This is a genomic window from Acetobacter pasteurianus (assembly GCF_009914215.2).
Classification (GTDB): Bacteria; Pseudomonadota; Alphaproteobacteria; order Acetobacterales; family Acetobacteraceae; genus Acetobacter; species Acetobacter pasteurianus.
On record NZ_CP039846.2, the window covers coordinates 1,492,501 to 1,550,171 of the forward strand.

General features: G+C 48.5%; 50 protein-coding genes, 2 tRNA genes and 2 rRNA genes (2 of these 54 only partly in view). 40 read left to right on the forward strand and 14 right to left on the reverse strand.

From position 1 onward, the window contains the following. From FCN51_RS20425 to FCN51_RS20490, 14 genes are all read left to right on the forward strand, one after another. On the forward strand, nucleotides 1-103 hold the 3' portion of the coding sequence (locus FCN51_RS20425) for a hypothetical protein (RefSeq protein ID WP_160256661.1). Its footprint begins 92 nt before the window's first position; 103 of the gene's 195 nt are visible here — the last part of the coding sequence; its start codon lies off the left edge, out of view; its stop codon occupies nucleotides 101-103. A gap of 118 nt (nucleotides 104-221) precedes the next feature. Next, a 23S ribosomal RNA gene (locus FCN51_RS20430) occupies nucleotides 222-2,964 on the forward strand. Nucleotides 2,965-3,072: 108 nt separating this feature from the next. Beyond that, a 5S ribosomal RNA gene (gene rrf / locus FCN51_RS20435) occupies nucleotides 3,073-3,188 on the forward strand. Nucleotides 3,189-3,243: 55 nt separating this feature from the next. Then, nucleotides 3,244-3,320, forward strand: a tRNA-Met gene (locus tag FCN51_RS20440). 201 nt (nucleotides 3,321-3,521) lie between these two features. Further along, on the forward strand, nucleotides 3,522-3,974 hold the full coding sequence (locus FCN51_RS20445) for a MarR family winged helix-turn-helix transcriptional regulator (RefSeq protein WP_003624743.1): 453 nt from the start codon (nucleotides 3,522-3,524) through the stop codon (nucleotides 3,972-3,974). A 306-nt stretch (nucleotides 3,975-4,280) separates the two neighbouring features. After that, on the forward strand, nucleotides 4,281-5,405 hold the full coding sequence (locus tag FCN51_RS20450; RefSeq protein ID WP_160256705.1) for an FAD-dependent monooxygenase: 1,125 nt from the start codon (nucleotides 4,281-4,283) through the stop codon (nucleotides 5,403-5,405). A 23-nt stretch (nucleotides 5,406-5,428) separates the two neighbouring features. Beyond that, nucleotides 5,429-5,911 (forward strand): (2Fe-2S)-binding protein, encoded by a 483-nt coding sequence (locus FCN51_RS20455; protein WP_003630230.1) that lies wholly within the window; start codon nucleotides 5,429-5,431, stop codon nucleotides 5,909-5,911. Further along, nucleotides 5,908-9,480 carry a molybdopterin cofactor-binding domain-containing protein gene (locus tag FCN51_RS20460; protein WP_160256706.1) on the forward strand — a complete coding sequence of 1,191 codons (3,573 nt, stop codon included), beginning with the start codon at nucleotides 5,908-5,910 and terminating at the stop codon, nucleotides 9,478-9,480. The genes FCN51_RS20455 and FCN51_RS20460 overlap by 4 nt, the downstream gene beginning before the upstream one ends. Nucleotides 9,481-9,547: 67 nt before the next feature. Next, nucleotides 9,548-10,585, forward strand: coding sequence for a 2,5-dihydroxypyridine 5,6-dioxygenase (locus FCN51_RS20465; RefSeq protein ID WP_160256707.1), 1,038 nt, complete (start codon nucleotides 9,548-9,550; stop codon nucleotides 10,583-10,585). Next, nucleotides 10,585-11,217, forward strand: a complete 633-nt coding sequence (locus FCN51_RS20470; protein ID WP_160256708.1) for an isochorismatase family protein — start codon at nucleotides 10,585-10,587, stop codon at nucleotides 11,215-11,217. Before FCN51_RS20465 ends, FCN51_RS20470 begins: the two co-directional genes overlap by 1 nt. Nucleotides 11,218-11,238: 21 nt before the next feature. Beyond that, the gene (locus FCN51_RS20475) at nucleotides 11,239-12,033 is read left to right on the forward strand and encodes an alpha/beta fold hydrolase (protein ID WP_124296106.1); all 795 of its coding nucleotides are present in this window, start codon (nucleotides 11,239-11,241) and stop codon (nucleotides 12,031-12,033) included. 93 nt (nucleotides 12,034-12,126) lie between these two features. Then, nucleotides 12,127-12,879, forward strand: a complete 753-nt coding sequence (locus tag FCN51_RS20480; RefSeq protein WP_456303871.1) for a maleate cis-trans isomerase family protein — start codon at nucleotides 12,127-12,129, stop codon at nucleotides 12,877-12,879. A gap of 401 nt (nucleotides 12,880-13,280) precedes the next feature. Beyond that, nucleotides 13,281-14,588, forward strand: a complete 1,308-nt coding sequence (locus tag FCN51_RS20485; RefSeq protein ID WP_124306577.1) for an MFS transporter — start codon at nucleotides 13,281-13,283, stop codon at nucleotides 14,586-14,588. A 340-nt stretch (nucleotides 14,589-14,928) separates the two neighbouring features. Then, nucleotides 14,929-16,296 (forward strand): carbohydrate porin, encoded by a 1,368-nt coding sequence (locus FCN51_RS20490; protein ID WP_230844582.1) that lies wholly within the window; start codon nucleotides 14,929-14,931, stop codon nucleotides 16,294-16,296. 102 nt (nucleotides 16,297-16,398) lie between these two features. On the opposite strand, the gene FCN51_RS20495 is transcribed toward FCN51_RS20490, so the two are convergent. Further along, the gene (locus FCN51_RS20495) at nucleotides 16,399-17,322 is read right to left on the reverse strand and encodes a LysR family transcriptional regulator (RefSeq protein ID WP_003624733.1); all 924 of its coding nucleotides are present in this window, start codon (nucleotides 17,320-17,322) and stop codon (nucleotides 16,399-16,401) included. Nucleotides 17,323-17,442: 120 nt separating this feature from the next. Here FCN51_RS20495 and FCN51_RS20500 point away from each other — a divergent pair, with 120 nt between their 5' ends. Genes FCN51_RS20500 through FCN51_RS20515 form a run of 4 tightly spaced genes read left to right on the forward strand, consistent with a single transcriptional unit; the run spans nucleotide 17,443 to nucleotide 22,444 of the window. Continuing rightward, nucleotides 17,443-19,080: an MFS transporter gene (locus tag FCN51_RS20500; protein WP_160256709.1), complete on the forward strand. Its 1,638-nt coding sequence runs from the start codon at nucleotides 17,443-17,445 to the stop codon at nucleotides 19,078-19,080. Nucleotides 19,081-19,095: 15 nt separating this feature from the next. After that, the gene (locus FCN51_RS20505) at nucleotides 19,096-20,172 is read left to right on the forward strand and encodes an HlyD family secretion protein (protein WP_160256710.1); all 1,077 of its coding nucleotides are present in this window, start codon (nucleotides 19,096-19,098) and stop codon (nucleotides 20,170-20,172) included. 4 nt (nucleotides 20,173-20,176) lie between these two features. After that, nucleotides 20,177-21,700, forward strand: coding sequence for an efflux transporter outer membrane subunit (locus FCN51_RS20510; RefSeq protein ID WP_160256711.1), 1,524 nt, complete (start codon nucleotides 20,177-20,179; stop codon nucleotides 21,698-21,700). Nucleotides 21,701-21,709: 9 nt separating this feature from the next. Beyond that, nucleotides 21,710-22,444 (forward strand): pirin family protein, encoded by a 735-nt coding sequence (locus FCN51_RS20515; protein ID WP_160256712.1) that lies wholly within the window; start codon nucleotides 21,710-21,712, stop codon nucleotides 22,442-22,444. Between the two features lie 99 nt (nucleotides 22,445-22,543). Here FCN51_RS20515 and arsC read toward each other — a convergent pair whose 3' ends face one another. Next, entirely contained in the window at nucleotides 22,544-22,891 is a 348-nt protein-coding gene (arsC, locus tag FCN51_RS20520; RefSeq protein WP_003624728.1) for an arsenate reductase (glutaredoxin), read from the reverse strand. Between the two features lie 80 nt (nucleotides 22,892-22,971). On the opposite strand from arsC, the gene FCN51_RS20525 reads away from it, so the two are divergent. Beyond that, nucleotides 22,972-24,663 (forward strand): SulP family inorganic anion transporter, encoded by a 1,692-nt coding sequence (locus FCN51_RS20525; RefSeq protein WP_160256713.1) that lies wholly within the window; start codon nucleotides 22,972-22,974, stop codon nucleotides 24,661-24,663. Here the strand turns inward: FCN51_RS20525 and FCN51_RS20530 are convergent. Together FCN51_RS20530 and FCN51_RS20535 are read right to left on the reverse strand one after the other, a co-directional pair. Further along, the gene (locus FCN51_RS20530; RefSeq protein ID WP_003630248.1) at nucleotides 24,658-25,443 is read right to left on the reverse strand and encodes a sulfite exporter TauE/SafE family protein; all 786 of its coding nucleotides are present in this window, start codon (nucleotides 25,441-25,443) and stop codon (nucleotides 24,658-24,660) included. The two genes, FCN51_RS20525 and FCN51_RS20530, sit on opposite strands and share 6 nt — an antisense overlap. Before the next feature lie 29 nt (nucleotides 25,444-25,472). Next, complete coding sequence (locus FCN51_RS20535; protein WP_160256714.1) at nucleotides 25,473-26,399, reverse strand: MBL fold metallo-hydrolase; 927 nt, start codon at nucleotides 26,397-26,399, stop codon at nucleotides 25,473-25,475. Nucleotides 26,400-26,487: 88 nt separating this feature from the next. Here FCN51_RS20535 and FCN51_RS20540 point away from each other — a divergent pair, with 88 nt between their 5' ends. From FCN51_RS20540 to FCN51_RS20560, 5 genes are all read left to right on the forward strand, one after another. Next, a complete protein-coding gene (locus FCN51_RS20540; RefSeq protein ID WP_019088115.1) occupies nucleotides 26,488-27,168 on the forward strand; it encodes a peroxiredoxin in 681 nt (226 codons plus the stop codon). 4 nt (nucleotides 27,169-27,172) lie between these two features. Then, the gene (locus tag FCN51_RS20545) at nucleotides 27,173-27,595 is read left to right on the forward strand and encodes an ArsR/SmtB family transcription factor (protein ID WP_160256715.1); all 423 of its coding nucleotides are present in this window, start codon (nucleotides 27,173-27,175) and stop codon (nucleotides 27,593-27,595) included. Nucleotides 27,596-27,609: 14 nt separating this feature from the next. Then, nucleotides 27,610-28,173, forward strand: a complete 564-nt coding sequence (locus FCN51_RS20550) for a DNA-3-methyladenine glycosylase I (RefSeq protein WP_160256716.1) — start codon at nucleotides 27,610-27,612, stop codon at nucleotides 28,171-28,173. Between the two features lie 69 nt (nucleotides 28,174-28,242). Further along, a complete protein-coding gene (locus FCN51_RS20555; protein WP_160256717.1) occupies nucleotides 28,243-28,689 on the forward strand; it encodes an HIT family protein in 447 nt (148 codons plus the stop codon). 26 nt (nucleotides 28,690-28,715) lie between these two features. Next, complete coding sequence (locus tag FCN51_RS20560; RefSeq protein ID WP_160256718.1) at nucleotides 28,716-29,075, forward strand: ArsC family reductase; 360 nt, start codon at nucleotides 28,716-28,718, stop codon at nucleotides 29,073-29,075. A 52-nt stretch (nucleotides 29,076-29,127) separates the two neighbouring features. Here FCN51_RS20560 and bfr read toward each other — a convergent pair whose 3' ends face one another. From bfr to FCN51_RS20575, 3 genes are all read right to left on the reverse strand, one after another. Beyond that, a complete protein-coding gene (bfr, locus tag FCN51_RS20565) occupies nucleotides 29,128-29,616 on the reverse strand; it encodes a bacterioferritin (protein WP_428182527.1) in 489 nt (162 codons plus the stop codon). Between the two features lie 183 nt (nucleotides 29,617-29,799). After that, complete coding sequence (locus tag FCN51_RS20570) at nucleotides 29,800-30,825, reverse strand: Lnb N-terminal periplasmic domain-containing protein (RefSeq protein ID WP_160256719.1); 1,026 nt, start codon at nucleotides 30,823-30,825, stop codon at nucleotides 29,800-29,802. Beyond that, nucleotides 30,822-32,786, reverse strand: a complete 1,965-nt coding sequence (locus FCN51_RS20575) for an esterase/lipase family protein (RefSeq protein WP_160256720.1) — start codon at nucleotides 32,784-32,786, stop codon at nucleotides 30,822-30,824. The genes FCN51_RS20570 and FCN51_RS20575 overlap by 4 nt, the downstream gene beginning before the upstream one ends. 116 nt (nucleotides 32,787-32,902) lie before the next feature. On the opposite strand from FCN51_RS20575, the gene FCN51_RS20580 reads away from it, so the two are divergent. Together FCN51_RS20580 and FCN51_RS20585 are read left to right on the forward strand one after the other, a co-directional pair. Next, nucleotides 32,903-33,496, forward strand: a complete 594-nt coding sequence (locus tag FCN51_RS20580; protein WP_160256721.1) for a histidine phosphatase family protein — start codon at nucleotides 32,903-32,905, stop codon at nucleotides 33,494-33,496. A gap of 310 nt (nucleotides 33,497-33,806) precedes the next feature. Beyond that, nucleotides 33,807-35,483 carry an alpha-keto acid decarboxylase family protein gene (locus FCN51_RS20585; RefSeq protein WP_124306564.1) on the forward strand — a complete coding sequence of 559 codons (1,677 nt, stop codon included), beginning with the start codon at nucleotides 33,807-33,809 and terminating at the stop codon, nucleotides 35,481-35,483. A gap of 69 nt (nucleotides 35,484-35,552) precedes the next feature. Here FCN51_RS20585 and FCN51_RS20590 read toward each other — a convergent pair whose 3' ends face one another. Then, complete coding sequence (locus FCN51_RS20590; RefSeq protein ID WP_160256722.1) at nucleotides 35,553-36,587, reverse strand: HoxN/HupN/NixA family nickel/cobalt transporter; 1,035 nt, start codon at nucleotides 36,585-36,587, stop codon at nucleotides 35,553-35,555. 188 nt (nucleotides 36,588-36,775) lie between these two features. Between FCN51_RS20590 and FCN51_RS20595 the strand changes: the two genes are divergently transcribed. The 9 genes from FCN51_RS20595 (at nucleotide 36,776) to FCN51_RS20635 (ending at nucleotide 43,700) form a co-directional block, all read left to right on the forward strand. Then, nucleotides 36,776-37,597, forward strand: a complete 822-nt coding sequence (locus tag FCN51_RS20595; protein ID WP_160256723.1) for an urease accessory protein UreD — start codon at nucleotides 36,776-36,778, stop codon at nucleotides 37,595-37,597. A 19-nt stretch (nucleotides 37,598-37,616) separates the two neighbouring features. Next, a complete protein-coding gene (locus FCN51_RS20600) occupies nucleotides 37,617-37,919 on the forward strand; it encodes an urease subunit gamma (protein WP_019088126.1) in 303 nt (100 codons plus the stop codon). Then, nucleotides 37,903-38,247: an urease subunit beta gene (locus FCN51_RS20605; RefSeq protein WP_019088127.1), complete on the forward strand. Its 345-nt coding sequence runs from the start codon at nucleotides 37,903-37,905 to the stop codon at nucleotides 38,245-38,247. The genes FCN51_RS20600 and FCN51_RS20605 overlap by 17 nt, the downstream gene beginning before the upstream one ends. Then, nucleotides 38,244-39,950, forward strand: a complete 1,707-nt coding sequence (gene ureC / locus FCN51_RS20610; protein ID WP_019088128.1) for an urease subunit alpha — start codon at nucleotides 38,244-38,246, stop codon at nucleotides 39,948-39,950. Before FCN51_RS20605 ends, ureC begins: the two co-directional genes overlap by 4 nt. Continuing rightward, on the forward strand, nucleotides 39,950-40,435 hold the full coding sequence (locus FCN51_RS20615) for an urease accessory protein UreE (protein ID WP_160256724.1): 486 nt from the start codon (nucleotides 39,950-39,952) through the stop codon (nucleotides 40,433-40,435). Before ureC ends, FCN51_RS20615 begins: the two co-directional genes overlap by 1 nt. Nucleotides 40,436-40,445: 10 nt before the next feature. Next, a complete protein-coding gene (locus FCN51_RS20620; RefSeq protein WP_201762627.1) occupies nucleotides 40,446-41,111 on the forward strand; it encodes an urease accessory protein UreF in 666 nt (221 codons plus the stop codon). Continuing rightward, nucleotides 41,108-41,722: an urease accessory protein UreG gene (gene ureG / locus FCN51_RS20625; protein ID WP_003624691.1), complete on the forward strand. Its 615-nt coding sequence runs from the start codon at nucleotides 41,108-41,110 to the stop codon at nucleotides 41,720-41,722. The genes FCN51_RS20620 and ureG overlap by 4 nt, the downstream gene beginning before the upstream one ends. Before the next feature lie 356 nt (nucleotides 41,723-42,078). Then, nucleotides 42,079-43,200 (forward strand): porin, encoded by a 1,122-nt coding sequence (locus FCN51_RS20630; protein ID WP_160257170.1) that lies wholly within the window; start codon nucleotides 42,079-42,081, stop codon nucleotides 43,198-43,200. Nucleotides 43,201-43,250: 50 nt separating this feature from the next. Next, complete coding sequence (locus FCN51_RS20635) at nucleotides 43,251-43,700, forward strand: hypothetical protein (protein ID WP_003624688.1); 450 nt, start codon at nucleotides 43,251-43,253, stop codon at nucleotides 43,698-43,700. Between the two features lie 30 nt (nucleotides 43,701-43,730). On the opposite strand, the gene FCN51_RS20640 is transcribed toward FCN51_RS20635, so the two are convergent. Then, nucleotides 43,731-44,618, reverse strand: a complete 888-nt coding sequence (locus FCN51_RS20640; protein ID WP_014457464.1) for a response regulator transcription factor — start codon at nucleotides 44,616-44,618, stop codon at nucleotides 43,731-43,733. Next, the gene (locus tag FCN51_RS20645; RefSeq protein ID WP_160256725.1) at nucleotides 44,615-47,932 is read right to left on the reverse strand and encodes a hybrid sensor histidine kinase/response regulator; all 3,318 of its coding nucleotides are present in this window, start codon (nucleotides 47,930-47,932) and stop codon (nucleotides 44,615-44,617) included. Before FCN51_RS20645 ends, FCN51_RS20640 begins: the two co-directional genes overlap by 4 nt. A gap of 139 nt (nucleotides 47,933-48,071) precedes the next feature. On the opposite strand from FCN51_RS20645, the gene urtA reads away from it, so the two are divergent. From urtA to urtE, 5 genes are read left to right on the forward strand one after another with little or no spacing between them, the layout of a single operon-like run. Then, the gene (urtA, locus tag FCN51_RS20650) at nucleotides 48,072-49,412 is read left to right on the forward strand and encodes an urea ABC transporter substrate-binding protein (RefSeq protein WP_003624681.1); all 1,341 of its coding nucleotides are present in this window, start codon (nucleotides 48,072-48,074) and stop codon (nucleotides 49,410-49,412) included. Further along, nucleotides 49,405-51,009, forward strand: coding sequence for an urea ABC transporter permease subunit UrtB (urtB, locus tag FCN51_RS20655; RefSeq protein WP_160256726.1), 1,605 nt, complete (start codon nucleotides 49,405-49,407; stop codon nucleotides 51,007-51,009). The genes urtA and urtB overlap by 8 nt, the downstream gene beginning before the upstream one ends. Continuing rightward, nucleotides 51,006-52,145 carry an urea ABC transporter permease subunit UrtC gene (urtC, locus tag FCN51_RS20660; protein WP_003624678.1) on the forward strand — a complete coding sequence of 380 codons (1,140 nt, stop codon included), beginning with the start codon at nucleotides 51,006-51,008 and terminating at the stop codon, nucleotides 52,143-52,145. Before urtB ends, urtC begins: the two co-directional genes overlap by 4 nt. Then, a complete protein-coding gene (gene urtD, locus FCN51_RS20665; RefSeq protein ID WP_160256727.1) occupies nucleotides 52,142-52,882 on the forward strand; it encodes an urea ABC transporter ATP-binding protein UrtD in 741 nt (246 codons plus the stop codon). The genes urtC and urtD overlap by 4 nt, the downstream gene beginning before the upstream one ends. Before the next feature lie 38 nt (nucleotides 52,883-52,920). Further along, nucleotides 52,921-53,616, forward strand: coding sequence for an urea ABC transporter ATP-binding subunit UrtE (gene urtE, locus FCN51_RS20670; protein WP_014457460.1), 696 nt, complete (start codon nucleotides 52,921-52,923; stop codon nucleotides 53,614-53,616). A gap of 227 nt (nucleotides 53,617-53,843) precedes the next feature. On the opposite strand, the gene FCN51_RS20675 is transcribed toward urtE, so the two are convergent. From FCN51_RS20675 to FCN51_RS20690, 4 genes are all read right to left on the reverse strand, one after another. Continuing rightward, a tRNA-Glu gene (locus FCN51_RS20675) sits at nucleotides 53,844-53,919 on the reverse strand. A 534-nt stretch (nucleotides 53,920-54,453) separates the two neighbouring features. Beyond that, complete coding sequence (locus FCN51_RS20680) at nucleotides 54,454-54,888, reverse strand: DUF1489 family protein (protein ID WP_160256729.1); 435 nt, start codon at nucleotides 54,886-54,888, stop codon at nucleotides 54,454-54,456. A gap of 44 nt (nucleotides 54,889-54,932) precedes the next feature. Further along, entirely contained in the window at nucleotides 54,933-56,087 is a 1,155-nt protein-coding gene (gene hemW, locus FCN51_RS20685) for a radical SAM family heme chaperone HemW (protein WP_160256730.1), read from the reverse strand. Between the two features lie 4 nt (nucleotides 56,088-56,091). Continuing rightward, a protein-coding gene (locus FCN51_RS20690; protein ID WP_003623543.1) for a potassium transporter Kup crosses the window boundary here: on the reverse strand, nucleotides 56,092-57,671 show its 3' portion. 403 nt of this gene lie beyond the right edge of the window; only the last 1,580 of its 1,983 coding nucleotides appear in the window; its start codon lies off the right edge, out of view; the stop codon is at nucleotides 56,092-56,094.

Consider the following 57,671-nt stretch of genomic DNA (forward strand, 5'->3'; position numbering starts at 1 on the left):
TGTTGATCTTTGTCAGTGTGAATCGGTTGGTGCGCGTCTGGGCGTATCGGAAATGTGGGTTGGTCTGACCCGTATTGAGCAAAGAGATTTGCTCATGCGTTAAGCATTTCTGGTGTAAGCGTTCAGAAGCGTTTTGAAGAAGTAGACGTACTCGGATGCGTCATGCTTTGGAGCTGTTTGTATCTGCATGAGTAGGTATGGATGGTTTCTGTGCATGGGGTGAGTGAGTATGAGAAGGGCATTCGGTGGATGCCTTGGCACTAGGAGGCGACGAAGGACGTAGCACGCTGCGATAAGCTGTGGGGAGCCGCGAGCAGGCATTGATCCGCAGATTTCCGAATGGGGCAACCCACCCAGCGATGGGTATCGTGATCTGAATACATAGGGTTACGAGGCGAACCCGGGGAACTGAAACATCTCAGTACCTGGAGGAAAAGACATCAATTGAGATTCTGCTAGTAGTGGCGAGCGAACGCGGAACAGGCCAGTCATTTTTGAAGAAGAAGCAGAACAGTCTGGAAAGGCTGACCATAGTGGGTGACAGTCCCGTATGTGTAGTGTCTTTGGAAATGCTTGAGTAGGGCGGGGCACGTGAAACCCTGTCTGAACATGGGGGGACCACCCTCCAAGCCTAAATACTCCCTAGTGACCGATAGCGAACAAGTACCGTGAGGGAAAGGTGAAAAGCACCCCGACGAGGGGAGTGAAAGAGACCTGAAACCGGATGCCTACAAGCAGTCGGAGCCTCTTATGGGGTGACGGCGTACCTTTTGTATAATGGGTCAGCGAGTTTCTGTTTGCAGCGAGCTTAAGCCGTTAGGTGTAGGCGTAGCGAAAGCGAGTCTGAATAGGGCGCATAGTTGCTGGCAGAAGACCCGAAACCGAGTGATCTAGCCATGGCCAGGCTGAAGGTGCGGTAACACGCACTGGAGGGCCGAACCCACGCCTGTTGAAAAAGTCGGGGATGAGCTGTGGCTAGGGGTGAAAGGCCAATCAAACTCGGAGATAGCTGGTTCTCCGCGAAATCTATTGAGGTAGACCGTCAGGTGGTTACCCCGGGGGGTAGAGCACTGGATGGGCTAGGGGGGCCCAAAGCCTTACCAAACCCAACCAAACTCCGAATACCCGGAAGTATAGCCTGGCAGACAGACAGTGGGTGCTAAGGTCCATTGTCGAGAGGGAAACAGCCCAGACCACCAGCTAAGGCCCCCAAATCGTGGCTAAGTGGGAAAGGATGTGGGGATTCCATAACAACCAGGAGGTTGGCTTAGAAGCAGCCATCCTTTAAAGAAAGCGTAATAGCTCACTGGTCTAATAGAAACCCTGCGCCGAAAATGTAACGGGGCTCAAGCCACGTGCCGAAGCTGTGGGTGCATATCTATGATATGCGCGGTAGCGGAGCGTTCCGTAAGTCAGTGAAGGAGACGGGGTGACCCTCTCTGGAGATATCGGAAGTGCGAATGCTGACATGAGTAGCGACAAACAGTGCGAGAAACACTGTCGCCGAAAGTCCAAGGGTTCCTGCGCAAGGTTAATCCACGCAGGGTTAGTCGGCCCCTAAGGCGAGGGCGAGAGCCGTAGTCGATGGGAAACAGGTGAATATTCCTGTACCTGCCAGAAGTGACGAATGCGATATGTTGTCAGGTCTTAACGGATTGATCTGGCTTTTGGAGCATTCCAGGAAATAGCTCTGGCGTATAGACCGTACCCGAAACCGACACAGGTGGACTGGTAGAGAATACCAAGGCGCTTGAGAGAACGATGCTGAAGGAACTAGGCAAATTGCTCGTGTAACTTCGGGATAAGCGAGACCCGTTGGTGGGCAACCATTGGCGGGTGGCACAGACCAGGGGGTAGCGACTGTTTATTAAAAACACAGGACTCTGCGAAGTCGAAAGACGACGTATAGGGTCTGACGCCTGCCCGGTGCCGGAAGGTTAAGAGGAGGTGTGAGAGCACTGAATTGAAGCCCCGGTAAACGGCGGCCGTAACTATAACGGTCCTAAGGTAGCGAAATTCCTTGTCGGGTAAGTTCCGACCTGCACGAATGGCGTAACGACTTCCCCGCTGTCTCCAGCATCGGCTCAGCGAAATTGAATTCCCCGTGAAGATGCGGGGTATCCGCGGTCAGACGGAAAGACCCTATGAACCTTTACTGCAGCTTTACAGTGGCATCAGAGACATTCTGTGTAGGATAGGTGGGAGGCTTTGAAGCAGGGGCGCCAGTTCCTGTGGAGCCATCCTTGAAATACCACCCTGAATTTTTCTGATGTCTAACCGTGGTCAGTTAGCCTGATCCGGGACCCTGTATGGTGGGCAGTTTGACTGGGGCGGTCGCCTCCCAAAGTGTAACGGAGGCGCGCGATGGTGGGCTCAGGCCGGTCGGAAACCGGCTGTTGAGTGCAATGGCATAAGCCCGCCTGACTGCGAGAGTGACAGCTCGAGCAGAGACGAAAGTCGGCCATAGTGATCCGGTGGTCCCGCGTGGAAGGGCCATCGCTCAACGGATAAAAGGTACTCTAGGGATAACAGGCTGATCTCCCCCAAGAGTCCACATCGACGGGGAGGTTTGGCACCTCGATGTCGGCTCATCACATCCTGGGGCTGGAGCAGGTCCCAAGGGTTCGGCTGTTCGCCGATTAAAGTGGTACGTGAGCTGGGTTTAGAACGTCGTGAGACAGTTCGGTCCCTATCTGCCGTGGATGTTGGAGACTTGAGAGGATTTGTCCCTAGTACGAGAGGACCGGGATGAACATACCTCTGGTGCACCGGTTGTCGCGCCAGCGGCACCGCCGGGTAGCTAAGTATGGAAGGGATAACCGCTGAAAGCATCTAAGCGGGAAACCCACCTCAAAACTAGGTCTCCCTGAGGGTCGTGGTAGACCACCACGTTAATAGGCCAGGTGTGAAAGCGCGGTAACGCGTGCAGCTAACTGGTCCTAATCACCCAATAGGCTCACTCTCTTACTGTCCCCTTAAAAGGACAGCCCGTGCACAGAAATCATCCATATATCGCCTACTTCTTCATAACCAACCGTCCTCCACACACCCCTTACAGGGTGGACTGGATGACCTGGTGGCCATGGCGGGGAGAGATCCACCCGATCCCATCCCGAACTCGGCCGTGAAAACCCCCAGCGCCTATGATACTGTGGCTTAAGCCACGGGAAAGTCGGTCGCCGCCAGGTCTTCCAATCCACCCTACCCAAATCTTACCCATACAAATTTCAACACACTTACAACCGCGGGGTGGAGCAGCCCGGTAGCTCGTCAGGCTCATAACCTGAAGGCCGCAGGTTCAAATCCTGCCCCCGCAACCAAGCACAGTTTCTAAAACCCCGCTCAACCAATCGGTTGGCGGGGTTTTTTGTGTGTATGATGGGGGAATGAATATCATTTAAATCGATGAGATAGAAAATATGATAGTAGAGAATTGATTGGTATGTAGTGGCTTATATCGGACATTACGACTTCAGAGGTTATTATCCATTATCAATATATATATTTAAGGAGAGTAAGATATGAAGGGTAATAAAAATAAGGCTGAACAGAATTATGCTTTAGATGAGCAAGTTGGATTTCTGTTACGGCGTGCTTATCAGCGCCATACAGCTATTTTTCAAGAGCATATTCCGGACCAGCATCTTACTTCTGCGCAATTTGCTGTTTTGGTTACGACACAGAAGCTTGGCCAAGCTTCTTTAGTTCAGATTAGCCATGAAGCTGCGATTGATCATGCAACGTTGCGTGACATTGTATCACGTTTGAAAAAACGTGGGTTGTTAAAGGTAGAGCAGGGTAAGCAAGATCGCAGGCAGAAACTCGTTTCGCTTATGCCAGAAGGTGAAAAGCTTTTGCGCGAGACCATTCCGGTAGCACGGCAGGTGACAGATATGACGTTGTCTCCGTTAAATGAGTGTGAGCAGATTGCTGTGCTTCATATTTTGCAGAAATTATCTCATTGTGAAGAATAATACTGTCATATCAGCATTTTATTGACAGTTCAGAAATACGTTACGTCCACATCTATCGTTATAGAAAATCATAAAAATATAACTAGTTTTTGCGTTTTGAGATTCTGATGATTTTCATAATTTGAAAATCTTACGATATCTCATACGAAGAACAAAGAATAATAAATACTAAAAATCAATACGTTACAAAAAAACGTAACGATAATGAAATTATTTCCTTGACGTTTTTACGATCCTCCCTGAACATCTATATATCGCGTATACGCTATTAAGTCTGTAATTTTACTGCTGGTCGGGAGAGTTAATATGTCAGGTGGAGTTCGTATAGGCATTGCAGGAGCAGGGCTTGGTGGCGTTGCAGCGGCAGGGCTACTGGAAAAAGCTGGTTTTGATGTTGTTCTGTTCGATCAGGCTCCCGCGTTTTCTCGGCTGGGTGCGGGTATCCAGTTCGGGCCCAATGTCCTTAAAATTCTCGCTACTTTAGATGGTTTAGATAAAAATCTAGAAAAAATATCATGTCTTCCTGATTATTGGGTTAGCCGTAAGTGGGATGACGGTACAGTTATGGCCAAAATTCCGCTTAATGCTGAGCGGGAACGTTATGGCGCTCCTTATATTACAATTCATCGTGGTGATCTGCATCAGGCCATGCTGGACTGTGTAAGCCCAGAACGTGTGAAATGGGGCCATAAACTGGTCGATTTTACAGATGATGGACAAGGCGTTACGCTGAATTTCGAAAACGGTGCTTCAGAAAAGGTTGATATCCTTATTGGTGCTGATGGCATAAATTCACGTGTACGCGAAAAAATCTTTGGTCTTGATGAGGCTGTTTATACTGGGTGGATTGCACATCGTGCCATTATTCCGGGTGCAGCTGCAAAAAGCCTAGGCGCAGATCTGAATGCAAAGTGGTGGTCTGCTGATCGGCATATCGTGTGCTATTATCTAGATAAGAACGAAGATGAGTTTTATCTGGTAACTGGAGAACCAGCAGAATGGACTTCTCGGGCTGGACAGTTGCCCAGCTCGCGTGAAGCATTGCGTGAAGCATTCAAAGGCTTTCATCCAATGGTTCAGGGCTATATCGACGCGACTGACGTTGTCACCAAATGGCCTCTCAAGACACGCGCACCACTTCCAGTTTGGTATCAGGGTCGTTCAGTATTGCTGGGGGATGCTTGCCACCCAATGAAGCCGCATATGGCGCAGGGCGCAGCCATGGCAGTGGAAGACGCCGCCGTTTTGGCCCGGTGCCTTGCTGAATTAGGTACAAAGGATCTGGAACGTACATTCCGCTCTTATCATGAGGCAAGAAAAGAGCGTGCGACCAAGGTTCAGAGCATTTCTAATGCAAATACATGGCTACGGCAGCCAGAAGACCCTTACTGGTGTTACGGTGACAACATCTACGATCTGACAATCGAATAACCGTAGAAAAGAGGAGGGACGTTATGGCAGCCAGCGTCTTTCTAACAGTTAATGGCTGCCGTCATGCAATTACGGCAGCAGGAAATACACCGCTTCTTGCAATTTTGCGTAACGATTTGGGGCTGAATGGCCCCAAATATGGCTGCGGTTTAGGGGCATGTGGCGCCTGCACGGTGCTCATGGACGGGAAAGCTGCACGTAGTTGTGTGGTCTCGTTAAATGCTGCAGCAAAGTGCAAAAATATTGTGACACTGGAAGGGCTTTCTCCCGATGGAAGCGATCCTGTGCAAAAAGCTGTGGTTGCAGCGCAGGCAGCACAATGTGGCTACTGCCTAAACGGTATGGTCATGACATTGCGGGCATTTTTAGATGCAAATCCGCACCCGGATGAAGACGCATTGAAAGCTGCCTTGCGCTACAATCTTTGTCGTTGCGGTACTCATGTAGAAATTATGCGCGCTGCACGTATTGCAGCCGGTTTAGAAAAGGAGGATAGCGGAAAATGACCGGTGTGCTCCAGATATTCCGGAAATCTCTCCCTCCTAAAGGACTTTCTGCACGAGGGGAATTTATCCCGCGGGATGAGGTTCTGGTTCAGATTGAAGAAAATGGTCAGGTCTTAGGGTTTTGTGGGCATGTAGACCTGGGTACAGGTATTGCGACTTCCCTGGCTCAGATTGTTGCAGAAGAATTGGATGCAGATCCTAAGCATGTCCGGATGGTGCTGGGGCATACTGATCGCACTCCTGATCAAGGAGCGACGATTGCAAGTGAGACTATTCAGGTTTCGTCTCGTCCATTACGTCGCGCAGCTGCACAGGCCCGCAAGCTATTATTGAAGCGTGCAGCGCAGCTTACAAACTCTCCTATTGAATCCTTATCTTTTCGAGATGGAAAACTGATAGGATCTCAGTCTCAAACGGCAGATTGGGGCATGGGGGATATTGTAAGTGGTGTCCAAATTCGTGAGGAACTGGATGACACGACGCCGGTGAAGTCTCCATCGGAATATCGGTTGGTAGGGCGGAGCCATCCACGCGTCGACATTCCAGATAAAGTAACGGGGCGCATGGTTTATGTGCATGATGTGCGCGTAGAAGGCATGCTGCATGGCCGTGTTATTCGGCCCCCTTACGCGGGTTACGATCATGGTCCGTTCGTGGGGCGTTCTTTACTGAAAGTAGATCGTGCCTCCGTGGCCCATATTGAGGGCCTTGTGGATGTGGTGGTGATTGGTGATTTTGTTGGGGTGGTTGCTGAGCGTGAAGAGCAAGCAATTGCGGCAGCAGAAGCGTTACAAGTGACATGGGCACCTATTGCCGTACCCGATCTTTCTGATCCGATAGAAGCTGTAAGGGCTAACCCGTACGAGCCGCGTGTCGTTCTGGAGCGTGGGGATGTTGATGCGACGTTGAGTGAACTCTCTCATCGTCTGGATCGGGAATACCATTGGCCTTATCAGATGCATGGCTCTATTGGGCCATCTTGCTCTGTGGCATCTTGGCATGAAGGGCACCTGAAAGTTTGGTCTGGTACGCAAAACCCCCATATGCTGCAAGCCGATATTGCTTTGTTAATGGATCTACCAGTAACAAATGTAACGGTTATCCGGCATGAAGCAGCAGGGTGTTACGGGCGTAATTGTGCGGATGATGTGGGGGGTGATGCTGCTCTTCTTTCTCGCGCAGTGGGACGGCCTGTTCGTGTTCAGCTTTCACGTGCTCAGGAACATGTTTGGGAGCCTAAAGGTGCGGCCCAGCTAGTACGTATTCAAGGTGGCTTGGATGCTCATGGCGCACCTATCGCCTATAATCTGGATACAAGTTATCCGTCCAATGTGTCGCCGTTGCTGGCGCTGGTTCTTACGGGGCAAGTGCCCGCGGAAGTGCCTACTGTAGCTCAGATGGGGGATAGAACGTCTATTCCCCCTTATGATTACGCGAATGCACGGGTCACAGTAAAAGATATGCCCCCTTTGGCGCGGGCTTCGTGGTTTCGTGGCGTGTCTGCACTGCCCAACAGCTTTGCGCACGACAGCTATATTGATGAGCTGGCAGCAGAGGCAGGTGTAGATCCGCTGGAATATCGCCTGCGTTACCTGCCCGATACACGTGCAGCAGAACTTCTTAAAGCCACAGCGGCAAAAGCTGGGTGGGAGCCGCAGACACAACCACCACAGGTTGATCCAAAGGAACGCATCCTGCGTGGGCGTGGATTGGCCTATGCGCTGTATGTTCATGGGCCTTTTCCCGGCAAACCTGCCGCATGGTCTGCATGGGTGGCTGATGTTGCGGTTGATCGTCTTACAGGGGAAGTAAGCGTTACGCGTGCTGTGGTCGGGCAAGATGCCGGGTTGATGATCAACCCGGCCGGTATTCGTCACCAACTGCATGGCAATGTCGTGCAGTCTACAAGCCGTGTGCTGACAGAACAGGTTAGGTTCGACAAGACAGGCGTAGAAAGCAAGGAATGGGGCGGATATCCGATTATTCAATTCCCGGATATTCCTGAAATCAACCCGGTGTTGATGGATCGTCCCGAGGAACCTCCTCTCGGAGCGGGAGAGTCCACATCCGTACCCAGTGCCGCCGCCATTGCAAACGCAATATATGCTGCTACTGGCGTACGTTTTCGGGATGTTCCGTTTACACCTGAAAAAGTCAAAACACGCCTGGATGAAGCGCTAGGGCCGTTAGAGCGTCCTTCCGTTGTGCCTTTGGCGCCGTTGTCTTCTGGTGGAGAGGCGGCCCGTCCGGCTATGGCAAGCCAGGGATGGAAAGGATTGCTACGTAAGGCTGGGTTAGGAGCAGCTTTGGCCGTGGCAGGCAGTGCATTAGCAACAGTTTTGCCATGGCGTGCGCCTATTGCTCCAGTAGCTCCCCCAGTGCCCGGTATGTTTTCTGCGGAAATTATCGCCAAAGGTAAACAGGTTGCAGCGGCAGGGGATTGTGCTGTTTGCCATACAGCGCCAGGTGGTAAGGAAAATGCCGGTGGTTTTGCGTTAGAAACACCATTTGGCACAATTTATTCTACCAATCTTACGCCAGATCCTAAAACAGGTATTGGTCAGTGGTCTTATGCCGCCTTTGAACGCGCCATGCGTGAAGGGATTAGCCGAGATGGCAGGCATTTGTATCCTGCCTTTCCTTACACAGCATTTGCAAAAACAAGTGATGCAGACATGCAGGCGCTTTACGCTTACCTGATGTCGCAGGAACCTGTAGAACAGAAGCTTCCCAAAACGTCATTGAAATTCCCGTACAACTTACGTTTTTCCATGGCTGGGTGGAACACGCTGTTTCATAGCACAGCGCCGTTTGTGCCGGATCAGAACCGTTCAGAGCAGTGGAATAGGGGAGCATATCTGGCGGAAGGTTTGGGTCACTGTTCTGCATGCCATACGCCACGGAATGCTTTGGGGGCAGAGCGCTGGAAAACAGCTTATCTAGCTGGAGGAGAAGCTGAAGGATGGGTTGCTCCCGCATTATCTTCGCTGTCACGTTCTCCTCTGCCGTGGAGCGAAGATGACCTTTACGCCTATTTGCGCACTGGATTCAGCCCCAATCATGGCCCTGCTGGTGGCCCTATGGTACCTGTTGTGCACGCCATGGAAGATCTGCCAGATGAAGATGTGCGTGCCATAGCCCATTACATCGCCTCTTTTGATACGCGGCAGACAGCAGAAGGTACACCAGCCTTACGGCAACAGATACTGACCCGTACTGCAGATCTTCAATCTATGGAGAAAGGAGAAGGTGCGCGTATCTACAATTCAGGCTGTGCAGTGTGTCATGAAGGAGAAGGGGCACATCTGTATGGAGCACGTCCTCAGTTGGCTCTGAACAGTAATGTATGGGCCGATACGCCAGACAATCTTATTCGTGTGGTGCTTGATGGGGCACCATCACCAGCACATCAGGCAGCCAACATGATGCCAGCTTACCGTAACCTGTTGTCTGATCGGCAGATTGCGGAAGTCGTGGCTTTCCTACGTCGCACCATGGCTCCGGAAAAGGGGGAATGGAGCGATCTTGTTGCTCGGGTTGCGCGCATTCGTGCGGAAGGAGGGCACTAAGCCATGTGTCTTTTACCTTTTGTCCAGCAGCGTCACACCGGAACGCCTTTTTTAGGGGAGCATTCCAATGCCCGTAAGTGATTTTGAACTCGTCCAATCATGGCGTCAGGTTCTGGATCTTTGCAATTTGCAAAGTGGCCAGAGTGTTACGATTCTGACCTCAATAGGCACAAATGCACAAACCTTGCGCTGTGCTATTCTTGCGGTGCAGGAAAAAGGTGCCATTGCCAATCGGCTTGATTTGCAGCCGACCAATGGCGGTACCTCTCTTTCACGAGATCCTTTGGCTTATGTTGGCACAACACCGCTTACCGGCAATCGGGCTGCAGTGGAAATGCTAAAGGCCAGTGATCTTGTGCTGGATCTTATGACATTGCTTTTTTCTGCTGAACAGCATGAGATTTTAGATGCTGGTGGGCGTATTCTGCTGGTTGTAGAGCCACCAGATGTATTGGTGCGTATGACGCCTACGGTAGAAGATCGCACACGTGTTCTGGAAAATTCAGCACGGCTTAAAGCTGCCAAAGTTATGAAAGTTACATCTGCAGCGGGCACGGATGCTACGTTTGCGTTGGGGGAATATCCTATTCTGGAAGAATACGGTTTTGTAGATAAACCGGGCAGATGGGACCATTGGCCAAGCGGCTTTTTGGCAACATGGGCAAATGAAGGCTCGGCTGAAGGTAAGATTGTTCTGGCGCCGGGTGATATTCTTTTGCCACAGAAAAGTTACGTCACTGCTCCTATTACGTGTCACCTAGAAAAGGGATACGTGCGGGCTATTGAAGGTGGTTTTGAAGCAGACCACCTGCGTGATTATATGGAAAGCTTTCATGATCCCGAAGTTTTTGCAGTTTCGCATATAGGCTGGGGGTTACAGAACCGCGCACATTGGTCTGTGATGGGTTTTTATGATCGTGAAGCAAGCATTGGTATGGACCCACGTGCATGTGCCGGTAACTTCCTATGGTCTACAGGCCCCAATAATGAAGCTGGCGGTGAGCGTGACACGGCCTGCCATATCGATATTCCCATGCGTGATTGCACAGTGATGCTGGATGATGAAGCCGTAGTGCGAAATGGCAAACTGGTAGGAGAATCCTAATGATAACAGAAGATATGCGTGATGAGGCACGGTATCAGAAACAGGGTTTTGGTAACGAGATCGGTATTGTTGGAGGTATCGGTCTGTTAATCATTGATTTTGTCAATGGTTTTGCTGATCCGGAAGCATTTGGTGGTGGAAATATTCCGCAGGCTATTGAACGTACGCAGGATCTGCTTGCATTTGCGCGCAAAAAAGGTTGGAAAGTTGCACATTCACGCATCGTTTTTGCAGATGATGGTGCCGATGCAAATATCTTTTCCCTAAAGGTTCCTTCCATGCTGGGGCTTACGGAAAACAATCCGTCCTCGGCTATTGTGCCAGAACTTGCACCGGTGGCGGGTGAATACGTTGTGCGTAAAACGGTGCCTTCTGCATTTGCTGGCACACCGCTTGCGGCCTGGTTTGTAAGCCATGGTGTGCAGACTGTGGTGGTGGCGGGGTGCGTAACATCGGGTTGTGTGCGTGCCAGTGTGCTGGACGCCATGCAGGCTGGTTTTCGCCCTGTTGTTATCTCAGATTGCGTAGGAGATCGCGCGATTGGCCCGCATGAAGCCAATCTGTTCGATATGGCCCAGAAGGTTGCAGACGTTATGCCGTTGGATACGCTGCTATCCCGTATTTCTAATTAATATTCAGGAGATTATTGAATTATGAGTGAAGAAAAATTTCTTTATGGTGCCAACGTATATGCCAATGGTATTCGTCAGCATTATCTACGGTATGGCGGGAAAGGTAAGCCGTTGGTGTTGGCTCCTGGTATTACCAGCCCTGCTATTACATGGGGGTTTGTAGGAGAACGGCTTGCTGCGGATCATGATGTTTACATTCTTGATATACGTGGGCGCGGTCTTTCTTCAACAGGTCCTGATCTGGATTATGATCTGGATAGCTATGCTGATGATGTTTTGGAATTCATCAAAGCTCTTGGCCTAAAGGATGTTACACTCATGGGGCATTCCATGGGGGCACGTATTGCCATTCGTGCAGCGCGCAAGAATTCAGCAGATCTTGGCCAGCTTATCTTGGTCGATCCTCCTGTGAGTGGCCCTGGCCGGCGCGCTTATCCTGCAAATCTGGACTGGTATACAGAATCTATCCGCCTTTCCCGCAAGGGGATGACTGCGGAAGATATGCAGCGTTTTTGCCCGACATGGACAGAGGAGCAACGCCAACTACGTGCGGAATGGCTGCATACTTGTGATGAACTGGCAACACGCATTTCGTTTGAGAAGTTCCATACAGAAGACATTCATCAGGATCTTCCTCATTTGAAAGTCCCAACGCGTTTGGTTGTTGCAACACGAGGAGGGGTTATTCAGAAAGAAGACGAAGCTGAAATATCCGGTTTGAACAGTGCCATTGAGATTGTGCACGTTGAAAACGCGGGGCATATGATCCCGTGGGATAATGAAGAAGGCTTTTATAGCGCTGTTGCTGTAAAATAGCCTTAACTTTGAAACTGCTGAATAAAGCAGGGGCTTTAAGGGGGTACTCATTTTATGGGTGACCCACCTTTACTTTCCTCACAAGAGGTTCTGATGAAGAACATTTATCGTATCGGGCAGATCGTTCCCAGTTCTAACATTACAATGGAAACCGAAATTCCTGCACTGTTAAAGCTGCGTGAAAATATTCGGCCAGAACGGTTTACGTTTCATTCTGCACGTATGCGCATGAAAACAGTGAGCAAAGATGAACTGGCCGCCATGGATGGACAGTCAGATCGTTGTGCGCTTGAACTGAGCGATGCAGCCTTGGATGTGCTGGGATATGCCTGCCTTGTTGCCACCATGTCTATGGGGCCAGGCTATCATCGTGTTTCAGAAAAGCGTTTGCATGAAAGAACAGTTGAAAATGGGCATCCTGCACCTGTTATTACCAGTGCAGGTGCGCTTATTGATGGCCTGAAGGTTATCGGCGCCAAAAAAATTGTGGTTGTAGCCCCTTATATGCGGCCTTTAACTGAACTTGTGGTGGATTACATCAGCCGCGAAGGTATTGAAGTTATTGATTACGTAGCACTGGAAATTCCCGATAATCTGGATGTGGGGCGTCATGATTGCCAGCGTTTGCCAGAGATCGTGAAGGGGCTACGTTACCAGGATGCCGATGCAGTTATTGTTTCGGCTTGTGTGCAGATGCCTTCGCTACCCGTTGTTTCTATGGTTGAAGCGATAACCGGCAAACCAACGTTAAGCGCGGCTGTAGCAACCACATATGCCATGTTGAAAGCTATGAAGTTGGAAGCAATAGCGCCTGGTGGCGGCGCACTTCTTTCTGGCGCATACTAAATACAGAGGTGGAGAGGTTAAATATGCTTTCCTCTCCACCTAGAATGTCAAATATCGTTTATAAAATATGATGTGCACACTAAAATTGCGTAAGCATGGTTCTTTTCATATATAAAAATAATTTCGCATACATGCGAAGTGTAAATACATATTACTTTGTAAAGTAGAAAAACAAATAAAATTATCATTTCTGATTTTCTCAATGTTTTAAATTTTCTGTGTGGTACCGCGTTGCGTAAAGGACACAGCAGAAAATAATGTTTCGATAAAGAAATATAATCTTTACAATTATGGCGTGTACGCGACTATCTTACTCATATCGGAATCGCAATAAATTTCTCAGGCGGTGCGGGGCTGTTTGTTGGAAATTTCTTGCTGGTAATATGTGATCTGGAGTGCTCATGCGAAGTGTTGCTGTTTCCGGGCAGACTAGCCGTTCCGAGCCGAGCGGGAACAGGCTGTTTAGTACAATGGCGTGGCGTATTCTGCCGCTACTTTTCCTTGGTTTTTTGGCATCTTATCTAGATCGGGTGAATGTTGGATATGCCAAACTGCGTATGCTTTCTGATCTGGGGATGAGTGAAGCTGCGTATGGTTTGGGTACGGGGTTATTCTTTTTGGGGTACATTTTGTGCGAAGTCCCCAGTAACCTGATGTTGGTTAAATTTGGTGCACGTAATTGGATTGCCCGTATCCTTGTGACATGGGGATTGTGCTCCGGCCTGATGATGTTTGTGCATACACCCACGCAGTTTTATGTTCTGCGTATTCTGTTAGGTGTTGCAGAAGCAGGTTTTATGCCAGGTGTTCTGTACTATTTGGCATTGTGGTTCCCGCCGCAGTATCGCTCCAAAGTCACTGCGGCTTTTATGGCAGGTATTCCTTTAGCCAGTGTGATTGGTGGCCCTGTATCTGGGCTGTTGATGGAAGGGTTGAATGGTGTAGGCGGCTATGAGGGTTGGCGTTGGCTTTTTTTCTGGGAAGCATTGCCTCCGGTACTTATCGGAATAGCTGTTTTTCTGTTTTTGCCAACATCGCCAGATAAAGCAACATGGCTCACTGCATCAGAAAGTGAATGGCTGCGCCGTGAAAACCCGCTGTCTTTCAATAAGGTTAGTCTTTCTGTCAGTATTGCTGCTGCATTCCGTAGCCCATGGGTATGGCTCTTGGGTATTGTAGATGGAACGTTACTTCTAGGGTTGTATACAATTGCTTTTTGGACACCTTCATTGCTGCATGATGATGGTATTCGTTCTACCTTTCAGATTGGTTGCTTGAGCGCTATTCCGCAAATTGGTGCTGTCGCCAGCATGATTCTGATTGGGCGGAGTTCCGATGAACGGGGTGAGCGCCGGTGGCATATTGTTCTTCCTATTGTTGTGGGAAGTATTGCAATGGCGTGTATTCCGTTGTGCATGGGCAATCCATTTATTGCTATTGCCTGTATTACCGCCGCTAATATGGGTATTCTTGGCGCGCTACCACCTTTTTGGGTGTTGCCGTCCCTGATGCTTAAGGGAAATAGTGCTGCAGTTGGGCTAGCGTTGGCAGGTTCTATAGCCAATATAGCAGGCTTTTTTGCAACGGCTTTGGTGGGTTATGCCCGTAGCGTTACGGGGGATATGTCCGGCGTGATCTGGCTTTTTGCAGGTTTGGTGCTTCTTGGCGGGCTTTCGGTTCTAATGATTCCGAAAAGCAACCTGAAGTAATTACAATTTACTTTCTCATATATCAAATACAGAATGATAAATTTTATTCTGTATTTGAAAACTACAGGTGATGGGACTGTCCGGAACAGGGTTTCCGTGACACAAATAGGAAAATAACGTGATGCAGAACACGGGTTTACACGCAGTCTCTTTTTCCTGTCGTGCTACAAAATTCATGGGCTGTTGTGGTGTTTTTGGTGGGCTATTACCAAGTCTGGTATTTGCTGAACCACAACACACCGAAAAGATGGAGCAAGTCGGAAACTTTTACTTTGTTAAAGGAAACAGGCATTATTACGATGCTGCTCACGCACCTACGCAACCTGGAGTGCCAAGGTTTGTGCCGGCACCTAATGGGGGGGATGGGCCTGTAGCCCCTAATGGCAAAGGGGCACATTCCATTTTGCCGCAACCTTACTTCTTTTCCCTCCAATTCAAACCAGTAGCACAGGGGGGAAAGTTTCTTGCTGATCACGGTGTTTATTTTAATGGCTGGAATATATCACAGCTGAATGCCAACGTTGGCGGTGGGTATAAAAATGGTTCTGCTTATACCAACTGGGCTTTGTTGGGGCTAAACCTTGATATGCAGCGGATAGCCGGTATTCCGGGTGGCCAGATGCATTTTATCATCGACGATGTGGCTGGGCAGGGGCGGAGTTGGGAGTATAATGCCTCGGACTGGTCATGGATCAACACATGGGGCAACCATGATGGGTTGCAGGTGCGTGAATTTACGTGGGACCAAGAGCTTTTTAATAAACACCTTTTTATTCTAGCAGGCCGCTCAAACCCGAAAGGTGGCGAGTTTGAAGGTTCGGAACTGTACTGCCAGTTTGCAACCTTCCTGTGTTCATCACCAACAACGTTTACAATTGATGGCTCATCTCCCTCATTTACGGTTTCATCTTGGAGCGCACGTGTGCTGATCAAGCCCACAGCTTCTACGTATATTAAAGGCGGTATCTGGGAAGTAGAGCCTTGGGTGCGTGCCAAAAACCATAATGGTTGGCCCGGGCCAGACTGGGGGTTTGATAAGGCAGAAGGGGAATTCATCCCCGTTGAAGCCGGATATCATACGGACTTTACAACAGATAAGTATCCGCGCGCTTATAGTCTTGGGTTTACGTATGATACCTCTATTTATAGTGATCCGCTGTATAATACCGAGCATCAGGTTTACGCGTTAGCAGGGGGCAAGGCACAACCAAGGCGCGGACGTACAACGGTATATGCACAAGCCCAGCAAATGATCTGGAAGCCAGATCCGAATGATACACGAGGGCTTATTGTGTTCGGATCGGCAAACTTTCTGACATCGGGAGATGGCACAGTAAGGAATGGCTTTGTGGCAGGCCTGTTTGATTGGGGGCCTTTCCGTTCACGCCCAAGGGATTATGTAGGCCTCGTGTTCCAAAGTTATCTGTGGAATCGTAAAGTTGTGCATTCCATGAACGCATCTTTGCAAGCAGAGGGCTATCGTAACCAATGGAATAGTTCAGAAACCATGATGGAATTGAACTATGGCTTGAACGTTGCCCCCGGTGTTATGGCAACGCCTTATTTTGAATATATCTGGAACCCAGATCAGCTTGCATCTTCCAGAGTGTTGCCGAATGTTAAATATGCAGCACAGGTTGGCCTGATGGTTAATTTTGAAATCAACCCCGGCCTCAACCTTCCTGAACTACATAGATATAGAAAGTAATACTCTATATCCATAAGGTCATTTTCTGGATTTTGAATAAGTATGGAGAATGTTCTGGAAAGCTAAATTATGCTTTCCAGCATTCCTCATTTCCTTATCGCCTCAAGGAGGAAACTTGACCAATACCTGCCGGGAAACGCGGAAAAGAGTTTCTCGTAACCAGCGATGCACTGGATCCATGTCACGGCGTGGGTGCCAAGCCTGAAAAGCTTCTACAGATGGAAGCGAGAGCGGAAATTCAAAAGATGTGAGCCCCAGAGCGTCTTGGGAGATATGATCAATCACAATGCCCGGTAAAGGCAGAATGAGATCTGTATTTTTCATGCTTTCTATCATTGCATGGTAATTGGGCACGACCATCGCAATCCTGCGTGTGAGCCCATATTGATTACGCAGCATCCAATCAATAGGGCCTTGTGCCCGCCCCCGGCGTGAAACGCTGATATAATCGTAGCGCACCATGCTTTGAGGCGTGATTGGCTCAGCCAGAATGGGGTGCCCTTTACGCACAAGGCCCCGCATGTAGTCTCGGAAAATAGTCTGGCGTCGTATTTCGGGCTTCATCATGTCTGTGGCGCCGATGTACAAATCTACACTGCCATCGCGCAGTGGATCAGATGCTGCGGCATCAAGCTCGGGCGCCCAGATTACTTCACATTGGGGGCAATCCTTTTTCAATGCCTCCAAGAGTGGCAGCGCCAGTGCGGCCACAACAAGATCATTCGCCCGAAGGGTAAAGGTAGGCGCCATGTTAGCCAGATTGGCGAGTGCGCGTGTTTCTATCAGGCTGTCTGCGGCCACAACAACATCTTGCACGCGGCTGAGTATGCCAGCGGCAAAGGCTGATGGCGTCATGCGTCGGCCAGATTGCACCAGAATGGGATCAGCAAACGCTTTGCGTAATTTGGCAAGCTGGCGGCTCATGGCCGGTTCGCTGACTTTTAGCCGACGTGCGGCAAGAGAGACGCTTTCTTCTTCGATAAGCACCTGAAGGTAGCGTAGCAGGTCGAGATCATAACCTTTCATCCCTCCAGAAATAGATGTTGATTTATGGAATGACCAGAATTTTCTATTCCGAAAATCGAATTCGTCACTTATCAGAAATGGGGGTTGTCGGAGATGCAGTGGGCCGCTTGAAGTGCGCATATGAACAACGCTGCTCCTGCACAAGGGGTTGGTGCGCCGGTTATTCATGCCACGCCACCACGCCCTTCCTACATTCCCCCTTTTGGCCTGCGTACTGTTATTGGCTGTTTGGGTATGTTGCTTGCCGTGCATGTTGCAGGGTTTAATGAGCATGTGACCGAGATCGGGCTGTCCGATATTCGGGGTGCCATGCACATTGGCCACGATGAGGGCACGTGGGTTATTGCGATTTATGAGGCGTTCAATATTGCAGCCATGGCGTTTACGCCGTGGTTTTATATGACGTTCTCAATCTACCGCTTTTCCATTTTCATGACAGCCGCCATGGCGCTGCTTTCCATACCGGCCCCCTTTATGCCGGATGTGACATCGCTTTGCATTCTGCGTGCTTTTCAAGGCTTAACAGCAGGTTGTCTGCCACCTGTGCTGATGACCGTGATGCTAAAATACCTTCCTCCAGAAATTCGGGTATTTGGCATTGGGGGATACGCCATGAGCGCGACCTTCGGCCCTAATCTAGGTTTGCCGTTAGAAGCATTCTGGTTTGAGCGCATGGGGTGGCACTGGCTGTATTGGGAAATTATTCCAACGGCAGCGTTAGCCATTGCGATGATGGCCTATGGCCTGCCGAAAGACCCAATGCACTTTGAGCGGTTTGAAAAATTCAACTGGCTTGGGTTGTTGGTTGGGTTGCCAGCCATCTGTTCTTTGGTGATTGTACTGTATCAGGGAGACAGGTTGGACTGGTTCCGCTCTTCCGTTATTACGGATCTGACATTCTGGGGAGGAGCCGCATTTATTGTTTTTGTGATTAACGAGGCCTTTCATCCCAGCCCCTATTTTCGCATTCAATACTGGCGGTCTCGTAATATTCAGGCGGCTCTGCTCTCCTTGGTGGGTATTCTCGCCATTTGCGCGATTATGGGGGATATTCCTGCCACCTATCTGTCTGCTGTGCGTGGGTATCGGCCTATTCAAACAGCTCCGGTATCTTTGGTTGTGGCGTTGCCGCAGCTTATCATGCTGCCGTTGATTGCTGCTTTTTGTAACAGTCGTAAGGTGGATTGCCGCTTTGTGCTGGCGGGTGGCATGTTGTGTCTGGCGGCTTCTGCATGGTTGGGCACGTGGCTGACTGTGGATTGGGTGCGGGATAATTTTTATCCGCTGCAAATTCTTCAGGTTTTTGGCCAACCCATGACGGTTATTCCCACTCTTATGCTCGCAACCCTTGCCATGGGGCCAGCCGATGGCCCGTTTATTTCTGGCATGGTTAATATGCTTAAAGGGTTGGCCAATGCAGTGGCTTATGCACTGTTTGCCGCCCTAACCCGTAGGCGGGAACAATATCACTCCACAATGTTGCTTGATCATCATGGCACACATGGCTTGGCCTTGCAGGGGATGGGCAACCCCATTACGCAGCAGCTTTCTGTGACATCGCCAGATAGCGCGCATGTTGCGCGTAATTCACTGCAAGTTTTCCATACTTATGTGCACGAGCAGGCGCTCGTTCTGGCACTGAACGATATCTATTATGTGCTGATCTGGGTTTGCCTTGGTTATGCCTGCATGAATCTTATTCTGCCGCGCCGTGTGTATCCGCCGCGCGCGCCTTCCCCCAATACTCCAGCCCGCTAATCCGGAATACAGATTATGATCTATAAAAAACCGCTGCTTTACGCTGGCTGTGCCGCTGCTGTACTTGCCCTTGTTGCATGGGGTGGTTCGCGGTTGATCAATGGTAATGGTATCAACCAATATACCAATGATGCGTACGTAACGGCAGATTTCCCTACAGTTGCCCCCAAGGTTTCAGGCCGTATTGACCGGGTGATTGCGCAGGATAACCAGCTTGTTCATGCTGGTGAAGAACTGGCGCATATTGAAGATGATGATTACCGTGCAGCCTTGGAAGTGGCAAAAGGCAATACGCTGGCGGCTCAAGGTGATGTTGCTAATCTGGAAGCTGAACTTGGCCGGCAGGATGCTGTTATTGCGCAAGCACGTGCAGCTGTGTTGGCAGATCAGGCTGCGTTGATGTTTGCTCGGCAAAACGCCACCCGGTATCGCAATCTGTCTTCTGGTGGTGCGGGTACGATTGAACAAAAGCAATCTTCTGAAGCACAGGAAAAAGAGGCAGCTGCGGCCATAGCCCGAGATCAGGCAGGAGTGGATGCGGCTCTTCGGCAGGTTGCTGTTTTAAAAGCCCAGCTTCAGCGTGCCCGTGGCGTTTTGCTGCGTATGCAGGGGGATGAAAAGCAGGCAGAACTCAACCTATCTTACTGTACTATTCCGGCCCCAATGGATGGCGTGGTGGGTGAACGTGGCGTGCGTGTAGGGAATTATGTGCACCCAGGCACGGGTATTTTGGCTGTTGTGCCTGTTCACGAAGCTTATGTACTGGCCAATTTTCAGGAAACGCAGCTTACAAAAGTGCAAACCGGCCAGAGTGCGACTGTCTGGGTAGATACATTTCCCGGCCATCCGCTCAAAGCTCATGTGGATTCATTGGCGCCAGCCACGGGTGTCGCTTTTGCACCTATTCAGCCAGATAACGCGACGGGTAACTTCACCAAGGTTGTGCAGCGTATTCCCGTTAAACTGACGTTTGATCCAGACCAGCCGCTTGCGGCAAAGGTGCGTGTTGGCATGTCTGTTGAGGTGAATATTGATACGGCATCAAAGCCAGAAGGCCCGCATGCCAATAATCCACGTTATGTCTGGCAGTAATGTCATGAAGCGTCTTTTTCTTTCTGGCTTGTCTGTAATCGCGCTTTCTGGCTGCACAGTCGGGCCGAATTATCATAAACCGCAGGTTAAAGCGCCAGCAGATTGGCGTGCCACACAACCGCCAGCAGAAAGCCAGATTACAACGGCGTCTACAGATCCGCAGTGGTGGACGCTGTTTCATGATCCGGTGCTGACAAAGCTGGAAAATGAAGTTGCAGCCTCTAATCTGGATCTTAAAGCCGCCAGTCTGCGTTTGATGCAAAGCCAGGCAGAGCGGCGGATTGCCAGTGCTGCACAGTTTCCGCATGCAGAAGCCAATGCATCTTATGGGCGAGAACGGGCCAGCACCAATGGTGTGCTGGGTTTGCTGGGCACCATGGAGCGCGAACAGGCGGGGTCTATTGCATCTGGATCTCAAGGTTTTGGGCCAACAGCCTTGCCCGGAAGTGTGGGGAACCCATCATTCAACTTGCCTCAATACGGTATGAACGCATCGTGGGAAGTGGATTTCTGGGGGCATGTGCGCAGGCAAGTGGAAGCAGCCACAGCAGCCATGCACGAAACGGAAGAAATGCGGCGTGATATTCTGGTGTCTCTTATGGCGGAGACCGCGCAGGATTATATAGATTTACGCGCCACACAAACACAGATTGGCATTTTGCAACATAATATCCAGGTTGCAAAAGATAGTGTCAAACTCACAACATTGCGGTTTGAGCAAGGTGCCGCAACACGCTTGGATGTGGCGGAAGCTACAGGGCAGCTTCATACATTTCAGGCACGCTTGCCGCCTTTGCAGGCGCAGGCAACACATATGCTGAATGCTCTGAGCTTTCTGGTTGCGCGTGAACCGGGCGCATTGGATGCAGAACTTGGGCCACCAGGGCCAATCCCGCTTGTGCCTGCTTTGGTGCCGATTGGTTTGCCATCTGAACTGGCAGAACGCCGACCAGATATTCGTATGGCGGCAGATCATTTGCATGCTGCTACAGCCAGTATTGGTGTGGCCATTGCAGATTTCTTTCCGCGTGTCACACTGTCTGGCAGTTTGGATGTGCAGGCACTTCAGTTTAGCGGGTTAGGATCATGGGCCTCACGCCAGTATGGTTTTGGCCCCACGGCAACATTACCCTTGTTTGAAGGTGGACGTTTGACAGGCCAACTGCATTTGCGCAAGGCGCAGCAGAAGGAAGCTGCCACCATGTTCCAACGCACGGTTTTAAAGGCGTGGCAGGAAATTGATGATGCAATGGCCGATTTTACGGCGGCTCAGCATCGGCGTGATGAATTGGCTGAAGCCGTGCATGAAAACGAAATTGCAGTGGATACAGCCAAGGCCCAATATGTGCAGGGGTCATCTGATTTCTTGAATGTGCTGACATTGCAGAATGCACTTCTATCTTCTCAAAGTGCATTGGCTGATGCCACGGCCCGCGTGGCAGGGGCTGTTACACATCTTTACCGTGCGGTTGGTGGCGGATGGGAAGGGATGTACCCAGAAAAAACAAAAGCAAGAAAACATGTGTGAGATTGACGTATGATAACAATCAGACGAGCAGACACTCTGGGAAATGCGCATTCAGATACGTTAATACTCCGTTGCCATTTTGCATTTTCTGATTATCAAGATCCAGCACATACCCATGATGGACGCTTACGTGTGCTTAACCTTGGCACACTTAAGCCAGCGCAGGCGTATCATCTTGGGCCAGAAGCCAATGTAGATATTCTCACATGGCTATCTGCGGGAGGTTTGGTCAGTAATGCAGATGGTTTTGAGCAAGAAAAAGTAGGGCAGGGCGGACTACATCTTTTAAGCGCCGGTAATGGCTGTAAAAGACTGGAATGGTCTGCTGGCCCAGAGGGTGCCACGTTTATTCAGTTCTGGTTTATGGCTGATGTAGAGGGTGTGTCCCCCGCGCAGGAAGTTCGTGCAAGTTTTCCTCAATTGGAAGATGGAGGTTTTAGAATTCTTGCATCAGGATTTCCTGAAGATGATCCGGAAGAAGAGGGACAGATTACGGATGGTGCACCTGTTACCTTAACGGCTCGGGCCCGTCTGTTACATGCCATTATACCAGCGGCGGAGGGGGCTGCTTACAGTACCACCTTGGGGCGCGATCTTTATCTGCTGGTTGTATCAGGCATTGTGACAATAGATGGGTATGTTCTGCATTGTGGTGATGCCGCGGCAATAACCGACCAGCAGGATATAGTTGTGATTGCGCAGGAAAAAGCAGAGCTTCTTTTGGTCGATGTAGCAGCTAGGTAAATATAAAGGGGCTCAAGTATCAGGATGTTTAAGCCCCCTGATGTAATACCATACGCCTTCATCTTTCTTGCAAAGGAAAGGCGTATGGTTGTGAATATTTTATAACAGTTCCAGCACGACATCAGCCGGACGACAGGCTTTTGCGCCTTTGGGTGTAACCACAACGGGGCGATTGAGAAGCTTGGGGTGTGCTGCAATGGCATCAAGTATCTGATCATCGCTGATGCCGGGCGCATCAAGCCCCAGTTCCTTACATAAAGCTTCCTTGCTGCGCAAAATGTCACGCGCACTCAACTTTCCTTTGGCAAGAATGTTTTCCAATTCTGCCCGGGTTGGTGGCGTTTTTAGATAAAGGATAATGTTCGGTTCAATTCCTGCATCTCGAATAAGGCCCAAAACTGTGCGTGACGTGCCGCAGGACGGGTTGTGGTAAAGAGTGACAGACATAGGTGCATCCTAAAGAGTGAGGCCTCAATTATGATATTTGAGGGTATCATGGCACGCAAATAGAGTAGGATAGAGAAAGCATGTCGCCCTTGTTAGGCATAAAAAATTGGCTCGGCCAACGGATAACCAAAAAATCCGGGTCATGGTCGGATATGCTGGCGGGGCTTTCTCTGGCTTCTATGAATATTCCTCAGGTTCTGGGGTATGCCCGTATTGCTGAAATGCCTGCTGTATGCGGGTTATATACAGTGTTGTTTCCGTTGGTAGCGTTTGCTCTGTTTGGCTCATCACGTCACCTTGTAGTGGCGGCAGATTCTGCCACAGCAGCCATTTTTTCTAGCGGCCTGTCAGAAATTGTTTCGCCCGGCAGCGCCAAATATATGGAACTGGTAAGTGCGGTAGCTCTCCTTAATGCAGGATTTCTGCTGGTTGCCCGCTTATTTCGCTTGGGTTTTCTGGCAGATTTTTTGTCTCGCACTGTGCTGGTGGGCTTTTTGGCAGGTGTGGGTGTGCAGGTGGGCTTAAGCATGTTGTATGACATGACAGGCTTGGTCTCGTCCTCTCATAATACATTGGTGCAGGCGATAGGGTTGTTCCAAGGCTTTGGGCAAATGCAAGGGTTAAGTATGGCCATTGCCAGCCTGAGCTGTGTGGTGCTGTTGGCTGGCGCAAGGCAGAAGCCTCATTGGCCAGTAGGCCTGTGTGTTGTGGTGGTGAGTATTTTGTGTAGCTGGGGGCTAGATCTGCAGCATTACGATGTTGCTATTCTGGGCAGCATACGCGGTGGCTTGCCGGCGTTTTCCATACCTCTTCCTGGCTGGCATGATATGCTGGCCCTGCTACCCATTTCTGCATCCTGTGTTTTTGTTATTATTGCACAAAGTGCGGCTACATCACGTGCCTTTGCAAATATCTTTCATGAACATGATGATGAAAATGCAGATATTGTGGGCTTGTGTGCAGCTAATGCAGCGGCGGCTTTAACCGGCACATTTACGGTGAATGGCAGCCCTACGCAAACAGCTATGGCCGTGCAGGCTGGTGCAAGATCACAAACGGCACAACTCGTTTTTGCTGCGGTAACGGCCTGTGTGCTTTTGTTTTTTCCTGCCCCTTTGCAGTATCTTCCCCGTTGCGTGCTAGGTGCCATTGTGTTTTGCGTAGCCGTGCGGATGATAGATATTCAGGCCCTTAATGGTATCCGCCAAGAAAGCCCCGGAGAATTCCGTTTGGCGCTAGTCACAGCGGCCACGGTTGTAAGCGTAGGGGTAGAGCAGGGTATCTTTATTGCTATTGCGCTCTCTCTGTTTCGGCACGTGCGGCATAGCTATATGCCGCATACGTTGATAATGGCACCAGAAGCTTCCACCGGAATGTTGGAAGCGGAAGCGGTAGCACCCGGAGAGCAGAGTATGCCGGGTATTATCATTTATCGTTTTTGTGCTGACCTGTTTTATGCAAATTGTAATTTGTTTGCAGATGATATTACAATGCTGATTTCATCTGCGCCGGATCCGGTAAAATGTGTTGTGGTAGATTGCAGCGCCATTACCGATATTGATTACTCAGCAGCACAGGTTGTGCGGGATGTTTTGCAAAGACTGCATGCGCGCGGAATCACCGTTTTGTTCGGGCGTGTTGCTCCATTCTTTCTAAAAGATATGGAGCGTCACCATATTACTGCCGTGCTTGGAAAAGAGAATATTTACATGCAACTGCATACGGCTCTGGCGAGTGCGCACAAGCTATGTGATGGCGCAAAAGCTTTATAATTTCTGCACACCTTGCCAGATCATATAAATGGCCACGATAAAAATGATACAGGCAAAAACTGTTGTAAGATGATTGGAAGATCCAGACATACGGCGGGCTGTGCGCGTGCCAAACAGGCTGCCAAGTGCTCCGCCTAAAATGAACAGGGCAGCTAATTGCCAATCTATATAGCCAGAAAGCATATAGCTTAAAGCTGTGCTAAACCCAAAAGCAGAAACGGCAACCAGAGATGTGCCTACGGCATTGAGAATGGGCATGCCGGTAGAAGCAATAAGGCCAGGCACAATCAGAAAACCGCCACCAATGCCAAAAAAGCCAGAAAGTAAACCGGTGCCAAGGCCATAGCCCATAACTTTGGGGGCATTATGCCTGTTACAGCTTGCTCCTTGGCAGCCAACGTTATGCCGCCCGCGAAGCATAAGAATACCTACGCCAATCATCAGTAGAGCAAAAAACAAAAGCAGCTTTTTGCCATCAATTGTTTTGCCAAAGGCTGCCCCGATAAACGCGCCAGCTATCCCACAAGATGCAAAAATACCTGCGCAGCGCCATTTTACCGTATGGTTGCGGGCATGCTGTGCCAGCCCCACCAATGCGTTGATAGCGACTGCCAACGCACTGGTGCCAATAGCTACATGGGGATTTTTCACCCCTACCAAGTATACCATAAGTGGCACAGCCAGAATGGATCCCCCGCCACCGATTAATCCCAAAGTGAAGCCAACCAGAACGCCAGACATAAGTTCCAGCAGGAGATGGGCAGAAAATAAGGTGAGCATGCGGGGTATCCAGAAAAGATCAGTAAATTTTAGAGCTTGTTAATGGGGATCTTGATGTAGCTGGTGCCATTATCTTCCGGTTCTGGCATGTGCCCTCCGCGGATATTAACCTGCACGGAAGGCATGATCAGGTTGGGCAGGGCGAGCGTTGCATCGCGCGATGTGCGCATGTTTACAAAATCATCTTCACTCACACCTTCATGCACATGCACATTATGCGCGCGCTCTGCGCCAACTGTGGTTTCCCATGCATAGGTATCACGGTTTGGGGCCTTATAATCGTGGCAGAGAAAAAGACGTGTTTCTGCTGGCAAGGTGAGAAGGCGGCGGATAGAGCGATACAGCATGCGGGCATCCCCACCGGGGAAGTCTGCGCGGGCCGTGCCATAATCTGGCATGAACAATGTATCGCCAATAAAGGCGGCATCACCGATAACAAAAGCCATATCTGCGGGAGTGTGGCCCGGCACATGTAATGCTATGGCGTTCAGGTTGCCCAGCTTGAACTGTTCACCATCTTTAAAAAGATGATCAAACTGAGATCCATCACGGGCAAATCTGGTATCGGCGTTAAAGATTTTTCCAAAAACTTCCTGCACCTGCACAATGTTGGCACCAATACCTAGTTTGCCGCCCAGTTGTTCCTGCAACCATGGCGCGGCGGAAAGGTGATCAGCATGTGCGTGTGTTTCTAGTTGCCACGCGACCTTCAATTTTTCAGCGCGCACATAATCTACAATTTCTTGGGCGGAATCGTATTTAATGCGGCCAGAAGCAGGATCATAATCCAGTACGCTATCAATTACGGCAGCTGTCAGGGCCTGTGGGTCATGCACCACATGGCTGGCCGTGAAGGTTTTTTCATCAAAAAAGGTTTTTACAACAGGCCGTTGTTCGGGGTGCTGCACAGCCATCAGAATCTGCTGGGTGGCTGTGGCGATAGCTGGATCTGACATGAGGGAAACTCCCAACAGTTTATTATTTTAAGTAAACATGAATATACACTTTAATTAAGAATGAAAGCGTCTTGCGTCAAGGGAAAGAATGCGCGTAAACACTGCTGCTATGAATGACCGCATCATAGATACCAGTCAGTTGGAGCCGGTAGTGGCCGCACCCAGAATTGGAGACATGGCTCCAGATTTTATGGCGCGGACAACCCAAGGCATGCTTACGTTAAGCGCATTGCGTGGGCAGTGGGTGCTGCTGTTTTCGCATCCGGCAGATTTTACGCCAGTTTGCACCAGTGAGTTTATTGCGTTTGCACAAGCTGCTGCGCAATTTGCTGCCATGAATTGTGCATTGGTGGGCCTTTCCGTGGATAGCCTACCCGCCCATCTTGCATGGATTGAGGCCATACGGGAAAGGTTTGACGTAAGGATTCCTTTCCCCGTGGTGGAGGATCCTTCCATGGCTATTGCGCGGGCCTATGGCATGCTGGACCCAACAGCCCGCAATAGTGCAACGGTGCGCAGTGTGTACATGATTGACCCACAAGGTATTGTGCGGGCCACAACCTGCTACCCCATGACTGTTGGCCGGTCTGTAGCGGAACTGCTGCGTTTGCTTGCTGCCCTTCAACGTGTGGATGAAGGTGATGTGCTGACACCAGAAGGTTGGACACCCGGAGGGCACGTGGTGCTGCCCACAGCGCAAACTCAGGATGCCGTCATGCAGGCCGGGCCATCCTGGTTTATGTGTTTAAAGCCTGATCAGGGGCGGTAAGCTCATGGTGGAAATGTCTTTAGACGAAGCAAAACAGTTGGTGGAGCAGCTCAAGCTGTTTGCGCAGCCGCAGCGGCTCATGATTCTGGATGCGCTTTTGCAGCATGGGGCGTTGGCGGTGGGGGAGTTGGAAAGCAAAACCGGAATCGGGCAGCCGACTCTCAGCCAGCAATTGGGCACGTTAAGGCGTTCTAACCTGATTGTGCCACGTCGCGAATCGCGGACGATTTACTATAGCTTGCAGAGCGAAGATGAAGCTTTGCGGGTAAGGATTCTGATTGGTCTTTTAAAAGGTGATAAAGGCCTGCTGTCCGCCACGCATGAAATTGCAGATAAGCTCGGGACAAAATCGACCAAAAGAAAAGACCAGATCCTTCGGGAAGAAGGCGCGCAATTTGCTTTTGTGCAGCCACCACGCCGCTTCTAGAGCCAAAAAATAGCATGGATTCCCCTAAGCATCGGTGCAAATGGGCATGTGGAAACATGCTTTTGCGTGATTACCATGATGCTGAATGGGGTAAGCCCATCAAGGATGCGCGCACCTTATGGGAAACGCTGGTATTGGAAAGTTTTCAGGCTGGGCTTTCATGGAATACGGTGCTGCAGAAGCGCGAAAATTTTCGGAAAGCTTTTGCAGGATTTGATCCTGAAAAAGTCGCACAGTTTACAGAGCACGATGTGCAAAGGCTGATGCAAGATGCTGGAATTATCCGCTCGCGCCTAAAAATAGAAGCAACCGTTAAAAACGCACATGCCTATTTGCAGATGCAGGCAAAAGGCGAGGATTTTGCAGATTTTGCATGGGCTGTGGCGCAACAAAACCCCGTAACAGCAGAGCATCCTCATGCGTTGGCACAAACGTCCGCTTCACAGGTGCTCTCCAAGGAATTGAAGAAGCGTGGTTTTCGCTTTGTGGGGCCGGTTATTGTTTATGCATGGATGCAAGCTGCAGGCATGGTAAACGGGCATGAACCAGATTGTTTTCGGTATCACGCCTGCGATTGATTCGATAAGCCTCATGAATGGCTGTTCTCAGGCGTATTGCAGAAAGCAAAATTATGACTGAGGCAGAGCATGACAAAAAATGTAATTCAGCAACGCGTTGAATGGGCGAGGGAAGGAAAGTTCCCTCAAGTTATCGGGCGTATGCCTTCAGGCTGGCTTATTGTAGCCGATACACAGCCTGTGCAAGGTTATTGCCAGCTTTTGTCAGACCCGATTGTGCCGAGCCTGAATGACCTGAGCGGGCAGGAACGTATGCAATATCTGGCAGATTGCGTAACAGTAGGTGATGCCTTGCTGAAAGCCACGGGTGCTGCCCGTATTAATTATGAGACATGGTGTAATCAGGAACCCTCGCTCCATACCCATATTGTGCCACGTTATCTGACAGAAGCAGATGTCGTAAAAACCAAGCCTGTTTGTGTGGGCTATGCGGGTATTTCTGCACGTCCGTTTGATGTGGAGCAAGATACAGCTTTTATGGAAGAAATGCGGAAGCTTCTGAATATCCAGCCATAAAAAGTTGCTTTGCTCTGGGAGGGGTTATGAGTGCGACAATAACGATATACGGAATTAAATCCTGCGATACGATGCGTAAGGCTATGAAATGGCTGGAAGCACACAGCGTGGCGTATAGCTTCCACGATTATAAAAAGCAGGGAATAGATACTGCAACACTCAAGCAGTGGGCACAAAACGTTGGGTGGGAAAAGCTTTTGAATAAAGCTGGCACTACGTTTCGTAAATTGTCTGATTCTGAAAAAGAAAATATTGATGAACCACAAGCACTGGCGCTTATGGTTGCTTATCCTTCCCTTATAAAACGGCCTGTTTTAGAAGCGCAGGGAAAGATCATGGTTGGTTTTAAGCCAGAAATTTATGCAGATTTATTTGCAAAAAATTAAATAGCACGGAAATATGGGGCGTATGAAACGCCCCATATCCTTTGATCAGTGATTATTCCTGATCCGGTGCAGCCGCAGAGTTCAGCTGGATATAGCGTTCAATGCCAATCTGCTTGATCAGGTCGAACTGACGATCCAGGAAGTCTTCGTGCTCTTCTTCGTTTTCAAGGATCTTCAGCAGCAGATCACGGGAAACAAAGTCACGCACGCTTTCGCAATAAGCAATGCCTTCGCGCAGGTCAGCCAGAGCTTTTTCTTCCAGCTTCAGGTCGCATTCCAGAATTTCCTTCACGTCCTGACCAATCAGGATGGTGTTCAGGCGCTGGACGTTGGGCAGGCCACCAAGATACAGAATGCGTTCGATCAGCCAATCAGCATGACGCATTTCTTCAATGGATTCTTCGTACTCTTTCTTGCCCAGCAGGGTAACACCCCAGTGGCGCAGGGTGCGTGCGTGCAGGAAGTACTGGTTGATAGCCGTCAGCTCATTTGTCAGCTGGGTGTTCAGATGTTCGATAACTTTAGGATCTTTTACCATGATACGATTTCCAGATTTTGATGGAGGCTTGTGAAGCCTTTTTACGGATATTTCAGGCACAATGCAATCAGAAAATCGTTAAATATCAATGAGTTTTAATAAGTAATTCTTATTCGCAAATGTTATTTATGTTTTTTGTTGTCGAAACAGCATCTTAACCATGTAACGCTATTTATAACATTTGTGTTATTTGTTTTGTGAAAGTGTAGGCTTCTTCTCTAAAGGTAAATTGGCCCGTATTTCTTGCGAATAGTATGCATCTGGCGTTGCGCCACCAGGCCGTTGAATCCGACTTAGACGCTTAAGGGTGGGGAAATTATACTGTGTGTTCAACAGTCCCAGATCATATGCCAAGGAGGCCGTGTAGCCACTTAGTAAGACGCGCCAGTCCAACCGATAATGTAGTTGCGCACCAGCTCGGGAGAGAATTTCTGTTGTACAGTTATCTGCTAGTGTATTGTACCAACGCGGGTGGGAGTGTAGGAAGTGGATTTCCGAAAGATAGCTTTTAAACAGGCGCTCACGCGTTTGCTGTGAAATGAAGAGTCGGTAAAGATAGACGCGCTCCTTACGGATATCTGTCCGCACACCAATCAGATCCTGCTCATCTGCGGTCACGTAAAACATTTCATAATGATGGAAAAAGCCAGCAATCGCAGAATAGGGGAAGCGTTTTTGCCTGCGTGTTTCAATAGATATGGCAAGGTGTCGCCCATCCTTGAACCCAAAGGTAAGAAAAACATGGGCAATACTTTCCCCAGCCCAATAGGAGGTGATCATATCTACGGATGAAAGATCATCCAGATTATATTCGGCATCATAATAGCGGGGTGTATAATCCGTTTCTGTTTTGTATTTGAAATTGCGTATATTTTGAATATGCACAGTTCGACCGGTCACAATGGCATCTGCCGGCAGCGCATATTCTCCCGCCCAATCTCGATGATTGCGTGGGGGATCAGTTAAATACCATATTATAAAAATAGCACATAAAGCAGGAATGGCAGGGCGGCGAAGTCGCGCAGGAGCAAAAAAGAACACACCTAACACAAGCAGCGGAAAGACAATGCTCAGGCCTAAGCGCAGAATATCTGGTGTTAAGGTAGAATAATAAAATGCTGCGGCTGAGTAGAGGCTGAATAAGCATACGCCTGCAGCTTTTATCCAGAAAATCCAGCCATGCGTGGAAGAATTATGAGGGAGCTTGCTCATGGATGTACCGGCGGCGTGGTTGGCTGATATTCACCGCCAATGCGTGTGATATTTTGTTTGTTCATATCCCCTGTTTCTGGCACTCCCGGCGTAAGGTGCGCCAGATGCTCCAGTAGAATGCGCCGCACCTCTGCAATAGTGATTGGGTTGGACTGTGTGGAATGGCCAGAATGCCGCACAACCAGTTCGGAATCAGCATAAGAAATGTGCGCACTTCGGTATTTTACCACGCCATCATCTGCTGTTGCTAATGGGCCGTCTCCTAGAACAGGAATAATGGAATGTGTACGTACTTCCGGCACAATAGGTATGGAGGCAAGAGAGCGGATAAAAGCACTATGGGGTGTCATGCCATACACGCTGCCCATACGCCACGGGCTCATGTTGACGCGTATTGAACCGGACTCTCCAGCAACAACCTGCTGCATCACTTCTGTCAGACTGACGGGAAATGTTACCATACGGCCCACAAGATGCGCTAGAGAGAGTGCAGCCAGGTAACTTCCGTGTTGTGGTGTAGAAATAAACACAACTTGCTGCACCTCAGGCAACGGTTTGGGAAACAGGGTTTCTTGCAAAAAACTATGGGCTTTTGGGGTAAGGTGTAAACTGTTGAAAGGGTGGTGCGTGAGGCCATTCCAGAGTTTATCTTTAGGGTCTATCACTTGCATTTTTGCTAGAAGGCCGCCTTGGCTATGGCCAATAAGCACCATATGCCCAAGCGCGGGATCGGCCTGCGTGCCACCGTTGTTTTGAATGGCAGCTTCCAGAGCCTCGCGAAGTTGGAAGGCTGAGTAAGGGATAGGATTACCCGTAGCGTAAGAAAAAAACCAAAATTCAAAATGAGCGCGGATTTGAGGATCTTCCAGAAGATCGTTCACCATATCAGCCCATCGTCCCGGACTGGAAGCTGTGCCGTGAACAAGCACAACAGGAATACACCCATAGCGGTGGGGTTCTATGGCAATGAGTTGAGGTTTGCGGCCATTATCAAAAAAACGACCGTCCAGAAAACCTTTATACTCGCTAGACCAATCTACAGCATTGCTAAGGCTCAGCGCGCGCGAAGCTGTTTGATCGTACTGTAGGGGAATAGGTGTTTTGTTGGCTGTGAGAATATGCCCCTGATCATCCAACGCTGTTAGGGTTAGGTGTCCCGAAATATGATCGGAGAGAACTTGCCTGCGTGGATCTGGTATTTCCATAAACAGGCTGACAGGGATACGCAGTTTGTCCGTAATGGTAAAGGAAGAAGGTGCACGGCCATCTACATGTGGAATGGCGGCTAGAGGTTCACCTAGCCCCATATGGCTATAAATATTTTTAACACCTTTGACTGTCAGGCGTGCTGTAGGGCGAAAATCTGTAAGCTCATAACCATGCCATATATGTTCTGATGGATCGGCTGATAGATCCAGATCACCAAATGGAAGCACCCAATGTTGAGCATTCACATTGGCGGGGGATCCTAAGGCCTCTGTCAGGCTGAGCATGTAAATATCACACGCTTGCCGAAAATGTGGGTCATACGGATCTGGATGTTCCATCGTTTTATCGGCAGGATTGAGATATGCATATGCATACATGGCAGCAGCCATGAAATCTGTGCGCGATTTATGCTTTTTACCCCGTAAGTAACTGAGTTCTGCCAGTGCAAAAAGCTGGTCATTTAAGTCTGGTGTAAAAAATTGGTCTTGCGTGCTTTTACGCAGGATATCAATGGCGGCACTTGGGTGTGCTTGCCATATGCCCAATAAGTTTTGGCGTTCCAGCACAATACGGGTGGTGTTGCTAAGGATTGTTCCGTTGAGCGCAGTGTGGGTGCGATCTTGATAAGCCTCTGTTAGGCTCAACTGCTTAACCGAAACGGGCGGGGTGCATCCTGTAAGGGCCAGAAAAGCAGCAATGTAGCAAGTCTTATGATTTAATTTATTGATAAATCTTATAGAAAAAATAGACATTATGCTTTCCGGAAGAACACACCCAAGCGTTAAAATATGCGGCGGAACTTACGATGTTCACGACAATGTGGCAAACAGTAATAAAAGAATGAGACCTATCTAAAATATTGGAAGAAATGATGTCCAATCTGCCAGTAGTGCGTGTTGTCTTGGTGGGAAGTTTGATGTCTCAGGATGTGCGTAAAGGGTGCATTCCAAGGGAAGATGAAATAATAAAATTTCAGTTTTCTAAAGAGATTCAAGAAAAAATATTGGAAGAATATAATATTTCACGAATTTTTTGCGCATCTGATGTCTTTTTAGATTCGGAGTATTTTATTTTAGAAAAAAATATTGTTTGTGAGCCGAAGTTAAAAAATAGAAATTATGGAATTTTAGCAGGACGGAATTTGAAAAGTTTAACAGCAGCAGAGCAAGGGCAATTTGTAAATCCCGAATACTCTCCTGTTGGTGGGGAAAGTATGTACGCATTTCATGTTAGACTAAAGATATGGCTAGATAGTCTTTTCGATAAGGCCAAAAATCAAGAAACATTCTTGATCATAGCTTCTCCCGTAACTGTACGCGCATTAAGTGCATGTATTATGGCAGATGATATAAAAAGTTCTTTTCGTATTCTCAATAAAATAGATGTTCTTCCAGAAAGCTGGAGTGTTTTTTCAGGGAGAGGAGGGAATTGGCGCATTCTCACACTTTCTGCACCTTTCTGAGTCATTAAAGTAAAATTGTAGAAAATATTTGTTTATAAACAGCAATCATTCACGATGTGGTGACATTTTGTGATACATTATATAAATATCTACATACGGTATCGATATAAAAATAACATTAAATTAGAAATAAATACTTTATATCAATATCTTATATAGGTATCGATACGGATGAAAATGAATATTTTCTTTGTCTTGAGATATATTTTTTATATGAGAAACCGCAGTTTCATATATTGGACATTTGTTTGATTGAGGGTCTTAGCTAAAAGCCGTTTTTTGAGGCTATTCCGGTAGGAGTAATTAAACCATGACATATACAGTCGGCATGTATCTTGCTGAGCGTCTTTCTCAGATCGGATTAAAACACCATTTTGCCGTAGCTGGAGATTTTAATCTGGTTCTTCTGGATCAGTTACTGGCCAATAAGGAAATGGAACAGGTTTACTGTTGTAATGAGCTGAACTGCGGCTTTAGTGCAGAAGGTTATGCACGTGCGCATGGTGCGGCGGCGGCTGTGGTAACCTTTAGTGTAGGGGCCATTTCTGCCATGAACGCCATTGCAGGTGCTTATGCAGAAAACCTGCCTGTTATTTTGATTTCCGGCTCACCTAATAGCAATGATTACGGAACAGGACATATTCTGCACCATACGCTGGGCACAAATGATTATACCTACCAGTTAGAAATGATGCGGCATGTTACATGTGCGGCAGAAAGCATTACAGATGCCGCATCTGCTCCAGCTAAAATTGATCATGTTATTCGCACGGCCCTGCGCGAACGCAAACCAGCATATGTTGAAATTGCCTGTAACATATCTGATGCAGAATGTGTGCGTCCTGGGCCAGTATCATCTTTGCTGGCAGAATTGCGGGTAGATGATGTCAGCCTGAAAGCTGCGGTTGAAGCGTCGCTGGCTTTGCTGGAAAAATCTCAGCGTGTTACCATGATTGTAGGGAGCAAAGTGCGCGCTGCACACGCACAAACACAAACAGAACATCTGGCAAATAAGCTAGGCTGTGCTGTTACTATTATGGCAGCAGCAAAAAGCTTTTTCCCAGAAGATCACAAAGGTTTTCGTGGTCTGTATTGGGGGGATGTGTCTTCACCCGGCGCGCAGGAATTGGTTGAAAAATCTGATGCGCTTATCTGTGTCGCGCCCGTCTTTAATGATTATTCCACAGTAGGTTGGACTGCATGGCCCAAGGGTGACAATGTTTTATTGGCAGAGCCCAACCGCGTTACTGTTGGCGGTAAAACATACGAAGGTTTCACATTGCGTGAATTCCTTGAAGAGCTGGCAAAGAAAGCGCCCAGTCGTCCGTTAACGGCTCAGGAAAGCAAGAAACATACACCGGTTATTGAGGCATCCAAGGCAGATGCGCGTCTGACCAATGATGAAATGACCCGTCAGATCAATGCAATGCTGACATCAGATACCACTCTGGTTGCTGAAACAGGTGATTCCTGGTTCAACGCTACACGTATGGATTTGCCGCGCGGTGCACGTGTTGAGCTGGAAATGCAGTGGGGGCATATTGGTTGGTCTGTGCCGTCTGCTTTTGGGAATGCTATGGGTTCTCAAGAGCGCCAGCATATTCTTATGGTGGGTGATGGGTCATTCCAGCTTACTGCGCAGGAAATGGCGCAGATGGTACGTTATAAGCTTCCAGTCATCATCTTCCTCGTGAATAACCGTGGCTACGTTATCGAAATTGCCATTCACGATGGCCCTTACAACTACATCAAGAACTGGGATTACGCTGGTTTGATGGAAGTGTTTAATGCAGAAGATGGGCATGGTTTGGGTTTGAAAGCCACCACGGCAGGTGAGTTGGAAGAAGCGATTAAAAAAGCCAAAGCAAACCGTGAAGGTCCTACCATTATTGAGTGTCAGATTGAGCGTTCTGATTGCACCAAAACATTGGTGGAATGGGGCAAGAAGGTTGCGGCGGCCAATTCCAGAAAACCGCAGGTATCCTGAACGCCTGAGATTTAAAACCGAGTAAGTTGTAGAATACCTCCTTCTGGAATGAGGAAGGAGGTATTTTTTTTATATTCTTTTATGGTTTGTGATAAAAACAGATACAAACCAGCACATCATAAAAATGGCAATAATCACGCAGCCTAAAATACCAAAGTTTTCGCTTAGAGTTTCGGTCCAGTTCCAGAACGCATGCTTAGGGCTTAAATGGTTTCGTAAAAGCTCAAAGCCCTCAATGCTGCTGATGAGAAGAGCGACAATTATAGAAACTGCGGTAAGAGTCATATTATAATAAAATTTTCGAATGGGTTTTACAAAAGCCCATCCATAAGCTCCAAGCATTAAAATACTATCTAATGTATCTACTAAGGACATGCCTGCGGTAAAAAGCGCAGGGAAAACCAAAATAAAGTAGAACGGCATACCGTGAGATGCTTGTGTTGCCGATAGGCTGAGTAATCCAATTTCTGTTGCGGTATCAAACCCCAAGCCGAATAGGAACCCAAGCGGATACATATGCCAGGATTTATGAATAAGACCAAATAGTGGTTTAAGAAGACGAGTAAGTAACCCACCATTAGAAAGAAACGTGTGAATATCTTCTTGGCGGAATATGTTACTAGATTTTGCGCGACAAAAGTTTTGGTAGAGATTATAAAAAATAACAATATTCATAATAGCAACAGAAAATAGAAAGATGATAGAAGTCATCGGTCCAATAATTGCGCCAAATTTTTGAATAAGATGAAACTTTTGTGCAAAAGTGGTGGCTGTAGCAGAAACCAAAAGGGATGCTAGAATTACTACACTGGAGTGTCCCAGAGAAAAGAAAAGTCCTACGGCCAGCGGTTGTTTGCCTTCCTGCATCAATTTACGCGTTACATTATCAATAGCAGCAATATGGTCAGCATCTACGGCATGACGTAAACCCAGACTATATGCAACAAATGCAGTGCTTAATAAGCTAGGAGAAGCGTGGAAAGCAGAGAAAGCCCAGAACCACACTGCAATATTAAAACCACCCAATATGGTAAACAGACCTATAGCTTTCCATATTATATTTTCTTGGAAGGTGTTGAAGTTATAACAAAGTCTTCTTCTCATGTGTCACCTAATGGTGGAGGGAAGTCTGATATTTTCTGGAAACATTTTTTGTTCAATGATTACGTTATATTTTATAATTTATAGCCTAATTTTTCATACGCAAATATGCGTATGTTCGATCCTTATTGACGCAAGCATAATACCATATTCTATTTAAAACGGTTCTTACAGGAATTGGATACAATTTAGTGCCTCTTCTGCAACGTGCTTACGGTCGTTTTGGATTGAAGGTCCGAAATGATCGTTCTCAAACCCGATGCCACGGGCTAGAGCAGAAGGGATGCTGCCGCTTGTTGTTCCCTCGGGTTGCGGGCGGGCAGATGGAAGTGGTGACGGTAAATATTTCAGGTGGTATCGCCGCAGGAGACCGTATTGAAGGAGATTTGCAGTGCGCCCCTCACACAAATCTGCTCGTAACATCTCAAGCGGCTGAGCGTATTTACCGTGCGCGCCCTGATGATGAGCCAGCTCACGTAAATGTCTTTTGCCATATAGCAGATGGAGCATGTTTGGAATGGCTTCCGCATGGCACGATTTTTTTTGATGGCAGTCGTTTACAGCGAAAAATGACAGTGGAAATGGCGGATAATGCGCGATTTCTATTTCTTGAAAGCCGTTTTTTTGGTCGTGTCGCTTCGGGGGAATGTGTTGAGCAACTGTCTGTCAAAGACACTCTCTCCATTCGGCGTGCTGGTCGGCGCATTTTGGTAGATACACTTAAATTGGAAAGTGATTCTGTGAATCTTCTTTTGCAGAATCCTGCTGTGGCAGCTGGGCATCGTGCTGTCACAACACTTGTTCTGGTTTCGGCTGATGCATCAAGCCGCCTTGAACCGTTACGCCATGTGTTGGCAGAGGGAGAGTGTAAGGGGTTTGCGGCTTCAGCATGGAATGGCATGCTAATTGTGCGCGGTATAGCGCAAGATAATTGGCAACTAGAGGGTATATTACAACGTATTTTACCAATCTTGCGCGATGGGCAACCTATGCCAACCACTTGGCGCTCATAAGGTAGAGAAAACACAAGCTATGAAACTAACACCCCGAGAAAAAGATAAATTGCTGATTGCTATGGCGGCAATGGTGGCGCGGCGCAGATTAGAGCGTGGGGTGAGGTTAAATTACCCTGAAGCAGTTGCTCTTATTACAGACCACGTTGTGGAAGGTGCGCGGGATGGTCAGAGTGTTTCAGAACTCATGGCAAGTGGTGGGCGTGTGTTATCGCGTGATCAGGTTATGGTAGGTGTGCCAGAAATGATTCACGATGTGCAAGTGGAAGCAACTTTTCCTGACGGAACAAAATTGGTGACAGTACATGCCCCGATACGTTGATGCTTTGCCTGCAGATGCCGTGCCCGGAGAAATTCTGGTGGCGCAAGGTGAGATTGTTTTGAATGAGGGGCAGCCACAACGCAAGCTGATGGTTGCCAACACAGGGGATCGTCCCATACAGGTGGGTAGCCATTATCATTTTTATGAAGTGAATCCCGCTCTGGAATTTGAGCGTGAACAAGCTAAAGGTTGGAGGCTGAACGTGCCATCAGGCGGTGCCATTCGCTTTGAACCTGGCCAGATCAGAGAAGTCACACTCGTTCCATTACGCGGCCTGCGCCAAGTATTCGGCTTCCGAGGGGAAGTGATGGGGAGCATAGATAAATGACACGCCTTTCCCGCTACGAATATGCAGGCCAGTTTGGCCCCACTACAGGGGATCGCGTGCGGCTGGCAGATACAGCTCTGCTTGTAGAAGTAGAAAAAGATTTTACCATTTATGGAGAAGAAGCGCGGTTTGGTGGCGGAAAAACCATTCGTGATGGTATGGGGCAATCACAATTATCTCGTGCGCAAGGGGCCGCAGATACGGTTATCACAAACGCGCTGATTGTTGATCATTGGGGTATTGTTAAAGCAGATGTTGCACTGCGTGATGGGCGCATTGCTGCAATAGGTAAAGCAGGAAACCCGGATATTCAGCCTGGGGTAGATATTATTATTGGTCCTGGTACAGAAATAATTGCCGCAGAAGGTAAAATACTGACCGCGGGTGGAATTGATAGTCATATTCACTATATTTGCCCACAACAAATAGAAGAGGCTCTATCTTCCGGTATAACCACTATGCTCGGTGGAGGCACGGGACCAGCCACAGGTACCGCGGCCACAACATGTACACCTGGTCCGTGGCATTTGGCACGTATGCTCCAGGCAGCAGATGCTTTTCCTGTTAATCTGGCATTTGCAGGTAAGGGGAATGCATCACGTCCTGAAGCATTGGAAGAAATGGTAAGGGCAGGGGCGTGTTGCCTGAAATTGCATGAGGATTGGGGATCAACACCAGCGGCCATTGATTGTTGCTTGAGTGTGGCTGATCGCATGGATGTTCAGGTGATGATTCATACAGACACGCTGAATGAAAGCGGGTTTGTAGAAGATACAATTGCAGCCTTCAAAGGGCGCACCATTCATGCCTTTCATACAGAAGGTGCTGGTGGAGGGCATGCACCAGATATTATACGTGTAGCTGGTTTGCCAAATGTTTTACCATCTTCTACCAATCCAACGCGCCCCTATACAGTTAATACGCTGGATGAGCATCTGGATATGTTGATGGTATGCCATCATCTTGATCCGCAAATTCCAGAAGATATCGCTTTTGCAGAAAGCCGTATTCGGCGTGAGACCATTGCCGCTGAAGATATCTTCCAGGATATGGGCGTGCTTTCCATGATGTCATCTGACAGTCAGGCTATGGGGCGTGTGGGGGAAGTGCCTTTAAGAACATGGCAAACAGCGCACAAAATGAAGCTCCAGCGTGGTGCGCTGTCTGGAGATGGTGCTGCAGATAATAACCGCGTTAAACGCTATATTGCCAAATATACCATAAACCCGGCCATTGCGCATGGCCTTGCCCATGAGGTGGGGTCTATCGCAGTTGGAAAATTGGCAGATCTTGTTTTGTGGGAGCCTGCTTTTTTTGGTGTAAAGCCGGAAATGGTGATTAAGGGCGGTGCAATTGTTTATGCCATGATGGGGGACCCCAACGCTTCTATTCCCACCCCGCAACCGGTGCATGGCCGTATGATGTTTGGCGGATATGGTGGTGCACTTACACATACAAGCCTGACATTTGTTTCTCAGGCCGCATTGGAAGATGATTTAGGGCATAAACTTAAGCTGCAACGTAAACTTTCAGCAGTGTCCAATACACGAGAAGGTATTGGTAAACGCAGCATGATCCATAATGATGCCATGCCGCATATCGAAGTAGACCCCGAAACGTATGAAGTGCGTGCTGATGGTGTGTTGCTGACATGCGAACCTGCAGAAGTTCTTCCTATGGCTCAAAGGTATTTTCTGTTCTGATGCAACGTATAATTGAAATTCTTCCAGCAGGAAGTTGGCCAGAAGCAGCGGCAACAGAAATTTTTGCGGCCGATTATGAGGGACGTCATCGCCGACGTTTGGTGATTGATCTGCAATCTGGAGAAAAGGTTCTTCTTGATCTGGAACATGCACGGCTATTGCATGCTGGTGATGGACTGAAATTGGAAGATGGCCGCATTATTTTGGTAAGATCACTCCCGGAAGAACTTATGGAAGTCACAGCCGGAAACAGCTTACATCTGTTGCGTCTGGCTTGGCATATTGGAAACCGCCACCTTCCTGCAGCCATCGAGGAACATCGTATTTTGATACGGCATGATCATGTCATTGCAGACATGATCCGTGGCCTTGGTGGACATGTGCATATGGTTATGGCTGCCTTTGACCCCGAAAGTGGTGCGTATGCAGGGCGGATTGGTGTTCACCAGCATGACAATGGACATGTCCAACATTCCCATAATTGAGGCACAAAGCATGGAAGGTAAGGATTTCCTGCGTCTTCTTTCATGGGTGTCACCTGCATTTCCTACAGGAGGCTATGCCTATAGTCATGGCTTGGAATGGGCAGTGGAGAATGGTGATGTAAATAATGTGACATCATTATGCCAATGGATAGAAGTTCTTCTTCATCATGGAAGTTTGCAGAATGATCTTATAATTCTTCAGGCTGCTTGGGATGCCGGATATGATCCGGGACAACTGTATGAAGTTGCTGAGCTTGCCTGTGCCTGTGCCTCATCGCGTGAGCGTTATGAAGAAACGGTGTATCAAGGAGAGGCCTTTCGAAAAGCTGCTGCAGTTTGGAATATTGTGCCAAAGGATATTATCCCTCCTGATGTCCGTTGGCCTCTGCCGGTCGCGCAAGGTGTTGTGTTTCGGTATGGCAGTGTATCTCGCCAGCAAGCGGTTTTGGCTGGTGGATATGCCGCTATTGCTGCTTTGGTTTCTGCTGCTGTACGTTTGGTGCCTTTAGGGCAAACCGATGGATTGCGGGCCTTGGTAAGTTTGGAAGCTGAGTTGCAGAAAGCCGCTCAGAAAACACATAACCTGACATTAGAAGACATTGGTGGCACATGCTTTTGTGCAGATCTTGCTGCCATGCACCATGAAACTCAGATCACAAGGCTCTTCAGAACATGACAGATATAAAATATGGTCCGCTGCGTGTGGGTATTGGTGGCCCCGTAGGAACGGGTAAAACAGCATTGATGGATGCTTTATGTCGTCGGTTTAGAGATGTATATAATATTGCAGCCATAACAAACGATATTTACACGCGTGAAGATGCAGAGTTTCTGACCAGAGCAGGGTCTTTGCCATCAGAACGTATTATGGGGATAGAAACAGGTGGCTGCCCGCATACAGCAATACGGGAAGATGCCAGTATTAATCTGGCCGGTATTGCGGAATTATCAGAGCGCTTTGAAAAGCTTGATCTCATTTTGGTAGAAAGTGGGGGAGATAATCTGGCGGCAACCTTTAGCCCAGAACTGGCTGATCTGACCATTTATGTCATTGATGTTTCTGCCGGAGATAAAATTCCCCGCAAAGGTGGGCCGGGTATTACGCGTAGTGATCTACTGGTGATTAATAAGATTGATCTTGCGCCATATGTAGGGGCAGATTTAAGCGTTATGGATCGGGATAGCCGCAAAATGCGTGGTCAACGTCCCTTTGTCTTTACAAATATTAGGGCTGGCGAAGGTGTAGAAGATATTGCACGTTTTATTATTGAACGTGGTGCGCTCTAGTAGATAAAATAATACCTTTAATAATATACCTATGAGCTATTGATTTCTTTAAATCTAGCAAGATAGCTCGTAGGTGGGATGGCTTCGTTTAATTTTAAATAAAAAACTGTCTCCTGTAGCAGGACGATAAATTGTGTCTTTTCTGCAAAATTATAATTGGGTTTTCTGTTTCTGATCCGGTCTAGGTAATTTCACCCATATCCCCAAAAAGATTCGTTATCGTAATGTAACGACATGGCCATTTGGCAATTATGGCTACAAGGGGGAAGGTCATGGTCGCGTTGCTATCGCGGTTTTCATCAAGTCGTAAAACAAAATTGTTTCAGTGTGGAACAACAGTTCTGTCTCTTTGTGCCGTGGTCAGCGCAGCATTGCCGCAGTCATCCCATGCGGCGGCAACTTTTAATTTTGGCAAGGATCAGTTTTTTACCTTGGGTGTTGGTGTGCGCGGGCAGTACCTTTCCAATGACCCTAATGCCACCCCAGCACATTCTGGAGCTGCCAGTGCTAATGATTTACGTATTTATATGGGAGCGCAGTTCCATAAATACGTAAAAAGCACGCTTAATCTTGAGCGTTTGCGTGATGGTAACTGGAACGTTCTGGATGGCATCCTTCAGATTGAACCGTGGAAATTCTTTAATGTCTGGATGGGCCGTATGCTGACGCCAAGTGACCGGTCCAATCTGGATGGTCCATATTTCCTTAGTACTTACGCTTTCCCCTTTGTCTCACAATATCCTGGGGCATGGTCCGGACGTGATGATGGTATTACAGTATGGGGCAAGCTGGCAAAAGACCATTTCCGGTATATGGCGGGTGTGTACCGAGGCCATAACTGGGTGCAGGGCGGCTCTAACTATGGTGAGCATCCTTTGTTTGCTGCACGGTTGGAATATAACTTTCTGGATCCAGAACCATCACCAGCTTATTACACGGCGAGTACGTATTATGGTAAAGCCGATATTCTCGCTATCGGTTTGGCAGGCCAGTACGAAACTGATGGTGTGGGTACGGCGCAGGATAAAGGTGATTATAAGGCCTGGAATATTGATGGTCTTTTTGAAAAAAAGATCGGGAAAAATGCTAAGCATGGTGTTTATACGTTAGAAGGTGCCTATTATCAGTATTATACGGGTGGTGTACAGGATATTGCTTCTGGCTATCGCCAAAGGGCGGCAGAATACGGAAATGTTGGTGGGATTAGTGATGGCACCGCTTTTCTTGCAAGCACAGCTTACCTTATTCCGTATACATTGGGGTGGGGGCGTTTGCAGCCACTGGTAAGGTATCAGGAATTCCGCTTCAAAAAAGATTTGTATGGTTCAGGGCACCCTAAAACCACACAGTTTGATGCCGGTGCAAACTATGTGTTGGATGGACATAATCTACGCTTTACGTTGGATTATGTTAGGTATCATGAGGCACACACAAAAGCATCAAACGCTTTTCTGTTGGGTATGCAACTCCAATACTAAAATCATCTCTGCATAATTGATCATTTTCTGAAATATTGGATGTTTGAAGGATGTCGGGAGATAACAAAATGCAGATCATGATGCATCGAAGCCTGAAGCAGGCATTCGTGGTATTCTGCGGTCTTTTTGCCGGAGCTGCATACGCAGATTCAGATATTCAGAACCTTGATTGCCGACATCTTTTTGCAGAAGAAGTTCGGGTTTCAGATCAGGTATCTGCGCTGAAAAAGAAAAAAGCCATAGCTGAAAAGAAGGGAACTGATACGGATAACAACGGTTTTTACGTTAAGCTGGATCCTATCCCCGGTATCGGGGTAATGAACGGCGTAACACTTACACCCGCAGGTAAGCCATTAAAGGAAGATATTTCTGATGAACGTATAAACAAGCTGGAATTGCAGCTTGCAGATATCAGGAAGGCACAGGAACATAAAGTTTGTCCTGCTATGACCTTGCCAGATGCGGATGATGAACGTTTGTTGGATGAGCAGACGCGATAAATTTTGAAATAAAAGACTTACGGATCCTGCTTATCGTTCTTGCAGGATCCTAGATGCAGTTGCAGCCGCAGCAGAACGGGTGCTTAAACCTGTTTTATTATAAATCTGCTCAATATGTTTATCTATGGTTCTGGGGCTTACCAGAAGAATATCTGCAATATCTCGGCTTGTTTTTCCACGAGAAATCCATAGTAATACTTCTGCTTCACGTGCACTTATATTGAGTGCTTCTTGCAAGGTTTTTTCTGGCAAAAGTGCGCGGGCAGAAACGCGGAATAAAAGCTCATCTGCTGATGAAACGCCAACAAAGGTAATAAGAACCTCATTTTCTTCTACTTGTTTTTGGTCAATCACTTGCCCTGGTGGGGGAAGTGTAGAAAACCGGCTGAGAATGGCAGGTAAATCAAGTTCATCTTTATCTAAAAGTTCTGCTGCTTGGGGCGTACGCCATAACAACGCCCCCCCTGAAGTTGCAGCGAACAGAAAGCGGCCAGCACTATCCAGTGCTGTTTGAGCAGTGCGAATACGGGCTGCAGCTTCTATATGCACACTGATACGCGCCAGAGTTTCTTCAAGCCGTAAAGGTTTTGTAACGTAGTCAACTGCTCCGGCTTCAAAAGCCCGCAGTACGTGTTCTGTTTCTGTTAAGCCTGTCATGAATATTAATGGAATGGATGAAAGGCGATAGTCTTGGTGTAGCGTTTCGCATACTTCCCATCCCGTCATGCCGGGCATAAGGGCATCTACTAAAATAAGATCGGGCACTGTGCGGGCGACAACTTCTAGGGCTGAGGCCCCAGATTGTGCCAAAAGTACAGAATATCCATTATCAGAGAGTGTTTCATCCATCATGCCAAGTACAGATGGGTCATCATCAACGATGAGAATGGTACGACGTTGGGTGGATGAGATTTTCATGTCTCGTCCTGCTCCAGTTGGATGCGAAGTGCTTCCAGTTGATAGGTGGCAGCCATTTTTGCCAATGGGGCAAGAATATCCTGCAACATAGGTTTTTCTGATTGCAAAGAGGTTAATCTTTCCCGTAGTTGCTTCAAGTTACCGCCATTTAAAGCTGCTAGCAAATAAAGGCGCTCTGGTTCTGGTAAATGGCTTACGGGGGCCTGCAATTCAGGTTGTTCTGGTTGAGATGCTATATCAGATTGTGGGAAAATCCATGATAAAGAAAGAATATTTCCTATTTCCTGAATAAGCATGGAAAGATTAACCGGTTTTCCAATAACGGGGCAATCCTCCAAAGAGGCAACATGCCGGTTGGCACTTTCTACAAGATTACCAGTTAGAAACATTATGGGAAGATGGGTTGCAGAAGTTTGCCGAATACGCAAAGCAAGTTCGCGTCCGTCCATTTCAGGCATAGTAAGATCAAGCAATAATAAATCTGGGCTTGCCAGATCGAGACAGTCTAGACACTCTTGTCCATTTTCAAAATCGCGCACATTAAAGCCGCAGCGCTCCAGAAGTTCCCGCATAATCTGGCGGTGGCTGGAATTATCATCGACAATGCCAATTGTACGTTTAGGCCCTTCATACCCAACAGGAAACGCCGGTAGCACAGGCGAGAGCTGAATATCTTTATCGGGCAGCATAAGGCGGAGTTTAAAGCAGGAACCTTTGCCCATCGTGCTAGTGAAGGTTAATTCTCCACCCATCACTTCTGTTAAAAGCTTGGTGATTGTCAGCCCAAGTCCAGTGCCGGGAATATTGGCTGTTGCGGCTGCGCGTTCAAAGGGATCAAAAATACGTTCTTGATCTTCAATAGAAATTCCAGGTCCCGTATCTTCCACGGTAAATTCGGCAATCTGAGCATGCCAGCGCACAGAAAAAGTAACAGAACCCTGTTGTGTGTATTTAATGGCATTTGAAAGAAGGTTGAGCAAAACTTGCCGAAGGCGATGCTCATCACACGTTACAACAGACGGTAAAAACTGGGGTTTCCAGTAAAACTTTAACCCTTTTGCTTGTGCTTGCGGGCGCATCATCTGAGCAACAGATTCTAGAAAAGTTACAAGTGGAATTGTGTCGGAATGTAATTCAATGCGCCCTGCTTCAATCCGTGAAATATCCAGAAGCCCAGAAAGAATGCTTGTGATATGATCACCACTTTCCCGCATAATGCTGAGTGTTTGCTGCCGTTCTGTGGGCATGCGTGTGTCATGCTGTAATAATTGAATGTAACCCATAATTGCATTTAAGGGGGAGCGAATTTCGTGGCTGATGCCGCTAATATAACGTGTTTTTGCCAAGCTGGCGGCTTCTGCTTTTTCACGTGCGCTTTGTAATGCCTGATCCATACGCCTGCGTGCGCGTATCTCGTTCATCAACAGGCGTGTTTGATGCAGTGTTTCCCGTGTTGCTGTTTTGCGGCCTTCCTGTGCCATCACCAAAAGCCATGCGCCTATAACGCAGGCTAAAAACACAAATAGCAATGTGCCATCAAGCGGTAGATTCGTTTTGTGTGCGAGCAGCCCAAGCACAGAAATAATACAAATAAGGAGGCACACAAAACGTCCGCCGGGGGACACGAGAATGCGCCTTAGTTTGGAAGGTAAGGTACGTAATGGGGTAGTGAGTTGGTATGAAAGATGAGTTGCTATAGGCTTGCAACGATCATGGCATCGCCCATCAAGTGAGCAGCACAGAGAACAGATGGTGCCTCCATATGCTGGGCACGAGGTCATATCTTCGGCTTCAAACTCATGCTCACAGATCACGCAGCGCATAACTGGTTGGGTATTCCATTGTGCGGGTTGCTGGCGTGCCATGTACGTTCGCCCATGCGTCAGACGGGCGAGAAGAGGGGTTGTGCCACAGGCAAAAAAGAGTGTCAGAAACGGCGCAAAAGCAGCAGCATGCATGCCCAATACGCCAGATAAGGCAAGTGTGCCAATTCCTGCCCCTAAAGCCCAGGCACCAATACCAACAATGTTGAGATCAGGCAGTAATGAGCGTTTGAATTCTATTTCTGAGGGGCAAAGTTTTAGGGGTTTGCAGATAGTAACATCCCCAAGGATAACACCAATCCATGCGCACGCCAGAACGGCATAAAAGGTGATTCCCGTCTGGATTGTATTTACCAATCCCGCTTCCATAAGAACTAAGGCAATAGTGATATTAAAAAGAACGTAGAAGACGCGTCCTGGGTGAGAATGTGTAAGGCGAGAGAAAAAGTTAGACCATGCGAGAGATCCTGCATATGCATTTGTAATATTAATTTTGATTTGAGATACAGCCACCAGAGCAATAGTAAGAGCTGTAGCAAGGGCCGGAGGCGTAAAGCTGCTCCAGGCTAAATGATACATCAGGCCGGGTTGTGTGGCTTGCAAGGGGGAAAAACCTGCGCGTAAAGCAACCCACCCTAGAAAAGACCCGGCAAGAAGCTTGCCCGCATCCAGAATAATCCAGCCAGGCCCCCCTAAAATAAGAGCACTCCACCATTGTCGTTTGTTCTGTGCTGTAAGCGGAGGCAGAAAGCGTAGGAAATCGATCTGTTCTGCGCTTTGGCAGACAAGAACGATCATAACGGAAGCAGCACTGCCAATGGCGAGAGTATCAATGCCTGATTTGTAGGGTACCAACCCAGAAAAATGTGTCCACTCAGCAAGCCAGAGCGGGTGTTGCATAACGAGTATGGATAACGGCAAGAGGTTCAGAATAAACCAGATAGGGAAAGTAATAATCTGAAATTTTGCAATAAATGTTATACCACGCGCAACTAGTGGGATGATAACTACCGCACATGCAAGATAGGCAAGCCATAACGGAATATGCAGAAGAATGTGTAAGGTGCCCGCAAGAATGGCAGCTTCCAGACCGAAAAAAATAAATGTGAAACTGGCATAAATCAACGATGTAACAGTTGATCCAATATAACCAAAACCTGTCCCACGTGTTAAAAGGTCTACATCTAAGCCAGATCTTGCCGCTGTGGCACATAGTGGCAGGGTAATACAAAAAATAAGAACCGTTACAAATGCAATGGCAATGGCTGTGTTGGTAAAACCAAAAGCCAGTGTAAGTGTGCCTCCAATAGCTTCTAATGCCAGAAACGAGATAGAGCCCAAGGCAGTAAAGGCTGCACGCATGGGGGTAGCTGTTCGGGCACTTCGGGCTGTAAAGCGCAGTGCATAATCTTCAAAAGTCTGGTCTGCTGCCCAGCGATTATATGCCCTGCGAGTACGCACGATACGCAGGCGGCTGGCATCATGAGGCAAAAGCGGATTCCTGATCTTCTGGATATCTTATTATAGTATCGTAACATAAGGCGGTATGAAACCATACGCAATCATGCGTATAGGAAAATATAGCGTGATGCGCTGACGTAGGATCTAGCAGCAACTGGAGTGCTTTCTTATGTCCGACATCTTGCCAAAACTTTCCCGTCGTGCGTTTGGGCGCCTAGCCCTAGCATCATCAGTTGCAGCCATAGGTGCTGCATATCGGCCAGGCCAAGCCTTGGCCGCAGCGCCTACAGGGCAGCCCATTAAGGTGGGTATTTTGCATTCCCTTTCCGGGACAATGGCCATTAGTGAAACGACACTCAAAGATGTCATGCTCATGCTGATTGCGGAGCAAAACCGCAAAGGTGGCTTGCTGGGCCGTCCTCTGGAGCCAGTCATAGTAGATCCGGCATCCAATTGGCCTTTGTTTGCAGAAAAGGCCCGACAGCTTCTTTCTGTTGATAAAGTAGATGCCGTGTTTGGGTGCTGGACCAGTGTTTCCCGCAAATCTGTATTGCCAGTATTTGAGGAACTTAATGGGATCTTATTCTATCCGGTGCAGTATGAAGGGCAGGAATGTAGCCGTAATATTTTCTATACAGGTGCAGCGCCTAACCAGCAGGCTATTCCTGCAGTAGATTATCTGCTGAGTGAAGAGGGCGGCAGTGCCAAGCGTTTTGCCTTGGTGGGTACAGATTACGTTTACCCACGGACTACAAACCAGATTCTTGCTAATTATCTGAAGTCTAAAGGCATTAAAGACGAAGATATTATGGTGAATTATACACCATTTGGACAATCTGATTGGCAAACCATTGTTTCCCAAATTAAGGCATTTGGGGCTGCTGGTAAAAAAACGGCTGTTGTTTCCACCATTAATGGTGATGCCAACGTACCTTTCTATAAGGAGCTTGGAAACCAGGGTATTTCTGCAACAGATATTCCGGTGATGGCTTTTAGCGTGGGCGAAGAAGAATTGGCTGGCATGGATACAGCCTCATTGGTTGGGCAGCTTGCCGCATGGAACTATTTTGAAAGCATTGATACGCCAGAAAATAAGTCCTTTATCAAACAATGGCATGAATTTACAAAAAATCCGAAACGCACAACAAATGATCCAATGGAAGCTCATTATATTGGCTTCAACATGTGGGTGCAGGCTGTAACCAAGGCTGGCACTACAGATCATGATAAGGTGATAGATACCATGATTGGTATCCGCCAACCCAATCTTACGGGTGGTATCGCACAAATGTTGCCGAACCATCATCTGACAAAGCCTGTATATATTGGTGAAATTCAGGAAGATGGTCAGTTTAGTGTTGTTTGGAAAACGCCTAGCACAATAGCTGGTCAGGCTTGGTCACCATGGGTTCCAGAAACCAAAAATCTGATCGGTGATTGGAGCAAGCCAATTTCGTGCGGAAATTACAATACAGCCACCAAAACGTGTATCGGTAAAAAGCATGCGTAGGTTCAGCCATTTTCTGTGGGCTGGTATTGTCTGCCTGTTACTTGCATTTTCAGGAATGCGAGTGGCAGCAGCAGACGAGTTTTCAGGTTTGGAAAGTGGCCAGTTTAATACCATAGCCGATACTGTTTCGGCTTTGGTCGCTTCAGGTAATCCACGTGCTGGAGATGTTATAGATGCCTTGGAAAAACGGCATCTGTTTTATTCTCCTGCAGGAGGGATTTTTATTCGGACTGGCACAACTTATGTTGATGCGCGTACAGGTCAGTCCGTGCAAAATATGCCGGAAAATTTGAAACCTGTGCGGATGAACAATCATGTTCGCCAGGTTCTGGCAAGCGCAAATGCAGAACTGGAATTGCTTTCTCCAGAAGATGCAGTGCGTGTAAAAGCAGCAACACAAATGTACGCGCAACATAACCCGGTTATGTTGCTTGCGATCAATCATGCTCTAGCACGTGAAAAAAGTAGCGATGTGCGCATGAAGCTTGAGCAGGCTCATGCAGCAATACTGTTGGCGCAACCCGCACAATCCGGGCAAGAAGCCACTCGTCTGGCTGCTGTAAAAATGCTGGGTTCAGCAGGGGATCTGGAAGCACGTGGGTTACTTTCTGTTGTGGCTGCATCGGATCACGAAGCGGCAGAAGTGCGTAAGGCCGCAGCAGAAACTGTTTCCAGCATAGATTTAAAACAGCGTGTGTGGAGCGTACTGCAAAATGCCTTTTACGGGCTGAGCTACGGCTCTGTCTTGCTGCTGGCAGCAACTGGGCTGGCCATTACATTTGGTGTCATGGGTGTGATCAACATGGCTCATGGTGAGTTGATGATGATTGGCGCCTATACAACCTGGATGGTGCAGCAGGGGATTCGGGCGACAGTTCCATGGTTAGAGCCTGTTTCCCTTTTGGTGGCAATTCCTGTTGCGTTTTGTGTGTGTGGCTTGTTGGGTATTCTTATTGAACGCGGCTTAATTCGCTTTCTGTATGGCAGGCCGCTTGAAACCCTGTTGGCTACATGGGGGCTTTCTCTCATTCTTCAGCAGGCTATTCGGTCCATTTTTGGGCCTACCAATATTGCAGTTGTAACACCCGCGTGGCTTTCTGGGTCATGGATGATCGGAAGTGTGGATATTACCTTGAACAGATTGGCAATTTTTGTTTTTGCCTTTTTGGTTCTGGGTGCGCTTATGTTGGTGATGCGTAAAACATCCCTCGGTTTGGAAATGCGCGCCGTTACACAAAACCGTCGTATGGCAGCGCTGATGGGAATACGCACGCCACGAGTAGACGCCTTGGCTTTTGGGCTGGGTGCTGGACTGGCCGGGTTGGCTGGCGTGGCCGTTAGTCAGATTGATAATGTGAGCCCTAATCTGGGCCAATCCTACATTATCGATAGTTTTATGGTGGTTGTATTTGGTGGTGTTGGCAACTTGTGGGGTACATTAGCTGCAGCCATGACACTCGGTATGGGCGGAAAAATACTGGAGCCCACTATTGGAGCTGTATCTGCTAAAATTGCCATTCTTGTTCTGGTTATTCTCTATATTCAGCGGCATCCCAGAGGTATGTTCCCTGTGCGTGGTCGGGGGGTAGAGTCATGAATGCGCTATCACCTTCAGCCACAAAGTCTTTTCCTGGTGCCATACGCATGGCTGCCGTGGCATTTGCGGTTACAATTGTGCTGGCAGGCGCAAGCCTTCTTCCAGAAGCAAATCCGCTGCATGTTTCAGCCTTTGTTGTCTCATTGGCGGGTAAATATCTGGCATATGCCATTCTTGCTTTATCTGTTGATCTTGTCTGGGGTTTTGCAGGTATTTTAACATTGGGGCATGCAGCATTTTTTGCATTGGGTGGCTATGCCATGGGCATGTACCTTATGCGGGAAATTGGCACGCGAGGTGTTTACGGTAATCCCGATTTGCCAGATTTCATGATCTTTTTATCGTGGAAGTCACTTCCATGGTACTGGTGGGGAACAGATCATTTTGCGTGGGCTATGCTGCTGGTGCTGATTGTTCCCGGTCTTCTGGCAGGTGTGTTTGGCTGGCTGGCTTTTCGGTCTCGTGTTTCAGGTGTCTATCTTTCCATTATCACGCAGGCTCTAACATACGCTTTGATGTTGGCATTCTTTCAGAATGGTTTGGGCTTTGGTGGCAATAATGGCCTGACAGACTTTAAAGATATACTGGGGGCTGATTTGCATTCACCCCTTACGCGTGCGGCACTTTTGGTGATTACAGGATTTGTTCTGGCAGCATGTTTGTTGCTGTCTCGCTGGCTTGTATCGGGCAGGTTTGGGTATTTGCTTGTGGCAGTCAGAGATGCAGAAAGTCGCACGCGTTTTTTAGGATACCGGCCAGAACAGGCCAAGCTGCTGATATGGGTTTTTTCAGCCATGGTGGCTGGTATCGGTGGTGCCCTTTATGTAACGCAGGTGGGTATTATTAACCCCGGTGAGTTTGCTCCCGCTAACTCTATTGAGTCTGTTATCTGGGTTGCCGTGGGTGGGCGTGGTACCTTGTCAGGGTCTGTGCTTGGGGCTGTATTGGTAAACTGTGGCAAAACACTTTTTACCGCATGGTTGCCAGAGTTTTGGCTGTATGGGCTTGGTTTGCTCTTTCTTGTTACCACTCTTTTCCTGCCTCAAGGGCTTATGGGGCTGCGCCATCATCTTGCTAAAAAGCCGCCCGAAGAAGTTACGCCTGAAGTCTCTAACCCGGAAGGAGAAGAGGCATGAGCGAAACACCATTGCTAGAAATGCGTGATGTAAGCGTAACTTTTGATGGTTTTCGGGCTATTAATGGTTTGAACCTTACATTGCGTCCTGGAGAAATGCGGGCAATTATTGGCCCAAATGGTGCGGGCAAAACCACGATGATGGATATCATCACAGGGAAAACACGCCCAGATATAGGCACAGTTCAGTTTTGTGGAGAAGATCTAACCAAACTGGATGAGCCAGCAATCGCACGGTTGGGCATCGGCCGTAAATTTCAAAAACCAACAGTGTTCGAAGCATTAACGGTGCAGGAAAACCTCTTGCTTTCTTTAAGCGGTATACGAGCACCTTTTTCTGTTTTGCTTGCGCGCCTTTCAGGCAAAGAGCAGGAACGTATTAACCAGATTTTGGAAATTACGCGTTTGAAAGACCATGCAGCCCGGCAGGCTGGCGGAATGAGCCACGGGCAAAAGCAGTGGTTGGAAATAGGCATGCTGTTAGGGCAGGAGCCAGATTTGCTTTTGGTGGATGAACCTGTAGCAGGCATGACAGACGCAGAAACCATGGCAACAGCAGAGTTGCTCCGAGAAATCAATCAAACACGTAGTGTGGTTGTTGTAGAGCACGATATGGACTTTGTGCGTGCATTAGGAGTGACAGTAACAGTGCTGCATGAAGGATCTGTTCTGGCGGAAGGTGATCTGGAAGATGTCAGTCATGATCCAAGAGTTATCGAGGTTTACCTTGGTCGCTAAAATGCTGAACCGTAAATGCAAAAAAGGAGGGCGTCCTTATGCTCAGGGTTGAGGATGTGCATCTGCATTATGGGGCTGCAATTGCTTTGCGCGGTGTCTCGTTAGAAGCATGTGCAGGTAAGGTTACATGTGTGCTGGGGCGTAACGGGGTTGGTAAAACTAGCCTTATGCGCGCCATTACAGGCATGCATGCTGTGAGTTCAGGTAAAATTATGTGGGAAGGGGAGGATATCACAAACCTTTCTGCTTATGATCGTGCAAGGCGGGGCATTGCGACGGTGCCGCAAGGGCGGGATATTTTTCCTTTGCTGAGTGTGCGCGAAAATCTTGAAACAGGATTTGGCCTTCTCAAGCGGCGTGACAGAAAAATACCAGACGAAGTTTTTGAACTTTTCCCGGTGTTGGAAAAAATGCTTGATCGGCGTGGGGGAGATCTCTCAGGGGGGCAGCAGCAACAGCTTGCTATTGCGCGGGCCCTTATTATCCGCCCACGGCTTTTAGTGTTGGATGAACCAACAGAAGGTATTCAACCCAATATTATTAAAGATATTGGTTCTATTATCTCTATGCTGCGAGACCGTGGAGATATGGCCATTGTGTTGGTAGAGCAATATTTTGATTTTGCATTTAATCTTGCCGATACCGTAGAGGTTATGGATAGGGGCAAAATTATACTTTCTGGGCAAGTTGAAGAATTGGATGCAGAAGAAGTACGCGCCAATATTGCAATTTAAGAAAGCAAAGCTTCAAAAAAGCCTTCTGCATTGCAGCGTAGAGACGAATTGTTGCTTACGCTGCTTTGTAGAATATCTGTTTGACTATTAAAAATGTTGAATAAGTGCAGCTATAGCGAAACCCTGCAAAGTATATTTTGCAGTGGAAGCTTAGCATATGTCCGAAAATAATCGAAAAAAGCCAGAATATCTTGAAATAACTGCCTGTAAGTCTTTCTTAAAAAACTTGGCGTCCCGTACGGGATTCGAACCCGTGTTGCCGCCGTGAAAGGGCGGTGTCCTAGGCCTCTAGACGAACGGGACAAGAGGCTGTGTTGAGGCGCTTTGTAGAGATAATGCTGGGGGGCGTCAAGGCTGGAAATGGACTTTTGTGGAGGTTTTTGAAAAAATAATTATCCAGAATATGCCAACTGATTGTTCTGGTTAAAATGGCATGATGAATTTCGATTAAGGCCAGCAAACGCACATGCCAATCAAGCATTTCATAAAAGGCCTAACGGTTTGTTACTTTGTCTGCGCAGTTACGGTAGCAGCATTTGCGCAAAGCAGCGTGCATAATATTGCGGTCTGTCAGCTTACGGCTGGGCATCCTGTATTTTGCAGTAAGCCTTTTACGGGAAAGGCCGTAATGCCGTTACTATTGGGAAGCGATGCATATTATACATGTTCAATTACAGCAGGAAACATCACATTCTGCGCTGCACCTTATACAGGTAGAGCGGTCATTCAGCAGCTTAATGGTGTGTATGCATCATGTTTGATTGAACTTGGGCAGGTAAAGTTTTGCAATCTTCCTTATACCGGCCGCGCTGTTATTCCCGGATGGTAGGGAAGATTTTACAGGCCAAGCTCTAACAATTTTTTCTGCAGAGAAAGGGGCAAGCCTGTTGGTTGCGCTTCGGTTGCCTGTAAATCAGCGGGTGCATCTTGGCTTTGTAGGTACCGCCATCCCTGAAATGGCCGCATGGCGCGGGGTTCTACGGGAATAATCTTGGGGGAAAGCAAGATAAGTGTGCCCTGTGTACCATCAGCCCGTGTTGTGGTTTGAATATCCAGAATAGGTTGTCGGCACAAAATAAGCCCGTTGATAACGCGATAAAGCGAACCACCATCCAGAAGGGCATCTTTCTGCTTGGGAAAAGAACGCGTATGCACCACAGGTAGGGGCGTATCATAATCAGGGTGGCTGCGCGTATTGAATGGCTGTTTTAACCGTTCACTCAGATCTTCGAGTGATTCAACGCCGACAGCCAGCTTGATCAGATTAAGCATTTTTTCAATGTAGTGTGCTCCTTACGCCAGACAAGGCTCTATTTTTAAAGCACCAACGCGTGCAATAGGGCTTCTAGCCGCAATCGGCCTTCTTCTGTCGCGTATAAATGGGTAGGAGTATGCACAAGGTAGCCTTCTTCCACCGCAGCCGCCAGAATAACCGGGTCTAGGGTTTCGGTCAGTTGCAGGCCTGTGCGTGCCTGAAAGTGGCTGAGTGCAATGCCTTCCTGTAAACGCAGGCCCATCAGCAACATTTCTCGCGCACGTTCCTGCGGTACAAGCGACTCCTGAGATGTCTGGCCAGAACCCGTGCGTTCTACAAGCTCAGCCCACGGTTCGGGTGCACGGTGCCTGCGTGTGGCATAAAGCTGGCCATCTAGCGTAATGCGCCCATGCGCACCCGGGCCAAGGCCCAGATAATCACCATAATGCCAGTATGTCAGGTTATGGCGGCTTTCACTGCCCGGTTTGGCGTAGTTGGAAACCTCATACGCATTCAGCCCATGTGCATGCGTAATGGCCGTTGTGGTTTCATAAAGTGCGGCGGCTGTTTCCTCATCCGGTAGGCTAAAACTGCCTTGCCGGTAAAGGGCTTCAAACTTGGTGCCGGGCTCAATGGTTAACTGATAGAGCGAGACATGATCTGCCACCAGTTGTAGCGCTGTCTCTAGCTCCGTTTTCCATGCTGCCACGCTCTGGTTGGGGCGGGCGTAAATCAGGTCAAACGTAATGCGAGGGAACAATGAACGTGCAAGTTCCAGCGCAGCCAGTGCCTGTGTGGCGGAGTGCTGACGGCCCAAAAAATGCAAAGCCTCATCATTCAGGGCCTGAATGCCGAGGGAAACACGGTTGATTCCGGCCTGCCTGAAATCTTTCAACCTTTCGGCTTCTACGCTGGTTGGGTTCGCTTCCAGCGTAATTTCAAGGTTGGGAGCCGCATCGAATAGAGATGTGGCATCATCTATCAGGTTCGCGACCGTTTGCGGGGCCATCAGTGAAGGGGTGCCACCACCAAAAAAGATAGATGTCAGGCGGCGGCGCCCCAAACGGTTGGCTTCATGCGCAAGCTCTGTGCGGAGGGCTTGCGCAAAGCGCGCCTGTGGAATTTCTGCCCGTACGTGTGAGTTGAAGTCACAGTACGGGCATTTGGCCAAACAGAATGGCCAGTGGATGTAAAGGGCGAGTGCGTCCTGTTCCACAGTGTTAGATAGCCACTTTCACGCCCAGTTCCACAACACGATCCGGCGGAATACGGAAGAATTCCATGCTGGAGGTAGAGTTGCGGAGCATGAACAGGAAGATCGACATTCTCCAGCGCGACATGCGCGGCACAGAAGACCGGGTAATCAGTTCGCGGGATGTGAAATAGGATGCCTGAAGGGCATCAAAATCCACACCGTTGGCTTTCAGTTCTTCCAGCGCGCGGGGGATGTTGGGCATTTCCATAAACCCGTAGCGCAGCACAATGCGGTAGATATCTGGGGCCAGTTCTTCCACAGCCACGCGGTGTCCACGTTCTGCTTCTGGCTGATCTAGGTTCTGCACGGTTACGAATAGCACGTGATCATGCAGGATCTTGTTATGGCGCAGATTATGCAGCAGGCACGGAGGCACAAAGTCTGGTGTGCTGGTCATGAACACAGCCATGCCGGGCACACGGATGATGCGGGATTGCGGAAGCCGGGCAATGAAGGACCCCATAGGCAGACTATCCTGTCGCTGGCGGGCAATAATAAGGCTGCGGCCTTTTTTCCATGTGGTCATCATCAGGGTCAGCACGCAGCCAAGCAGCACTGGCACCCAACCGCCATCAGGAATTTTAAGGGCGTTGGCAGCAAAGAAGGTGCTGTCCAGCAGCAGGAAGCCACCAAATATGGCTCCCACTTTCCATGCTGGCCAGTTGAAGTGGCGATGGAAAACGACAATGGCCAGAATGGAAGTGCAGATGAACGTGCCCGTAACCGCAATACCATAGGCGGAAGCCAACGCATCCGAACTACGGAAAGCCACTACCAGCAGCACGGCCCCAACGGCAAGGAAGCGGTTGAAGTCCGGCAGATAAATCTGACCTTCTTCTTCTGCATTGGTGTGGGTGATGCGCAGCCGGGGCATATAGCCTAGCTGGATCAACTGGCGACAGATGGAAAAGCCGCCGGAAATACCAGCCTGACTGGCAATAACAGTGGCAAAGGTAGAAAGCACCACCATTGGCCCCTGCATCCAGTGAGGGCACAGCAGGAAGAAGGGGTTTGCCAAGGCTTTGGGGTCAGAAATTACCAGTGCAGCCTGCCCAAAATAGTTCAGCACCAGCATGGGCAGCACAAAGAAGAGCCACGCATAGCGGATAGGGGCACGGCCAAAATGGCCCATATCAGCATACAGAGCTTCCGCCCCGGTAACGCACAACACGACAGAACCGAGAGCCAGGAAGGAAAGCTTGCCGTGGTAGAAGATGAATTCCAGCGCATAGGTGGGTGAAAGCGCCATGAGAATAGCTGGGTGATGCAGAATTTCCATCAGCCCCAGCACACCCAATGTGCCAAACCACAACAGCATGATTGGCCCAAATATGGTGCCCACCTTGCCTGTGCCAATCCACTGCACGCTGAACAGGCTGATAATCACCAATATGGCTACGGGTATCACAAAGTCATGCGCCGCAGGCACGCTCACTTCCACGCCTTCAATGGCGGAAAGCACGGAAATGGCAGGGGTAATAATGCCATCACCAAAAAACAGACAGGCCCCAACAATACCAACCAGCCCTAATATCCATCGGGTTC

Coding starts and splice junctions, on each gene's coding strand:
- urtC (WP_003624678.1), top strand. CDS start 51,006: ATGAATGCGCTATCACCTTCAGCCACAAAGTCTTTTCCTGGTGCCATA.
- FCN51_RS20450 (WP_160256705.1), top strand. CDS start 4,281: ATGTCAGGTGGAGTTCGTATAGGCATTGCAGGAGCAGGGCTTGGTGGC.
- FCN51_RS20515 (WP_160256712.1), top strand. CDS start 21,710: ATGATAACAATCAGACGAGCAGACACTCTGGGAAATGCGCATTCAGAT.
- FCN51_RS20460 (WP_160256706.1), top strand. CDS start 5,908: ATGACCGGTGTGCTCCAGATATTCCGGAAATCTCTCCCTCCTAAAGGA.
- FCN51_RS20570 (WP_160256719.1), bottom strand. CDS start 30,825: ATGAGCAAGCTCCCTCATAATTCTTCCACGCATGGCTGGATTTTCTGG.
- FCN51_RS20600 (WP_019088126.1), top strand. CDS start 37,617: ATGAAACTAACACCCCGAGAAAAAGATAAATTGCTGATTGCTATGGCG.
- FCN51_RS20475 (WP_124296106.1), top strand. CDS start 11,239: ATGAGTGAAGAAAAATTTCTTTATGGTGCCAACGTATATGCCAATGGT.
- urtB (WP_160256726.1), top strand. CDS start 49,405: ATGCGTAGGTTCAGCCATTTTCTGTGGGCTGGTATTGTCTGCCTGTTA.
- FCN51_RS20445 (WP_003624743.1), top strand. CDS start 3,522: ATGAAGGGTAATAAAAATAAGGCTGAACAGAATTATGCTTTAGATGAG.
- FCN51_RS20495 (WP_003624733.1), bottom strand. CDS start 17,322: ATGAAAGGTTATGATCTCGACCTGCTACGCTACCTTCAGGTGCTTATC.
- FCN51_RS20540 (WP_019088115.1), top strand. CDS start 26,488: ATGCGCGTAAACACTGCTGCTATGAATGACCGCATCATAGATACCAGT.
- FCN51_RS20470 (WP_160256708.1), top strand. CDS start 10,585: ATGATAACAGAAGATATGCGTGATGAGGCACGGTATCAGAAACAGGGT.
- FCN51_RS20535 (WP_160256714.1), bottom strand. CDS start 26,399: ATGTCAGATCCAGCTATCGCCACAGCCACCCAGCAGATTCTGATGGCT.
- FCN51_RS20560 (WP_160256718.1), top strand. CDS start 28,716: ATGAGTGCGACAATAACGATATACGGAATTAAATCCTGCGATACGATG.
- FCN51_RS20505 (WP_160256710.1), top strand. CDS start 19,096: ATGATCTATAAAAAACCGCTGCTTTACGCTGGCTGTGCCGCTGCTGTA.
- FCN51_RS20640 (WP_014457464.1), bottom strand. CDS start 44,618: ATGAAAATCTCATCCACCCAACGTCGTACCATTCTCATCGTTGATGAT.
- ureG (WP_003624691.1), top strand. CDS start 41,108: ATGACAGATATAAAATATGGTCCGCTGCGTGTGGGTATTGGTGGCCCC.
- FCN51_RS20485 (WP_124306577.1), top strand. CDS start 13,281: ATGCGAAGTGTTGCTGTTTCCGGGCAGACTAGCCGTTCCGAGCCGAGC.
- FCN51_RS20480 (WP_456303871.1), top strand. CDS start 12,127: ATGAAGAACATTTATCGTATCGGGCAGATCGTTCCCAGTTCTAACATT.
- FCN51_RS20620 (WP_201762627.1), top strand. CDS start 40,446: ATGGAAGGTAAGGATTTCCTGCGTCTTCTTTCATGGGTGTCACCTGCA.
- FCN51_RS20530 (WP_003630248.1), bottom strand. CDS start 25,443: ATGCTCACCTTATTTTCTGCCCATCTCCTGCTGGAACTTATGTCTGGC.
- FCN51_RS20575 (WP_160256720.1), bottom strand. CDS start 32,786: ATGTCTATTTTTTCTATAAGATTTATCAATAAATTAAATCATAAGACT.
- FCN51_RS20550 (WP_160256716.1), top strand. CDS start 27,610: ATGGATTCCCCTAAGCATCGGTGCAAATGGGCATGTGGAAACATGCTT.
- FCN51_RS20500 (WP_160256709.1), top strand. CDS start 17,443: ATGAACAACGCTGCTCCTGCACAAGGGGTTGGTGCGCCGGTTATTCAT.
- FCN51_RS20590 (WP_160256722.1), bottom strand. CDS start 36,587: ATGAGAAGAAGACTTTGTTATAACTTCAACACCTTCCAAGAAAATATA.
- FCN51_RS20585 (WP_124306564.1), top strand. CDS start 33,807: ATGACATATACAGTCGGCATGTATCTTGCTGAGCGTCTTTCTCAGATC.
- FCN51_RS20680 (WP_160256729.1), bottom strand. CDS start 54,888: ATGCTTAATCTGATCAAGCTGGCTGTCGGCGTTGAATCACTCGAAGAT.
- FCN51_RS20580 (WP_160256721.1), top strand. CDS start 32,903: ATGATGTCCAATCTGCCAGTAGTGCGTGTTGTCTTGGTGGGAAGTTTG.
- FCN51_RS20510 (WP_160256711.1), top strand. CDS start 20,177: ATGAAGCGTCTTTTTCTTTCTGGCTTGTCTGTAATCGCGCTTTCTGGC.
- FCN51_RS20555 (WP_160256717.1), top strand. CDS start 28,243: ATGACAAAAAATGTAATTCAGCAACGCGTTGAATGGGCGAGGGAAGGA.
- urtA (WP_003624681.1), top strand. CDS start 48,072: ATGTCCGACATCTTGCCAAAACTTTCCCGTCGTGCGTTTGGGCGCCTA.
- ureC (WP_019088128.1), top strand. CDS start 38,244: ATGACACGCCTTTCCCGCTACGAATATGCAGGCCAGTTTGGCCCCACT.
- urtD (WP_160256727.1), top strand. CDS start 52,142: ATGAGCGAAACACCATTGCTAGAAATGCGTGATGTAAGCGTAACTTTT.
- arsC (WP_003624728.1), bottom strand. CDS start 22,891: ATGTCTGTCACTCTTTACCACAACCCGTCCTGCGGCACGTCACGCACA.
- FCN51_RS20465 (WP_160256707.1), top strand. CDS start 9,548: ATGCCCGTAAGTGATTTTGAACTCGTCCAATCATGGCGTCAGGTTCTG.
- FCN51_RS20635 (WP_003624688.1), top strand. CDS start 43,251: ATGTCGGGAGATAACAAAATGCAGATCATGATGCATCGAAGCCTGAAG.
- FCN51_RS20605 (WP_019088127.1), top strand. CDS start 37,903: ATGCCCCGATACGTTGATGCTTTGCCTGCAGATGCCGTGCCCGGAGAA.
- FCN51_RS20525 (WP_160256713.1), top strand. CDS start 22,972: ATGTCGCCCTTGTTAGGCATAAAAAATTGGCTCGGCCAACGGATAACC.
- urtE (WP_014457460.1), top strand. CDS start 52,921: ATGCTCAGGGTTGAGGATGTGCATCTGCATTATGGGGCTGCAATTGCT.
- FCN51_RS20455 (WP_003630230.1), top strand. CDS start 5,429: ATGGCAGCCAGCGTCTTTCTAACAGTTAATGGCTGCCGTCATGCAATT.
- FCN51_RS20545 (WP_160256715.1), top strand. CDS start 27,173: ATGGTGGAAATGTCTTTAGACGAAGCAAAACAGTTGGTGGAGCAGCTC.
- FCN51_RS20615 (WP_160256724.1), top strand. CDS start 39,950: ATGCAACGTATAATTGAAATTCTTCCAGCAGGAAGTTGGCCAGAAGCA.